Below are 56,873 nucleotides of genomic sequence, written 5' to 3'. Positions count from 1 at the left end.
GCTCGATGTTCGGCACCAACAACGGCATCGCCGGCCAGGTGCTGGTCGGGTTCGGCACCGACGAGCAGCGGGCGCGGTGGCTGCCCGGGATGGCCTCGGGGGAGATCGTCGCCTCGTTCGCCCTCACCGAGCCGGGCGCGGGCTCGAACCCGGCCGGGCTGAGGACCACCGCGAAGCCGGACGGCGACGGATGGGTCATCGACGGCGCCAAGCAGTTCATCACCAACGCCACCGAGGCGGGGCTGTTCGTCGTCTTCGCGCGCACGCAGCCGCCGTCGGAGGCCGGTCCCGGGATCGCGGTGTTCCTGGTCCCGGCGGACGCGCCGGGGATCACCGTCGGGCCGCACGACGCGAAGATGGGCCAGGAAGGTTCCCGCACCGCCGAGGTGACCTTCTCGCAGGTGCGGGTCGGTCCCGAGGCGCTCGTCGGTGGTGACGCCGACGTCGGCTACCGGGCCGCCATGGCTTCGCTGGCACGCGGCCGGATCCACATCGCCGCGCTGGCCGTCGGAGCCGCCCAGCGGGCGCTGGACGAATCGGTGAGTTACGCCGCGACCGCCACGCAGGGCGGTACCCCGATCGGTGACTTCCAGCTGGTGCAGGCCATGATCGCCGACCAGCAAACCGGCGTCATGGCCGGTCGTGCACTGGTCCGGGACACGGCCCGGCGGTACGCCACCGGGGAGGACCGCCGGATCGGGCCGTCGGCGGCGAAGCTGTTCTGCACCGAGATGGCGGGCAAGGTCGCGGATCTGGCCGTCCAGGTGCACGGCGGGAACGGCTACATGCGCGGGGTTGCGGTGGAGCGGATCTACCGCGACGTCCGGTTGATGTGGCTGTACGAAGGCACCAGTGAAATCCAGCGGCTGATCGTCGGCGGTGGTCTGCTGCGCGCGGAGCGGAAGAAGGCCGGACGACCCGGGTAACGTGACACCGTCGGGCACATCACCCCGTGCCGATCCGACACCCGAGCAGCGCCCTGGCGCGAAAGACACCGCCGCAGGGCGACAGCCGCGGCCACGCCGCGCGAGCACAGTGGGAGAGCCATGACTGACGTGTTCATCGTGGACGGAGTCCGCACCCCGCAAGGACGTTACGGTGGCGCGCTGGCCCAGGTCCGGCCGGACGACCTGGCCGCGATGGTGGTGCGCGAAGTGGTCGGCCGCGCCACGGTTCCCGCCGACGCGATCGACGAGGTGATCCTCGGTGCGGCCAACCAGGCCGGTGAGGACAACCGGAACGTGGCGCGGATGGCCGCGCTGCTGGCCGGGCTGCCGGACGAGGTCCCCGGATACACGGTGAACCGGTTGTGCGCCAGCGGCCTGACCGCGGTGGCGACCGCCGCCGCCACGATCCGTGCCGGTGAGGCGGACGTCGTCGTCGCGGGCGGAGTGGAGTCCATGACCAGGGCTCCCTGGGTGATGGCCAAGCCGGGCACCCCGTGGGCCCGGCCCGGTGAGGTGTCCGACACCTCGCTCGGCTGGCGCTTCACCAACCCGAAGTTCACCGAGCACGACCGGGCCGTGCCCGCAGGCGCCGGGCCCGAGGTCCGCAAGGTCACGCTGTCCATGGGGGAGACGGCCGAGGAGGTGGCCAGGCTCGACGGCATCACCAGGGAGGAATCCGACCAGTTCGCCCTGCGCAGCCATCAGCGCGCGGTCGCGGCCGCCGACGCCGGGCACTTCCGGCGGGAGATCGTGCCGGTGCCGGTCGGTGACGAGCTTGTCGAGGCCGACGAAGGACCGCGTCGTTCCACCAGCCTCGAGAAGCTGGCCAAGCTGAAGCCGGTGTTCCGCAAGGACGGCATCGTGACCGCGGGGTCGTCCTCTCCGCTGTCCGACGGTGCGGCGGCGTTGCTGCTGGCCGGCGAGCGCGCGATCCAGCGGCACGGACTGACACCGCGGGCCAGGGTGGTGGCCGGCGCCAGCGCCGGTGTCGCCCCCCACGTCATGGGGCTCGGGCCGGTGCCCGCCACCGAGAAGCTTCTGGACCGCACCGGGCTGACCGTGGACGACATCGACGCCGTCGAGCTGAACGAGGCGTTCGCCGCGCAGAGCCTGGCCGTCATCCGCAGGCTGAAGCTGGACCCGGAGAAGGTGAATGCCGACGGCGGGGCGATCGCGCTCGGCCATCCGCTCGGCTGCTCCGGAGCACGGCTGGTCGTCACGCTGCTCGGGCGGCTCGAGCGGGAGGACGCTCGGCGTGGCCTGGCGACCCTGTGCGTCGGTGTGGGCCAGGGGGTCTCTCTGCTGGTCGAGCGGGTCTGAACCGCCTGCACCGCGCTGTCCCGTCGACAGTGCGGCGGGGGTGGCATGCGTCGCGGCGACCGGACGGACTGTCGGCCGCGGTGGCTCCGACGCCGCGGCTACTGGTCCGGGGCCGCCGCGGCGTCGGCTCTCCGCCGACTGCAGGACGGGAAGGGGTCACCAGTCGATCTGCGGGGACCGGTAGAAGTCGACCCCTTCCGCCTCCCACCGTTTGCCCTCTTCGGCCAGCCGGGCCCGGAACGACTCCCAGTCGTGGCTGTCCGCGGGCGACCAGCCGAGCTCGGCGATGGCCGGAAGCCGGGGGAAGGCCATGAACTCGATGTCGTCGATGTTGCGCAGGGTCTCCGACCACAGCGGTGCCTCGACGCCGAGCACCGACTCCTCGCCGACACCCGTCACGTGGCTTCCCGGATCCCAGTCGTAGGCGTCCTTGACCTCGATGTAGCCGGCCCAGGACAGGCCGAGCGGGGTGTTCTGGTCGTACTTCATGTCCAGGTAGGCCTTGTTGGCCGGGGACATGATCACCTTGTTGCCGTGGGCGACGGCGTCGGCCAGGCTCGCGTTCTCCCGGTTGGTGTGCCAGAACTGCGGCACGACCGACGTGGGCGGCTCGGCCTTGGTGACCTCGGTCCAGCCGAACGCGCGCTTGCCGTACTTCTCCACCAGCGGCAGGACCCGCTGCATGAACGCCCGGTAGTCCTCCTCCGGCGTGGCGTGCGCCTCGTCGCCACCGATGTGCAGGTACGGGCCGGGGGTCAGCTCCGCGACCTCACGGATGACGTCCTCGACGAACCGGTACGTCGTCTCCAGCCCGATGCACAGCGAGCTGTATCCGACTTCGGTGTCCGTGCGCGGCGGCACCGGGACGCCGTCGCAGTTCAGCTCGCCGTAGACCGACAACGCGGCGTTGGTGTGCCCCGGCATGTCGATCTCGGGGACGATGGTGATGTGCCGGCTCTCGGCGTAGGCGACCAGGTCGGCGTAGTCCTCCTTGGTCAGGTAGCCGCCGCCGACACCGTCCACGCCGGTGCCGGGACCGCCGCCGACCGGTGCCAGGTCCGGCCACGAGTCGATCTCGATCCGCCAGCCCTGGTCGTCGGTCAGGTGCAGGTGCAGGTAGTTGATCTTGTAGTGGACGATCTGGTCGATGTAGGACTTGATCTCGTCCGGGGTGTGGAAGTGCCGGGCGATGTCCAGCATGGCGCCCCGGTATTCGAACCGTGGCGCGTCGACCACGCGTCCGGCGGGCACCGTCCACGTGTGCTTCTGCTGCGTGCCGGCGGCGAACTCCGGGGGCAGCAGCTGCCTCAGCGTCTGCACCCCGGCGAACAGGCCGTCCGAGGTGTTGGCGCGGATGGTGATCCGATGCGGGGTGACGTCCAACCGGTAGCCCTGGTCACCGACCCGCTTGCCCGCACCATGGAGCAGCAGCGCGATGTGCGGGCGGGCCGTAGGACGGTCGACGATCGGCACGTCGAATCCGGTGGCTGGCCGAATCTCCTCGGCAAGGTACTCGGCGACCTGGCGGGCCTCGGCCGAACCGGGCTCGGTGCGGACGACGATGCCCGGAGTGAGCCGGAATCCGGGGCCGCCATGGGCTTTCGCCTCGAGCGGCGCGGGGATCAGTGCGTCGTAGCGGCTGGTGATCTGGTGGGACGCCGGCGCCGTCTGCTCGGCGAAGGCCGGGGTGACGGCGGCGGTCACGGCGAGCGCGGCCGCTGCCAGGACGGCGGCCAGGCGGGTTCGCTTCGGCACGGTGCACCTCCGGGGTCGGCCGGATGACGTGCGATAAAGGTGTAGACCAATCGGCAGCGATCCGCCAGGGCCTGCCGGGTGGTCGTGGCCGAACGGGCAGCGAATCGGGGTCGGCGGACGCGCACGCGACAACGGCTGCCACCCCGAAACCGGAGCGGCAGCCGCGCGCAGCAGTGCGATCCCAGCGAACATCACCCGGCTTGCGGCCACGTCGCCGCAGGCATCAGCACCCTGGCGGGGCCGGCCGCGGCGGCATCGGACTGCTCTCCGACGCCGGTGCCAGGTGCTGCGGCCTCGGCCAGCGTCGTGGGCTGGGCACGCGCGACGCGCTCAGACTTCGAGGTTCCGCCGGGTTTCCTCGGTGGTGTACTTGTCGTCTTCGCCGTCGGTGAAGATGTCGTCGACGTTGTCCTTGCGCTCCCGCATCTTGTCGATCATGCCGGTGACGCCCTTGACCTTCTCCACACCGCTGCCCATGCTGCCCGGATTGAGGCCGATCGTTTCCTCCACGGCTTTGTAGCCGCCTTCCTTGACCGAGTGCAGCACGGCTTGCCCGAGGTTCATCTCCTGGAAGCGGCGGGCAGTACCGCTCAGGCCGAGCGGGCTCTCCCACGCTGCCTTGTACGCGTTGAGCGCACCCTTGAACCCTTGCAGGCGCTCACCCCAGGTGTCCAGGAACGTGGCGAACCGCTTCAGCGGCGGGAAAAGCTTCCCCAGCCATTCGAAGGCCTTGCTCAGCGCCGTGGCGACGTGGCCGACCGTGTTCGCCATGGTGGCGGCGACGCTGGCACCGAACGAGAACACCGAACTGGCCAGCGCGGGCAACCAGGCGTAGATGCACCAGAACACCAGCTCGCTGATGATGGCCTTGATCGTCTCCTCGATGACCTGCATGACGATCGACCACATCGTGAGCGTGTCGGCGACGCCGTGCGCGGTGCCGGCGATCCCTTCGATGCCCTTGGACAGCTCCTCGAGCTTGTTCTTGGCCGCCGTACCCGCTTCCTGGGGCCAGTTCTTCAGCTGCTTGTCCCGGTCCTCGCACAGGGCCTGCGCCATGTTCTTCAGGCCTTCGCCGATCTGCTGGAAGTTGCCGGAGGCCTCGGCCAGGGCGGGACCGTCGCCGCTGACCATGTGCAGCACGTCCTGCAGCGGCTGGAACAGTTCGAGCAGGAAGCTGAGCCCGTTGCTGATCAGCCAGTGATGGGGTCCTTGGCGAAGCTGACGATCTCAGCCGCGCACTCGCCGACGAGCGCGAGACCCTTGCTGACGACCTCCGCCTTGGAGATCTCGAAGTCCTTGTCCGCCCACTCGTCGTAGGTCTGGTACGCCGAGCCGGCGATCGAGATCTTCTTCGCCGCGTTCTGGATGTCGAACAACGGGTCGTCGATCTCGTCGGACGTGAACTTCTCCTTCGCCTGATCGGCGAAACTTTCCCGTTGCTCGGCCATCACCGCCCCTTGTCGTCGCCGATGCCGTCCACCTCGGCCGCGTGGTGGCCGAACATGATCACGTGGTCCTGCTCGGTGCTCTCGTAGACCTTCGCCGCCTCGGCGATCTTGTCGCCGAGGCCCTGGAACGCCTCTTGCAGGTCGTCCACCAGCTCGCGCAGGATCTGCAGCTTGCTCGTGTACTTGCCCTTGACAAAGAGCCCGATCACACCCCAGGACTCGTCGGAGATCCCGTTGGCCTCCTCGACCAGGCCCTCGAACTTCTTCGCTTCCGATTGGTAGAAGTCGAGCGTCTTGACGAACTGTTTGAGCTCGCCGACCTCGACACCGATACCGATACCTTCGGTCCCCCAGTGCGACTCCCTTCCGGGCCCGCAGGCCGCGTCAGGAATGATGGCACACGCACCGAGTAGTGATCGTCCGTTTCGGGGGGAGAACGTTCGTGGATGCCGCCACACTCGACGAGGCTGGGCTGTGGGTCACTGGGGGAGGCCTGGCGTTCTTCGTCGTGTCGATCCTTGCGCGGACGTGGACTGCGGACGAGGGTCGCTACGAGGAGGAGCAAGCCGCGCTGAAGGCGCTGGCAGACGCGCGGAACACCGGCATGAGCAGGCACGGCCCCACGTTCGTCTCCTACACGAAGCCGGACACCGGGGAGCCGGTGACGCCGGAGTGGTGTGCGGGTTTCACGATCCACGGTTTTGCAGCCGCTGCGTTCGGTTACGGGGAGGGCCGGCGTTGTGTCATCCAGGTCAAGACGCCGCACACGCCGGAGTTCCGGGTGGTTCGGGCAGGCAGCGCGGCCGCGGATCGGCTGCGGCTGCGTCTCGGTGAGTTCCCGCGGTTGTTGACCAAGAACGAAGCCCAAAAAGTCGCCGTTTTCGCCGCCGACGAAGCGGTTGCCAAGGCCTTCCGGAAGCTGATCGTCGTACCGTACGAGCGGCTGTCTCCCGGTGAGAAGGACCGGGTCCCCGAGTCGGACCGGCCGCACTCGATGGCCCTGGCCGACGGTGTGATCAGCATCGACGTCGCCGCGCCGCAGCGGCTGGACGACGTCATCGAATACGCCAAGGATCTGCTGGAGTTGGTGCGTGACGTCCCGGACCATTCGTGGCGCACCCACGCAACCAGGGACGATGTGGGACCTGGATACGGTGGTCGTTACTTCCGATACCGGCCGCGTCCGCGCGAACAGTGGTGTCGTCTGCTCAGCACGCTCGGCCTGCTGCCCATGATCGTGGTGGCGTTGGCTTTCGGGGTAGCAGAGATAGGGCGATCCCTCGCCTATCTGACCGGCGCGCCGACCCGGATCTTCACCGGTGACGAGCTGCCCGCGATCTTCGCCGAGCGGTACACCTCGCTGCCGAGTTCGCAGCTGTCGGCCAACGTGTACGCCGTGCTCGGAGTGCTGGCGGTGTACATGTTCGGAACGCTGGCGGTGCGACTCGGCCGCTGGGTGGGCATACCGTTGCCTGCACTGCCGCCCAGACTGCGCAGCTACCTGCGCCGCATGGTGTTCGCCCTCGTGGTCGGGGTGTTGCTGCTGGCGATACTCAGCCTCGGCGTCCGTGGCTGGCTGGCGCTGGTCATAGTGCTCGTCATCGATGTCGTAGTGGCCGGACTCCTGCAGTTCGGCGTGTTCGTCGGGCGCCGGCTGAGGAAGCGGAGCACCGACATCGTCGATGTCGGGCTCTTCGCCCTGCTTGCGCTGGCGGCGATGCCCGGGGCCTACCTCCTCGGCAACGCAGCGGCGGTCATGGTGGGTGTGGGGCCGACGGTCGAAGTGACCGTCGTGGACAGGGAGGATCCCTTGGGGGACGATCCCCCCAGCCTTGACGTCACCTACGAGCTCGGCGGCCAACGGAAGGAGAGCACCGGCAAGGAATGGCACGGTGATCGTGACGACGCGCCGCACGAGGGCGACACGCTGACCATGGCGATGGCGCCGCTGTGGCCGCGTGAGCTGTTCTTCGAGCGGTCCGACGCATGGTCGAGGGTCGAAGACGGTCTGCTGGCGATCGCCCTCATCGCCGGTTGCCTCGCCTACGGGATCGCCTTCGGTGGAGGCCGGAAGATGGAGCCCAGCTACATGAAGGACGGCCGGCTGAGGATGCCGCCGGGTGCATCCGATCCGGGCCGTCAGGAAAGCGCCGGCCAGGTTGCCGAGGGACACGAAAGGTCCTCGTGACGATCGCCGGACCGCTAGGGTTGGACGCATGGCCCGCACGCTTCTCGTCGCGCCTGGCCAACGTGGGGTGCTGTCCAGCATTGCCGAAGCACTCGAAGTGGCGGACGACGACACGGTCGTCACGATCGCCCCGGGCACTTACACCGAGCCGGTCCAGGTCCACCGGCGCAAGGTGACGCTGGTGGCACGGGACCGGGGCACAGTGACCCTCGAGGGGCAGGCCGGGGAACCCACCGTGTCGTGCGTCGGGGGAGTGCTCGAACTCAGCGGCATGACGGTGATCGGGTGCGGACGGACCAGCACGACGAATGGGTCGAGCGGGCCGATGCTGCCGTGCGCCGGATGACGCCTGCCGACACCGCCGAGGACGCGGTGTGGGAGGTCGAGAAGCCGGGCGGCCCGGTGATCGCCCGCGACAACCGGGATCAGTACCGGAACGAGCCTCCGGCGGCGTTGGGCAGCGCGTAGCAGACCTCACGGCAGCGAGTGATCGGCCGCGTCGAGCCGGCGGGCGAGACTCCCCAACTTTTCGGCGGGCGCCCCGGTCGAAGTGGGTGTGGGGACGATGACGCAAAGCTCGAGGTGGCTGCGGCCCCGCCGGTTGCCCGGCCGGATCGGCCCGATCGGCGTGGTCCGGCTGGTGCTGGTGCACATGGTGATCGCCGTGGCCATCGTCGCCGCAGCGAACGGCCTCGTTGCCGGTCTGATCGGTGGCACGCTCGCCGCGGTGCTGCTGGCCCTGCTGCTGGGCAGATACAACGGCCGGTGGCTGACCGACACGATCGTGTTGTGGGCGCGCTACCGCCGCCGCGCCGGCCGTGGCGCGCCGACGCCGGACCCTCGGCTGGCGGCCCTGCGGTATCTGTCACCGACGCTGACCGTCCAGAACGTCGCAGGCCCGGACGGTCCACTCGGCGTAGCCGACGACGGGACAGGTTGGTTTGCGGTGCTGGAGCTGCGCAAGCCGCACGGCGACAACGCGACGACTGCGCCGGTGCCGATCACCAGGCTCATGGCAATCGCCGACGACGCCGAGGTGGCGGGAGTTCAGTTCCAGGTCGTCACCCAAACCACGGGCGGTGTGCCGGTGGCATGGGTCGCGGTTCGCGTGGACGCGCGGCAGCTGGCCGAATCGTTCGTCGGCACGCCCGAGTACACCGTGAACGTCCCGGCGGTGATGGCCGAGATGGTTCGCCGCGTCGGCCGGGCGCTCGCTCGGCGCGGTGTTGCGGCGCGGACGCTGGACGCTGATCGCCTGCTGGCGGCGCTGGCTCATTCGTGTGATTTGGCGCCGGGTGGTCAGCCCGCTGCCGAGGAGCGGTGGCGGGAGTGGCGTTCGCGTCGACTGGCGCACACGTGCTTCTGGGTGCGGTCCTGGCCGGATCCACGGCGAGCAGGGGAGCTGTTCGCGGCGATTCGGGCCATGTCCCTGCCGTCGACGAGTATCGGGATCACGGTTGCTCCCCGCGGCAAGGAAGCCGACCTCCGGTGCGTCGTTCGCATCGCGACCCCGCACGCCGGGAACGAGGACGCCACCACCCAGCTCCTGCGCGTCAGTCGAGGCTACGGCGCCGAGATGTTCCGGCTGGACGGTGAGCACGCGCTCGGCGTGTACGCGTCCGCCCCGACGGGAGGAGGAATGGCATGAACGTCGCAGCCACGTCCGTGACCAAGAAGGACGCGCAAGCCGCGAGGACTCCATCGCCGGCCAACGGCACGGTGCAGCCACCCGGTACCGCGCCCACCCAGGCAGGCCACCCGCTGGGCGCCGCACCACCCACCCAGGCGGGCCACCCGCTGGGCGCCGCACCACCCGGACGGGCCGGGGGCACCCGCCGGGGACCGGCTCCGACCACCACGGTCGCTCCGCGCGGCGCCCTGCCATCGGCGCATCCTGGGCGCCTCGGACCGATGCCGACCGGTGCGGGCCGGCCACAGGTGGCTCACCGACCGGCTGCTGGACCAACGGGCCCGGCCCGCGCGGCGCACGGTGCCCGGGCTGCGGCACAAGCAGCCGCTCAGCCGGGTGGCCTGCGGCGGGCGGGCGCACAGCGACAAGCCGCCGCGGCGCCTGCGGTGCCACCGCGGCCGAGCGGGCAACCCCATCAACCTGCCCAACCCCCCGTCGTGCCGGTTGCCGCCGCGCGCTGTACCGGGCTGCCGCCACTGTCGGTGGGGCATCACCTCGCCTCGCGCGAAGAGCTCGGCCACCTTCAGCTCACCGCGACGACCTACGGCCTCACGCTGGGCAAGGACGAAAGGGGAGTAGCGGTTCCGCTACCGGTACTCGTGCCCACTCCGACATCGGTGGCGTTGATCGGGGGCTGGTGGGCGGGGCGATACGTCGCGATGCGGGCGTTGGCGTTCGGAGCACGCGTCGTAGTGTTCACCGACCAGCCTGCGGGCTGGCATGACCTGGCCGAACGTGTCACTGGCCGCATCGATCGAGTGGTGGTCGTTCCTCCGGCAGCACGCCCTGACGTGCCTGGCACCGCGGAGCGACCGGTGCTCTTGGTGCACGACGTCAACCACGCCCGGAGCTGGGAGTACGCACGGCCCTCGTCATGGCAGACGCGGGTGTCGGTGATCGACGTGTTGACTCCGGAACGAGCGCAGCTCCTCCACCACGCCGACATCATCGTGATGCAACGCCTGCAACCCAGCGAGGCGTCGGTCGTGGCGGGTGCACTGGGCATGGTTCAGGAAACGGTCAGCCGGCTGCAGCATGTCGGAGCCGAGGAACTTGCGGTGCTGGTGAAACCGGCGGCCCGGCACTTGGTGCGGGTCGACCTGACACCGAGGGAAAGCACGGTGCTGTGCCGGCCGGGACGCTACTGACCGGTGGCGCAGGGAACGGCGGGGACCGGCACCCGGGTCGACGTCACCCAGGATCTGCTGACCGGTGGCGCAGGGAGCGGTGGCCACGGTGGTGGTTGCTGTGTTTCCGGGAGCTGAACCGGCGAATCAGTTGGCCGGCAGGAAGGTACTCCGTTCGTGGTCGCTGAGTGGCCGGGTGATGCGCTCGCTGGTCACGAACGAAGCCCCCTGACCCTGCTGGCCAGGGGGCTTCGTTGGGTGGTGCGCGATGCTGGGATCGAACCAGCGACCTCTTCGGTGTGAACGAAGCGCTCTCCCGCTGAGCTAATCGCGCTTGTGTCGCCGTCGGACTCGTCGGTGCCGACTGCATGGAGAACTTTACCCGACGCCGTTCGGGGACTGCACGAAGGGTCCCCCTTTGCCGATCACGAGGAGCTTCGATCACGACACCGTGCGCACACGGGCCAGGTCAGCGGGGTTGTCGATAACAAATGTGTGACCTTCGTCTTGCGGCATTCGCGCGACATCTCTTTTGCATGTGCATCTTCCCGAGCACTATGGAGCGGACGCTGCCGCAGCACCTCTGCCCGGACGGGTGAGGCAAAGCCGACCATACGGGTGATACCTGCAGCCGAAGTGGGCCAACCAGGAATAGGTCGCGTCATAGCTGTGTACGCAGGTCGTTAGCACGACCGGGAAGGGGACGAAGGGTAGAGACGATGCGCAACGACCACGTGACGCTCCGCTCGACCGCGGTGTTCGACCTGCTCGCTCCGCGGGCGCCAGCTGTTCCGGTCAAGGTGGAGCTGCGCTACGACACGCGTGACCCGTACGCGGTCGTGGCGGCGTTCCGCACCGGGAAGGCCGGCTGGGTGGAATGGGTCTTTGCGCGTGACCTGCTCGCCGACGGCCTGCTGGCCGACTCCGGCGAGGGCGACGTCCGGATCCGTCCCTCCGTCGAGGACCCGGAGTCGGTGTTCATCGAGCTGAACTCGCCGTCCGGGCACGCCATGTTCGAAGCCTCCGCGCAGGAGCTGGCGGACTTCCTCGACCGCACCTACGACGTGGTGCTCCCGGGCAACGAGCACCTGTGGGTCGACGTGGACGACGCGCTGACCCACCTCATCCCCCACGACCTGGCCTGAAGGTCATTTCCCCGACCCCGGTGCGTGCGGCCTCCACGGCGTCGGCTAAAGTGTTGGACACAACCACCACGGAGCACCCGAGGTGGCACAATGCGGATGTAGCGCAGTTGGTAGCGCATCACCTTGCCAAGGTGAGGGTCGCGGGTTCGAGTCCCGTCATCCGCTCGGCGATGGCTTTTGCTCAGGCCGACGCGGTGGAGTGGCCGAGAGGATAGGCAGCGGCCTGCAAAGCCGTCTACACGGGTTCGAGTCCCGTCTCCACCTCGCGCGATTAGCTCAGCGGGAGAGCGCTACCTTGACACGGTAGAGGTCACTGGTTCGATCCCAGTATCGCGCACCAGCGTTTCCGCAAGTCAGGCCCGGTTTTGCCGGGCCTTTTGCATGCGTGCCCCCGACGTGCCCCATTGGATTGGTCGGGCGGGGCAGGACCTGTGATGATCATGTCTCGTAACGTTCCTGTCACACCTTGAACCTCGAGGCAGCAAGTCTCTATAAGGGTGGGACGAGCGGCGTCTCCGGCTCCGGACGCAGCGCGCGGAGTGACCTGCGCCACGTCTCCGGGTATGTCCGGTCGGCCGTACCGCGGGCGTGGGCCTGGCGCAGCCACGTGGTCACCACACCGCCAGCCGACTGGCTGCCGGGCCCGCGCCGCAGCACTTTCACCGACGACAAGTCGCCGGAGGAGTCGGGTCTGCCGCCCGACGAGCTGCTTCTGCGACTGCTCCGTGAGCGCGGCGGAGATCGAAGACTGGGTCGACGAAACGACCATCGAGTTCGGCAAGCTCGCGTGCGAGTGGCTCGAGGAGGGCTTGTTGCTGGGCGACGTGGCCGCCCGCTACGAGGAATCATTCCGGGACGAGGGCGCGATGTCCGTTGTCACAGGGGGCCGCTGTGTTCTGCCTGAAAACGTGTGCTGAGCGAAGCGACGGTCCTTGGGGCGGTGAATCGGCCTGCGCAGGTCACGAGGCCGCCAGACCACTACCTGATCAGGCAGTAGCCTGAGTTGGATCAGGCGTAGCCCTAGAAAAAGGCCCCTCTCCCCACGCGCTGAGAGAGGGGTTCTTGGCCGACGGCGTCCCCCGGGGTGAGTCGCCCCCTCTCCCACGTGCAGGGAGAGCGGCCCAGGCCACTGTGTCGACCGTTCAGGTCAGGTCGTCGAACTCGCCCGCCTTGACCCCCTGCACGAAGGCCGCGATCTCGGCCTTGGTGAAGGCCAGGCGAGGTCCGTCGGGGTCCTTCGAGTCGCGCATGAGGATGTGACCGTCCTCGGCCTTGCGCAGCTCGACGCAGTCGGAGTCCGGGCCGCTGAAGCTAGACTTGCGCCACTCGCTGCTCATCTGCTGATCCTTCCACTTCTTCCTTGAGCCGCTCGATCAAACGCATCGATTCTGTCTCACCGAGTGCGACAGCATTCAGCTGGGACAGCACCCCGAGATAGATGCCCGTATGTTCTTCGGTGTCGAGAAACACGGTGCCGCGCAAGTTCTCGACATCCACGACTGGTTGCCACTCGTCGAACTCCAGCACGCTGAAGGGGCCGAGCAATGCGCCTCGCGCATCTGCTTCGGGGAGCACGACCCGCAGGGTGATGTTGTCCTGTTGCCCGATGTTGAGGAGCGCCGCGAGTTGGCGAGCCAGTATCTCCCTACTGCCGACCGTTGCTTTGAGCGCGGTCAGCCCAAGGAAAACCCGATATTCCACATCGCCTTTCAAGATCTGCTGGCGACGTACTCGAACCGTCAGCCGGGCCTCGACACTCGCCGCATCGAGATTCGGATCGAACTGAATGGCGGCGCGAGCATAATCCATCGTCTGCAGCAAGCCGGGGATCAGCATCGGAGCCCATTGTGTGATCTTCTGGGCATCGTTCTCGTAGTCCGCAAGGGCTCCCATCGTCTTCGTGACACCCGCGAGCTCCCACCAGCCGGGTTCGTCGAGCGAGCGCACGGTGGCGAGAATGCGGTCGCGCCGGTCACCAGTGACGCGGTACAGGCCGAGCAGACCCGAAATCTCTTCGGGGTTGTACGGCCCCTGGCCCTTCTCGATCCGGTGCAGACGATTGAAATCCCAGCCCACCCCTTCGGCAGCATCCCGCAGGCTCAGACCAGCGGATTCACGACTCTGACGTAGTGCCGCCCCCAGGCGCTTGGCCTTCACCTTCGACTTCGCCATTCAATCCTCCGTCTGGGTGAACTGCGACCCGTTTCAATTGCTGATACAGGCCGCCGTCGCGAACTCTGACAGCCGTTGTTCGCAAACAGACCGCGATTACTGAAACACGGGGGGACACCGCATGCAAGCCATGACCCTGCAGCTGGCTAGCCGACCGTGTTTCACCTGCGCACCTGATTCGACGGATCGGGTGAGCGCAACCGCGGCACCCCCGCAGGTGAATCCCCGCCCCCTGCGGGGAGTGCCGCCCTCCACACCAGCCGTCGCCGCGATCCCACGGCACGTCGTGGTTGATCGCAGCAGCGGCGGTTCCCGGATGAACGATCTTGCCCTGCTGGCTGCGCCGATCACGACTCGTCAGCCGGGGTATTCGGCCACTGAGGTGAGTCAACGATGACCTTCACGCTGGTGTTCTTGCTGATCGCCGGAATGGCGTATGTGCCGTTTCTGGTGCGCTGGTATCGCCATCAGGCCAGGCTCGAGGGCACACCCCGCCCGCCGGTTCGCCCCATCTTGGACGTGAGTCGGCATAGCGAGGAGTGCTCCCGGTTGATCGCGCATCCGCTCACCGTCGAGCAGGCGCAACGGAAGATCGCGCCCGGCATGGGCGGGATGTCGTCGAGATTGCGGGACGTGGCATGACCGGGCTGACCGGCGAATCCGAGGATAGAGCGCGCAGCCATCGACGCTCTGCGGCGCATCACCGCAGCAGGGTTCAAATCCTCCGGAGACAGTGTGCCGGGGCGGGTGATGGGCAAGCGCCGCGGTGACGGCGTCATCGACACCTATGTGGTGTTCGACGTCGACACCGCGTTCCCCGGCCGCTACTTGATCGACGACCACGGTGAGGTGGTGGCGGACCCGGTGTGGTTCTACTTCGGCCCGGTCACTGCGGCGATCACCGCGCTGCTGAAGCTGTCGCCCCACGGCAGCGAGCACGCGCCGAAACACCCCCTGTCCGGTGCGCCCGCGCAGTTCCAATTCCCCCCGTTTTCCCGCGTCGAACACAGCAACTGAGGAGAGGAACGGTCGATGACCGCCGCAACGATCGATGCCCCGAGTAGCGAGGTGGCCGCGCCGCTGGAATTTGTGTGGTTGGAGATCACCGGCAAGTGCCAGTTCCACTGCACGCACTGTTTCGCCCGCAGCGGGCCACAGGGCTCCCATGGCTCGATGACCGCCGACGACTGGAAACGGGTCCTGGACCAGGTCGCCGCTACCGGTGTGCGCCTGGTGCAGTTCATCGGCGACGAACCAACGCTGCACCCGGCGCTGCCCGCGCTGGTCGAGTACGCGCTCACGCTGGGGCTGCGGGTGGAGGTGTTCAGCAACCTCGGGCATGTGACTGACGAGCTGTGGGAAGTGTTCCGACGGCCAGGGGTGTCGCTGGCGACGTCGTACTACAGCGGCAACCCGGACGAGCACACCATGATCACCCAGCGCCCCGCCTCGTACGAGCAGACCCGTCGCAACATCGCACGCGCGGTGCAGTACCAGATCCCAATCCGGGTGGGCATCATCAAGGTGCTCGACGAGCAGGACATCGAGGGTGCACGCGCTGATCTCCTCGCCCTTGGTGTACCAGAGCAGGCGATCGGGTTCGACAACGTACGCGCCCTGGGACGCGCGGCTGGGATCGCGCCGCGGCATACCCCGCTGGGTGGTTGCGACGCGGGCGAGCTGTGTGGTGGATGTGGCGATGGCAAGCTCGCGGTCATGCCGGATGGCTCCGTGACCCCGTGTGTGATGGCCCGCGATCTGGAGTTGGGCACCGTGACGACGCACAGCATCACCGAGATCGCCGAGCTGTTGCCCCATGCCCGCCAGCGTCTGATCGCGCTCGGCATGCCCGAGCGCCAGCGAACCGGGTGCCGACCGGGTGGCAGCGGCGAGAATTGCTACCCGGAGAACGAAGCCTTCGGTGCGGGATGTCGACCCGGTGGTGGCGGCACCAACTGCTACCCGGAGAACGAGGCGGTGCGGAGGGCGTGACCAACAGCGAGTCGGCCGAGCGGCTGGAGGCGACATTTCGCCGCTGGCTGCTCGGCCACCGCGACCGCGCCGCCAAGCGGCTCGGGTTGACGGTAATCGGCGAGCCTCAGTTCGGCGTCGGGCTGCGCTCGGTCAGCGGTCTGTGCCGCACCAGCGGCGGGGAGCCGCGCTGGCTGCGCGTCGGGGCGGAGCTGGCCAGCGACGTGCGCGCGTTTCCGCTCGTATGGACCGGGATCGCCGAATCCAATGCGGTGCGGGGCGTACCCAAACCGTACGTGCTGGCCTCGACCGACTACACCGATGAGTTCAACGGCCTGCAGTTCTGCGTACGCGCCGACGCCATGACCGTCATCGACGGCCAGCCGATCTCCTCCAGCCGGGTGCTGCGACACCCGGTGGATCTGCCCGACCAGTGGTGGCGCGACTTGCGGAGCGCGCTCGACACGCTGCGCGCCACACCGACCGACCGCGTCAAGAAGAACCCAGCCGCGGATGCCCGCATCCGCAAAGTGCTCGGCTTCGACCTGGTCATCCCGCAGCAGGAGACCGTGCACGGTGACTTGCACTGGGCCAACCTCTACCAGCCGCTGGCCATTCTGGACTGGGAACTGTGGGGCCGCGGCCCCGCCGGCGCGGACGCCGCCAAGCTGTACTGCCTGTCGCTGCTGATGCCCGAGGTCGCCCACAAGGTCTATGAGGTCTTCGAGGACCAGCTGGCCAGCGACACCGGCCGGTTGACGCTGCTGCACGTGGCGGCCAAGCTGCTGCAACCCGCGAAGCAAGAGTTTCCCGACCTGATCGACCCACTGCACGACCTCATCCGCACGCTGCTGTGAGCAGCACGCACCCCATTTATGGGTGCACACAGAGTGCTCACTCCGTTACACGTAGATAAGATCCGTTTCGGTAGGGGAGGGACCATGGGGAAACACGGCAAAGACAAGATCGAAGCCGACGGTCAGGGCACCTACGACCCGGACAAGACCAAACCGGTGGAAGAAGCCGGCGGCGGTCGGCACGACAAGGACGATCGAGGCGGCCGGTGACCGACTGGCAACACCTTCTGGCCGAGGTCCCACGCGCCGACTTCATCCCCGACGACATCTGGGATGCGCAGCTGCGCCCGATCTCGCGTCGCACCAATCCGGCGGAGTGGGAAAAGCTCGTCGCAGACAACTCCTTCGTGATCACACAGGTCAACAACGGCGAAGGTGGCGAGCCCCGGTTCGCGTCGAGTTCCTGCTCGATGCCGTCCGTCGTGGCCGAGATGCTCGACGCCCTCGACCTCCAACCCGACCACCATGTGCTCGAGATCGGCACCGGCACCGGCTGGAACGCTGCGCTGCTGTCCCGGCGAGCGGCGTCCGTGGTCAGTGTCGAAGTCGATCCCGCGATCGCTGAGCAGGCGCGTCAGAACCTCGAGCGCACCGGGCACGACGTCACCGTCGTCACCGGTGACGGTCTCCAGGGCTTCGCCGAACGCAGCCCCTACGACCGGGTCATCTCCACCGCGGCCGTGCGGGAAGTGGTGCCGCCAGCCTGGTTCGAGCAAACCAAGGCCGGGGGCGTCCTGGTCACCCCGTGGGGCACCGACTGGCTCAACGGAGTCCTGCTCACCCTGCGCGTCGACCCCACCCGGGCAGTCGCCGACGGCCGCTTCTCCGGCGACATCGCGTTCATGCGTATCCGCAGCCAGCGCGCCACGCTCTTCAGCTGGCAGCCCAGCGAAGCCGAGATCGCCGACGCCGACGTGAGCAAGTCACAAAGCCATGGCGGCGATTTCGACCGCATCTTCAACCCACGCCGCGGCGGCTTCGCGCTCGGCGCACGCCTGCAATCGATGTACGCCTGGATCGACTGGGACGCCGAAGGCGAACGCCGGCACGTCGTCGAACTCGACGACGGAGCCACGAAGTCCTTCGCCCGCGTCCACGCCGACCTCACCAGTAGCAAGCCATGGACGGTACGTCAGCTCGGCCCGCGCCGACTCTGGGACGAAGTCGAAGCCGCCTACGACTGGTGGCACGACAACGGCGAACCCGGCATGGATCGTTTCGGCATGAGCTGCACCCCGTTCACTCAATGGCTGTGGCTGGACACCGACGAGAACATCGTGCGGGAGCTGACCAGGTTCGACCCGCAACCTAAGCGAGGCTGATAGCAGACCTTGTCTGACCGCCGCACTCGATGCCCCTGGGGTGCGAGCCGCGCCCGAACGCTCCATTGCACGGGGTTGATTGCTTTCGAGGGATTGCACGGGATTGATTGCTCCGAGGGCGCAGGTCACGCCTCACACCCAACGGCGGCGGGGACCACGCGACCGCGACATGTGCGCTGAGCGGAACAGGGGAAGTCTCGAGGATGCCTGGGAATCGATCGTGCGATGGCGACGTAGAGAGACCGTCCGACCCGGTGTCGTCTTACGGCCAGGGCTGCAGGCGCTGACCGGTTGCGAAACGGCCGGCGGGTGAGCATCCCATGGGCCGTTTCGCTTTGCCACGGCATGCCGGACCCCGTGTCGCGTGTTGTGCGCTTGCTGTGCCGGCGGAGGCTGCCGGGGCCTGCGGGCGGGTGTTCCGCGATGGACGGATGAGGTCCGACGCGAGAGGCTGGGCGGACACACCGCCAAACCCGAGGGGTACTCATGGATCAGCAAGCGGTCGACCAAGTCCTTGCCCGCCCGTACAGCCAGGAGCTGCTGGCCCGCGACCTGGCCAGGCTGGCGTTCGTCGCCCTGGACGGAACGCCGCGTGCCATCCCGATCGGCATCCACTGGAACGGCACGGAAATCGTCATGTGCACCGCGACGAACGCGCGGAAACTCGCCGCGCTGCGCCGCAATCCCGCGGTCGCATTGACCATCGACACCGAATCCCATCCACCCAAGGTCCTGCTGCTGCGCGGCGATGCCGAACTCGACGAGGTCGAGGGCATCCCGGAGGAGTACCTGCAGATGAACGGCACGTACCGGATGACACCGGAGCAGCGGGCCGAGTGGGAACGGAACGTCGAAGCGCTCTACGACGGCATGGTGCGGATCGTGGTGAAGCCGACCTGGGCGAAGCTGATCGACTTCGAGACGACGTTGCCGACCGCGATCGAGGAACTCATGCGGCAGAAGGCCTCGGAGGCGGCCCGGTGACCGCGAGCGTGCGTATGGACAACGTCGCCGTGGTGGTCGACGACCTCGAGATGGCGAAGGCGTTCTTCGGCGCTCTGGGCCTGGAGCTGGAGGGCGAGGCGACGGTGGAAGGCAACGTCGTCGATCGCGTCGTCGGGCTGGACGGTGTGCGGTCGGCCATCGCGATGATGCGGACCCCGGACGGTCACGGCCGGATCGAGTTGACCGAATATCTCTCGCCGCCCGCTGTCGACGGCGGCTCGACGCCGGTGAACGTGCTGGGCGGTCACCGGGTCATGTTCGCCGTCGACGACATCGACGTCGCCCTCGACCGGCTGCGGCCGCATGGCGCCGAGCTCATCGGCGACGTCGTGCGGTACGGAAACCACCAGCTGTGCTACGTCCGAGGCCCGGCGGGCATTGCCGTCGCCTTGGCCGCGGCAACCGGGGGAGAGTGAACGCGGAGTCGTCTACGCGGAGGACGGCCCCAACCTGATGTCCCCGTCAGCGGTCGTTGCAGTCGAAGCCGGACAGAGCAGCACCCGCTCGGTCCGGCGAGGCAACGACACGCGAGGACCGACGGGGAGCAGCCATGACGACTCCGCACCACCCGGACCGCCCTGACGTATCGCAGCACCACAGCGGCCCCTACGGGCGGCAGCATTACCCGCCGACGGGCGGTTTCCCAGCCGGCGGCTGTCCACCGCAGCCCCCGAAGAAGAAATCCGGCACCGCTGTGATGGTCGGCATCATCGCCGTGGTGGCGGTTGTCCTGGGCACGCTCGGCATCACCGGATTCGTCGCCCCCGGCTTCCTTCTTTCCGGCGACGAGGAAGCGGCCAGTGGCTCCGTCGCCCCGACGAAACCCGAGGACCCGAAGGCGGCGGCGAAGGAGCTCGCCGAACAGATCGTCGCCGGATATCACGCCCGCGACCGCGGCAAGCTGGAAAAGCTGCGGTGTCCGGGGGAGGACGCCGTGTTGACGTCCATCATCTCGGACGCGACGGACGTCGAGTCGGTCGAGCTGACCGGTGAGGTTCGCCTGGTCGGTGACGCCGAGGCCGAGGCCGACATGTCCATGATCTGGGTGACCATCCGACGCTCCCTCACCCTCAAGCTGACCAAGCAGGGTGACGGCTGGTGCTGGAGCGGCGTCGAACTGCACCGGACCGAGAAGGCCCCCACCACCCAGCCGGACGTGCCCGGCTTGCCGACGCTGCCCGGGATGCCCGACAGCGAGGAGGTCGAGCGGGAGGCACGGAAGTTGACCGAGGACTTCGCCGAGCAGGTCAACAACGGCGACAAGCCAGGTGCCCTGGCGCTGACCTGCGAGAAGACCGCGGTACAGCCGCTGGTCGAGATCATCATGGACCGGCAGCCGCGCATCGAACTCGGTGCGACGACCGCGACCGGCCTGGGCGCGAGCACCGAGATCACCGGTTCGCGGGCGGACAACCCCCGGGCGAGCGGGTCGATCCATGTGATGACCGAGGACGAGGGTGCGACGTGGTGCGTGGCCTCGTTCTTCTTCCGGTGATGGGCGATCGCGCCCGGCCTCCGCGCCACGCACCTTGCTCCACCGCGACCGTGAGCCACGCAACCGGCTCCCCAAGCGGCACGACGACCTGCCGCCGTCTCGCCCAACGCGGCTGCCAACTCCGGTCCAGCGCCCGGGTCGCCATTCGGCCTAACCCGGGCGCTCGCCGTTGACCATGCATAACGGCTTCCGTAGCTTTCCGGTCTCGAATTGATAACGCCGACCCGTAGGAGTGAGGCACCACCATGCGCAAGACCTTCGCCGCGGCGTCCGCGCTGGCCCTGATCGCCATCGCGACGGGCGTGGCGGTCGCGACCGAAGCGCCCGAGGACGCCGCCACCACCGTGGCCGCGCAGAAGTGCGCCGACCCGGTGCAGACCTGGTCCACGGACGACGGCGGCGGGCCCATCGACGGCAACGGGGAGGGCGACGGCAAGGACTATTACGGTGGCCCGAACGTGTGGAACGACAACGGGACCGTGTCGCACAACATGGCCGTCTGCTCGTTCAGTTCCTGGTATGTGGAGGCCGCTGCGACCGACGCCGGCGACGGGGCCGTGCTGAGCTACCCGAACGTCCACAAGGACTGGCACGACTGGAACAGTGGCGCGGAGCCGAGCCTCGACTCGTTCGAGCGCATTCCCACCCGCTTCGCTCACGAGGCCCCGGACGTGGGTGCGTGGAACTTCGCCTACGACGTGTGGATCAACGGTGTGGGCAACGGCCCGGGGACAACCGAGCTGATGATCTGGACCCAGTACCAGGATCAGCGCCCGGCCGGTGACCTGCGTGACACGGTCACCGTCGGTGACACCGAGTGGGAGCTGTGGGCGACCGACGACGACGAGATCGTGTCGTTCGTGGCGACGGAGCCGATGACCTCGGGCGAACTGGACATCAAGCAGTTCACCGACCACCTGGTCTCGTCCGGCATGCTCAAGGACGGCTCCACTCTCGGCCAGATCGGCTACGGCGTCGAGATCGTCGACACTGCGGGCCAGCAGCGGTTCGACGTGACCGACTTCCAGGTCGACGCCTACTGATCAGCGGTGGCCGTCCCGCCGCGCGATGCCGATCGGGCGGCATACGTCAAGGCAGGTACGTCTCTCAGGGCGCCGGATGGTCCTCGCACCAGCCGGCGCCGCCGCACGGACCGGTTCGCGGCGGGTCTGTCGCTGAGCCGCCGTCGGTCAGCGATACGGATCGTGGGCGCGCCGGATTCTTCGAACGCAGCCGGGTCGGCCCGCAGCCGCTCGGACTCCTCCTTGCTGATCTCGGCGGACAGCTCCTTGTCGACCGGCTCCCCGCTGAGCCACTTCAGCACCTAGCGGCCGCCTTCGTGGATGGCTCACCAGCCGTGGCCGCCGTGGTGTCGTCGCTGGGTGGCGGCCCGGAGACCACGTGCTCTCCGAACGAGCAAGTCATGAACTCACTTCCCAATGTCGATCTGTGAACGGGGTGCCTTTGGGCAGTTCGACGGTCGCTTCCGGCAACCCCGCGGCGCTGGTACTCGTTGCCCTGGCTCGCTGTCGCCGGGATGGGCGGGTTCTCCACGTGCTCCGGCTCGATGGAAGCCACGATGGTGTCCTGTTCGGTCAGCGTGCCCTCGGGCAGGCCGAGTTCGTTCTCGGCTCTGCCCGGCCGCAGGCACACTAGCCACGGCTGCTCGGGGCTCATAGGCACCTCGTGGCTGTGTGGGGTAGTGCGTGGGGTAGTGCGCGGGCAGGGTTGAGGAGCACGCCGTCCCCGGGCGTCAGCCGTCTCGCTGCACTTCGCGCCGCACCATCGTGGTGAATTCCTCGACGGCCGCGTCCGCGGCCGCACGGTCCCCGGTCAGAGCCATCTCGAACAGCACGCCGCGCCCGACCGCGAGCGACAGCCTGGCCAGCCGAGCGGCCCGATCCGGGCTGGTCACCCGCTGGAAAGCCTGCGTGAAGCCGGTCAGCCAGGCGTCCGTCAGCACCGTCCGCAAACTCTCCGCGTACGGCTTGCGATACATCGCGTGCGACGACAACTCGAAGAACAACGGCGCGAACACCGCCGACGTGTCGGCGACGTGCCGCCAATAGCGGGCGCCGGCGTCGAACGGGTCGGAAGCTTCCGCGATGAACCGGTGCAGCGTCTCCCGCTCCGCCGCGCACACCCGTTCGATCACCGCGGACAGCAGCTGGTCGCGGGAGCCGAAGTGGTAGTGGAGCATGCGATTGCTGGTGCCGACACCTGCGGCGAGCGTGCGCATGCTGGTGTCCAGCACGCCGTGCTGCATGAACCACTCGACGATCTTGGTCAGCAGTACGTCCCGGGGGTGTTCAGTCCGTTCCTTCGCCATCCTCGGCCGCCTGTGCGATGTGCTCTGCCTCCGATGAGACATACCGTCGCGCCTTGCGGCCCAGCAACAGGGTGGAGATCCGGGCCAACGGGCCGGTCCAGTCCAGGGTGAGCACGATCCGCGTCCCGTCCGCAGTGGGTTCGACCCGGTGGGAGGCCGTCGTCACCACGCCGGGGGCCTGGGACTGCCAGGTGAACAGCTTGCCGGGCTCCCAGTCGGTGATCTGGTAGACGGCCTTGGGCAGACCGGGCTGCCGCACGTCGAACTTCGTCCCGATGCCGATCGGGCCGGTGCCGTCCAGGCGGGTGATCTGGTTGAACGTCGGCAGCAGGGCGGGCCACTTCTCGATGTCGCTGAGCAGCGCCCAGACGCGCTCGGGTGCCGCCTTGGCGGTGCGAGTCACTTCGATCATGTAATAAATGTTACATCCGGGGTGGGCATGGTCCCAAGATTCGGTGAGATCGGCACGCGCCCGCAGCAGGCGACCCCTAGAATCAGTGCCGATCTCACGCGCGGAGTACCGCGCCCGCCGAACCTGAGGGTGCCGATGAGCCATCCGTACGGGCAGCCGCAGAGCCCGTATTCACAGGGACCGCAGCAGCCATACGGGCCACCGCAGGCGTACGGCCCGCAGGGCCCGCAGGGATATGGCCCGCCCGGTTACGGTCCGCCCGGCCAGGTGCCCCCGCCCGGTTACGGGGGCCCGCCGCCTCGCAAGAGCAACCCCGGGCTCATCGTGGGCATCGTCAGCGCCGTCGTCGTGCTCGCTGTCCTCGGCATCACCGGGTTCGTCGCTCCGGGCTTCTTCCTGTCCGACGACGGGGACAGCAGCGCAAGTAGCGGCAGCGGTGACAACACCAGCCAAGGCAGCGGCGGCAGCGGTGACAACGGCAGTGGAGGCGCCGCGGGACAGGATGCCGGCGGAGCGCAAGCGGTGGCCGATTCACTGATCTCTGCGCTGGTATCGCACGACACCAACACCCTCAACCAACTGGGCTGCCCGGACATCAGTGCTGGCGCGCTCGACTTGATCGAGGATTCCGGTGACGTCAGCACGGCGCAGTTGTCCGGCGAGGTGCGAGAGACCGGTGACCGGGCCGAGGTACCGTTCACAGCCGTCAGCGCGTTCGATGGCAGCACGGGAAACTTCGTCGCCATCCTGGCCAAGCGGGCTGACGGCTGGTGCTGGCAGGACCTGCTGTATCCGGAGGACCTTCGCGGCGGACCCACCGGCTGACCCGGGGCCGGAAGCCGGCACGAGCGGCCTGCAGGGCAGAGGGCAGGTTCCGAGGTGTCCGCGGGGCACAAACGGGTGCCGTCTCCCGCTCGTCTGCCGTCGTCCGTCGGCACTGGCTGGAGCGCTGACCGCGACGCCACCAGGTGTCGCATGCTGGGCGCGCACGCAGCCGCTCGACCAGGTTGGTCGTGGGCCGCAGCATCGCCCAGACGACGAGCGCGGCGGTTGCGCTCCCGACGGTGAGGCCGGCGATCACGTCGTGGACGTAGTGCACGCCGACCACTACTCGCGAAGCCGCAACCGCGATGGCCACCAGCGCGGCCGGGATCGCCAGCCTTGCCCATGCGCACGCGACGCCCACCGCGCATGCCCCGGCCAGCGCGGCATGGTTGCTGGGAAACGACCAGTCACCGGTGGGCGGGCACTCGATCACCGCGCGGACGACCAGTGCTTGGCACGGCCGTTCGGCGGCCGCCAGGAGCTTGATGCCCGAGCTGATCACGTACGCGGCCAGCACTCCAACTGGAGCGAGCATGGCGCGCGCCATGCGCTGCGCCGGAAGCTGCCGCGCCCGCCACCAGCACAGCAGAACACCCGCATAGAGCACACCGACGCCTGCATCGGTGAAGAGCGCAGCGAACGACTCCCACCACCCCGGCCCGGCCGCCTGCAGTTGGTTCTCCGTCATCCGCACCTCGATCCTCGCCCCGACGGTAACCGGGCAGCACATCACCCGGACCGGTACGCCCTCGCGCCATCGCATCCCTCGCTCCGGTGCACTTCACGCGGCTTCTGAGAGATCTCTGTGAATGTGGCTGCCCACGGCCCGGCGTGGGCGAAACTGGTGCCCATGGGGCGCAAGGTGCTGGTGGTCGACGACGAGACGTACCTGGCCGAACTGGTCGCGACCGCGTTGCGGTACGAGGGCTTCGAGACGCAGATCGCGGGCACCGGCAAAGGCGCCCTGGACGGTGTGGCGAGCTTCCGTCCGGACCTCGTGGTGCTCGACGTGATGCTGCCGGACATGTCCGGGGTGGAGGCGTGCCGCCGGCTCCGGGCGACCGGCCAGCAGGTGCCGGTGGTGTTCCTGACCGCGCGGGACGCCACCGAGGACAAGATCACCGGCCTCACCGTCGGCGGTGACGACTACCTGACCAAGCCGTTCAGCCTGGGCGAACTGATCGCGCGGGTCCGCGCCGTGCTCAAGCGCACCGCCCCGCGCGACGACGACCGGCTGACCTTCGCCGATCTGGAACTCGACGACGCCGCGCACGAGGTCCGCAGGAACGGACAGCGCATCGATCTGACCCCCACCGAGTTCGCGCTGCTGCGCTATCTGCTGGCCAACGCGGGCCGGGTGCTGACGAAGCGGCAGATCCTCGACCACGTCTGGGAGTACGACTTCGGCGGCAACGACGGCGTCGTGCAGACCTACATCTCGTACCTACGCCGCAAGATCGACGCCGGCCGCACGCCGCTCATCCACACGGTGCCACGTGTCGGATACGTGCTGCGGCTGCCGGAAGGCCATCGGCCGTGAGCCTGCGTGCCAGGCTGGTCCTCATCGTGGTCGGCCTGTCGGTGCTGGGGATCGGCCTGGCCGTCGGCGCGACCTTCGGTGCCGTGCAGGATTTCGACGGCGACGTGGCGGAGCTCGACCCGGCCGCGTACGAAGAGCTGACCAGCCGGGTGGCCGCCGTCGCCATCGTGTCCGGGGTAGGAGCCGTGGTCGCGATGGGCTTGCTCTCCGCGATCGCCCTCCGGCGCGGCCTCCGCCCGCTGGAGCGCATCGCCGAAACGGCGGGACGCATCGGTGCAGGGGAGTTGTCGCACCGCATGCCGCAGGAAGCCCCGGGTACGGAAGTGGGCGTGGTCAGCGACGCGCTCAACCGCATGCTTGCCGAACTGGAGAAGGCGTTCGCCGAACGCACCGCGGCCGAGCAACGACTGCGCCGCTTCGTCGCGGACGCCTCGCACGAGCTGCGCACGCCCGTGGCCACGATCGGCGGCTACGCCGAGCTGTACCGGCGGGGCGGGGCCGAGCACCCGGAAGACCTGGCGAAGATCCTGGCGAGGATCGAGTCGGAGGCCTGGCGCATGGGTGTCCTGGTCGACGAGCTGTTGCTGCTGGCCCGCCTGGACGAGGGCCGTCCCCTGGAGCGGGCGCCCGTGGACCTGGCCGAGGTCGCGGCCGACGCGGTCGCCGCCGCGCAAGCCAGGGACGACCGCCGGACGTGGTCGCTGCACGCCGATCCGCAGGCCGTGGTGACCGGTGATGCGGCGCGGCTCCGGCAGGTGATCGACAACCTGCTGACCAACGTCGAACGGCACGCCGACCCGGGGCCGGCGAGCGTGCTGGTGCGGTGCGACGGCGACGACGTCGTCGTCGAGGTGCAAGACAGCGGGCCCGGCATGCCACCGGAGCAGGCCGGCCGGGTGCTCGAGCGCTTCTACCGCGTCGATCCCTCGCGCTCCAGGGCCACCGGGGGACACGGCCTCGGACTGTCGATCGTCGATGCCGTGGTGCGTGCCCATGCGGGCGCGGTCGTGGTGCGGTCCGAGCCGGGCACCGGCACCACGGTCCGGATCCGGCTGCCGCGCCGGGGCCGATTCTGAGCGTTCTCACAGAGCGATCGCAGCGCGCTGGAAGACCGGCTTGATCGACTGAGGGTGTTCCGGATTCCCGCGTTGGAAAGGACCCACGATGAAGCGTCGAGTTCTTGCCGTCGGGGCCGTCGCCGTGATGGCCCTCGGTACGGCGGCGACGGTCGCATTCGCCGACGACCCGAGCCCGCGCGCGACCAAGCATGCACAGCAGCTCACCTGCACGGCCTACCGCCTGCCGGTGCAGCACCAGGGCGCCGAGCACCACCTCTACGCCGAGCTGTGCCACCGCGGTTCGCTGCGATCGAGCACACCGGTGCAGGTTCTGCTGCACGGTGGCGGCTACGACCACCGCTACTGGGACTGGCCCTACCGTCCGCAGACCTACTCCTACGTCGAGTACGCCACCAAGCACGGCTTCGCCACGGTGAACCTCGACCGGCTCGGCTACGGCGCGAGCGACCATCCGGACGGTGCCACCCTCGACTTCGACGCCGGTGGAGACGCTGTGCACCAGGTCGTCGAGCATCTGCGGAACGGCACCCTGGGCCCACGGTTCGACACGATCGTGCTCAACGGTCACTCGATGGGCGGCATCGTCGCCGAGCGTGCCGCCGAGCGCGGTGGCGTCGACGCCGTCATCGTCAGCGGGATACCGCTGCACACCGACGACGAGGACGAGGGTGCAGGCGGCCCGGACGACGAGGGCGGTGACGACGAATCCGGCGACGACGAATCCGGTGACGAGGGCTTGTTCCCGTTCGCGCCCGCCGCGGACGATCCGCGGTTCGCCGGGCAGCCGTGGGCAGAGGGCTACTTCACCACCGTCCCGGGCAGCCGCACCCAGGCCTTCCACTACCCGGGCACGTACGAAAGCGCCATCGCCCGCGGCGAGGAGTCGGCCAAGGACACCTTGGCCCGCGGCGAGTTGTGCGCACTGCGGCCGTGCAGCGGGCCGCCTGCCGCGGCCGGGAACCGCAGGCAACCGAGCGGCAAGCAGGCCGAGCTGCCCGTGCTGCACGTCCTGGGCCGCCACGACATGATGTTCTGCCGGACGACCACGGACTGCGCCACCGACCCCGGGGCCGGCCAGACCAAGCACCTCATCCCGGACGCCGGGCATTCGATCAACCTCAGCAGGGGAGCGCAGCAGTTCTACCGGCTGACCATCTCCTGGCTTGCCCGCCACGGCATCCGCTGAACCCCCTCCGGCCGCCGGGGCCGTCAAAACGACCACGGCCCCGGCGGTGCTCATGCCTCCAGGTGCAGCCGCCGGGTCAGGTCGATCTCGGCCAGGAACGGCTCGTCGTGACTGGCCACGATCAACGCGCCCCGGTACTGCCGCAGGGCCTGCACCAGCTGCCGGACGCTGGACAAGTCGAGGTTGTTGGTCGGCTCGTCCAGCAACAGCAGCTGCGGCTGCGGATGGGCGATCAACAGGGTCGCCAGCGCCGCGCGGAAGCGTTCCCCGCCGGAGAGCACCCCGACCGGCAGATCGGCACGCCCGTCCTTCAGCAACAGCCGGGCCAGCTGTGCCCGGATGGTGTTCGGTGTCGCCGCCGGGTTGACCCGGGCGACGTTGTCGGCCGCGGTCGCCTGGTCGTCGAGGATGTCCAGGCGCTGCGGCAGGAAGCCGACGGGGACAGACACCTCGACTTGGCCGGACGCCGGGGGGATCGCGCCGGTGATGGTCCGCAGCAGCGTCGTCTTCCCCGATCCGTTCCGGCCGGTGACCCCGATGCGCTCCGGGCCACGAATGTCCAGCTCGACCGCCAGGCCGGTGCGCAGCACCGCGTCCACACGCAGCACCTTGCGCCCGGAGGGGACCGTCGTCCCGGCCAGATCGATCCGGATCGTGTCGTCGTCGCGCACCGCCTGTTCGGCCTTCGCCAACCGCTCCTTGGCCTGCGCGGCCTTCTCCTCGTGCATGATCCGATAGCGGCCCGCCGACACCTGGGCTTCGCGCTTGCGCGCGTTCATGACGATCTTCGGCTCGCGTTTGTTGGCGTACTGCTTGCGGCCGTACCGGAGCCGGCGGGCAAGAGCGGTACGAGCGGCCGTCAGGTCGCGCTGCTGCCGCCGGACGTCGGCCTGAGCGGTGCGCACCGCACGCTCGGCAGCCTCTTGTTCGGCCTGCACTGCTTGTTCGTACGCGGCGAAGTTGCCGCCGTACACGCGGAGCTTGTCGTCGCGCAGCTCGGCGATCTGGTCGACCCTGGCAAGCAGCTCGCGATCGTGCGAGACGATCGCGGCGGCGCCGGACCAGGAGTCGATCGCCGCGTACAGCCGCTCGCGGGCGTGGCGATCGAGATTGTTGGTGGGCTCGTCGAGCACGAGGACGTCCGGCCGGGCCAGGAACAGCGAAGCCAACCCGAGCAACACCGTCTGCCCGCCGGACAGCTCGCCGACGCGACGATCGAGCCCGACATCGGCGAGTCCGAGCTGGTCCAGCATCGCCCGGGCGCGCTCCTGGGCGTCCCAGTCGTCTCCGACGACGTCGAACAGCTCCGGTGCGGTCTCCCCGCGCTCGATCGCCGCGATCGCGCGCACCACGTCCGCGATGCCCAGCACCTCGGCCACACTGCGCGAGGTGTCCAGCACCAAGTTCTGCGGGAGGTAGCCGACTTCGCCGGTGGTGATCGATCCGCGCGCCGGGCGCAGGTCGCCGGCGATCAACCGCAGCAGGGTCGATTTCCCGCACCCGTTGAGCCCGACGAGCCCGGTTCGGCCGGGCGGAACGACGGCGTCCAGGCCGTCCAGCACGACGGTGCCGTCCGGCCACGCGAACCGAAGGCCGGACATGACGATGGCGGAAACAGCCGGGGAAGACATGGCGGGCTCCGGAGAGGTCGGCACGACAGGGGATGTGGGGCGACCTCAGCTGAGCACCGGCAGCTCCCTCCGGACGACGACACGGCCTGGCCGAAACATAGCCAGGCCGTGCCGAGCAGAGCAATCGAATTACCGACCAGCGAGCTCAGCAGGAACCGCAGCAGCCGCAGCCCGGGCCGGAGCAGTTGCTGCAGCCACAGCATCCACCCATCGATGACCTCCGGTTATCGCCATATCACTACATGCGCATAAGCGCACGATTGACGACGGTAACGATCGTCGGGAGGAATCGCTACCGCCGTCCGTGCGGCTCAGCCGTCACGCTCTGCAACTGCCGGTGCCGGACTCTCGCTGTGCAGTTCCTGCCACCGGCGTACTGCCAGCCGTGCTGTGAGATAGAGCACGCATGCGTTGAGCACGTGCCACATGAAGTGCGTGCCGAAGGGGACCAGGTCGCACAACGGCCGGTCCAACGTGCGCAGAGTCAGCGACACCGCGAACAGAAGGCCGATAGCGGCGTACTGCACGCCGTATGGGCGGACCGCAGGGTCAGCGGAGAAGTGCAGCGCGCCGCCGAGAAGGAGCAAGGCGAGCAACGCCGACAGGTACATGCCGGGCCCGCGCAAGCCGGCGAAATCGGCCAGCAGCGCGGTGAGCAGCGTGAATCCGACGAACAGCGGAGCCGCCAGCCAGGCGACCCGCCACTCCAGGCGCCAGAACAGCACCACGAACAACACGATGTAGTAGAGCAGGTACACCGCGATGAAGCCGGTATCGGCGACCGCGCCCCAGCGGGTGGCCGTCGTGTGATATGCGCCACTGCCCAGGAAGATCAGGAAGATGATCACCGGAAGCGCGCGGATGGTGCCTCTCCGCTCCGGTCCGCGCGCACGGCTGACCAGAACCCAGGCGCCGACGGCGGCGACGGCGAACGCCAGGTTGGTCCACGCGTTGAGCGGCTCGTCCCAGAAGCCCGGTCCGATGCGCTCGCAGTAATTGCTGAAGGTTTCCTGGGCTTGCACGGTTCCAGGTCTATCAGCTGACGGCGCGGAGCGGGAGTGCCCTGCGCCGGGCGGAGCCCCGCTGCGGCGGGTGTGCCGGTTGCCGGCGGGCGTGGCGATCGTCCGAACGTGGGGTGTGTGCGGCCGAAATCGCATGATCTGCCGTGAACCGGACGGCCCGGACAGACCGTGAGTGTGATCGACATGTGGGAGGCCACGATCGGGTGACTGTCGATCTCGCTAATATCCACCCACCGGTGCGGCGATAACTCCCGTGCGCGGAATGTGTCCCAACTGTCCGAATCTGCATGTGAGGGGAAGTGCATGCGTGACCGGTCGACGTCGGCGACGTCGTTGCCCACCGGCGCCATCGGGAGCGCGGTCCCACGCGGGAGCCGCAGGCGCAGCGGCCCCATCACGCGCTGGGAACGGCACTACCGGGCCGCGGTCGTGGTCGCTGACGCTGCCGCGGTGATCGGTGTCTCGGCCGCCGCGGGCATCCTCGGCCTGCTCGGCGTGATCGACGGCCTGCACCCGGAGATCGCCCCGCTGCTGGCCGTCCTGGCGCTGGTTTTCCTGCCGATACGCCGGGCATGGCAGCTGCAGATGCTCGGCGCCGACGCCGAGGAGTATCGCCGCGTGGTGTCGGCGATGTTCTCCGCCGCGGTGGTGCTGGCCCTGCTCGGGCCGTGGCTGGAGCACGTCGACGTGCGCCCATGGCTGCTCGGCGTGCTGCCGGTGATGACGTTCCTGGCGCTGCTGGTGCGCTACCTGCTGCGTCAGTGGCTGCACTGGTCCCGTCGGCACGGCCGCCGCATGCTCCCGGTCGTGGTGGCGGGCGGCGCGGACTCGGTGCGCGAGCTGATCGAGCGCACCCGCGAGCACAGCCACGTCGGCTGGCGGGTGGAAGCCGCCTGCCTGGTCGATTCCGATCCGGAGGCGCAGCGCGACGGCGAGATCGCCGGCGTTCCGGTGATCGGGTCGCTGGACGAGCTCGCCGACCACGTGCGCCGCGGTGGCTACCGGGTGGTGGCGGTGACCCCGCACCCGCACTGGACCCCGCAGGTCCTGCGGCAGCTGGCCTGGGACCTGGAAGGGACGTCCGCGGAACTGGCCGTGGCCCCGGTGCTGATGGAGGTCGCCGGGCCGCGGGTGAAGGTGTCCGGCGTGCTCGGCATGCCGATGCTGCGGGTCAGCCAGCCGGCCTTCACCGGTGGCGGGCGGGTGATCAAGGAGATCGTCGACCGGGTGGGTGCGCTGATCGGGCTGGTGCTGGCCGCACCGGTGATCCTGGCTGCCGCGATCGCCATCAAGCTGGACGACGGCGGGCCGGTGTTCTACCGGCAGCTGCGCGTCAAACGCGACGGCGAGGTCTTCACCATGTGGAAGCTGCGCACCATGCATGTGGGTGCCGACCGCATGCGGTCGCAGCTGCAGAACGAGGCCGACGGCCCGCTGTTCAAGATCCGCTCCGATCCCCGGGTGACCAGGGTGGGCGCGGTGCTGCGCCGGTTCTCCATCGACGAGCTGCCGCAGCTGTTCAACGTGCTCGGCGGGTCCATGTCGCTGGTCGGTCCCCGGCCGCCGCTGCTGGAGGAGACGCTCAGCTACGACCCGGCGGTGCGGCGCCGCCTGCTTGTCAAACCGGGGCTGACCGGGTTGTGGCAGGTCAGCGGGCGCAGCGACCTGTCGTGGGAGGACTCGGTCCGGCTGGACCTGCGCTACGTGGAGGACTGGTCGCTGACGCTGGACGCGGTGATCCTCTGGAAGACCGTCCGCGCGGTGCTGACCGGCCGCGGGGCCTACTGAGCCGCGCAGGCCTGCGCCACCGCGTCCGCGATGGCGGACCGGTAGGTGGCGGGGGAGAAGCGCTTCTCGGCGGCTTCCCTGGCGGCTTCGGCCCGCGCCGAGGCCGCCGGCCAGTCGCGCACGATGCTGAGCACCGCGTCAGCGAGCGCCGCGTCGTCGTCGCGCGGCACCACCAGGCCGTACCGGCCGCCTTCGACCGTCTCCGGCAGGCCCTGGGCATCGGTGACCACGACCGGAATCCCCGCCAGCTGCGCCTCCACCGCGGTGTTGCCGAACGGCTCGACACGGGAGGGCACGAGCGCCACATCGGCCTCCGCGTAGGCCTGCCACACGTCGGGTGTGAAGCCGTCGAACCGCACCTGGCCGGTCAGCCCGAGGTCGCGCACCTGGTCGTGCAGCTGGTCGACGAACCACTCGTAACCGGTGAAAGCCGACCCCACCAGCCGCAAGGTTGCCGACTGCCCGGCGTCGAGAATGCGCCGCACCGCCCGGATGGCGACGTCCGTGCCCTTGCGCGGGGAGAGCCTGCCGACCAGCACCAAGCGCAACGGGTCGTGTGGCCGCTGGCGGACGGGCGACGCGTTCTGCGGCCCGGCCACACCGTTGTAGATCACCTGCGTTCGCGGTCCGAGGCGAGGAATGGCCGTGACGACACTGCGTGCGCTCGCCTCGCTGTTGGCGACGACCGTGGTCGCGGCCAGCAGGGGAGCCGCCAGCGCTTGCCGGACGAGCTTCGGCACTTCGTCCTCGGCCTCGTGCACGTGGGCGACGACCGGGAAACCCATGAGGCGTGAGAGGGCCGACCACAGCGGCACCGTGACCGTGTTGATGTAGACGGCGTCCGGACGCACGGCGCGCGCCAGGCGCAGCATCGGCCGCACCGCGCGAGCAGCCTCCAGTGCCAGCCGGGCGAACCCTGCCGGACGCAGCGCCGCCTTCCGCAGCACGGGCGTGGGGCACAGCCGGACGTCGGCGCCCGCACCGCGGAGGAGGCGGGCGAGGTCGCCTTCGCCAGGAAGCGCGACGACGACCCGCCACTCGTGTTCGATCAACGCCGCCACCGATTCGACGAACATGCGATCCGAGCCGTACAGCTCGACGGACGGATGCACCATCAATGCCGTGCGCGGTGCGCTCTCCGCGGGGGTCACTTGGCCGACTTCCTCCTCGTGTTCCGGGTGATTGCGAGGGACCCCGTGCCGTACGGCGGCAGGGGTGCGGAGGCGTCCAGGCGGCCGGCTTGCGCGCGCGCCTGCAGTACCCACGCCAGCAGCAGATACAGCCAGGTGAAGGCGGCGTTGGCCGGGGCGCCGAGGCTTTCGGTGAAGATCGAGTTGGCCATCATGCCGAGCAGGACCGCCGACACCAGCATGCCGTCCACCCGCGGCTCGTCCTTGCGGCGGGTGAGCCGGTAGGCCGCCACGAGGATGCCGACGAGCAGGGCCAGCCAGGCCACCGCGCCCAGGATCCCGGTGTCGACCAGCAGGTTGATCAGCGCGTTGTGCCCGCCACCCAGCCCCATGGTCTTCAGGAACAACCCGCGGGTGGCGGTGAGCCCCCAGCCGTAGAGCGGGTGTTCGGCGAACGCGTCGAACGCTTGCGCCCACAGTTCGGTCCGCGAGTTCAGGGTGGCCAGCCGCTCGGCCGACTCGCCACGGGCGAAGTAGGCCTCGATGGCGTCCGAACTGCTCACCAGCACCACGGCGAGCGCCACCGAACCGACAATGGCCAGCTCGAACTTCCGCACACCGCGCCACCGGGTCCACAACAGCACCGCGATCCCGACCGCGGCGCCGAGCACCGCACCCCGCGTCCTGGTCGCCAGCAGGGCGCCACCGCAGATGGCCAGCAGGAACAGATACGCCCCGGGCCGCCAGTGCGGGCCGTTGCGGGGCAGGCCGCCGGTGAGCAGGTAGGCGGCCAACACCACGGTGGCGATCGCCAGCATTTCGCCGGCTTGCACCGGGTGCACGTACAGCCACGTGAACCGCTCCTGCTGCAGCGGCGGCCGAGGGAACGGCACCAGAACCCCGAAGACCGCGGATGCCGCGATGAGCACGGCGTAGGCGTGCGCGATCCGATGAGGCGTGTGCGGATCGGTGTGCAACGCCACGCATCGGAACAACGCCACCGCGACGGCGACCTGTCCGGCGCGCACCATGGCGAGCGCGACGTAGGGCGCATACAGCGCCGACAACACCAGCACCGCCGCGTAGGCGTAGCCGAGCAAGACCAGCCTGGACGTGCGGTGCAGCCGGGGCCGCGGCCGGAACTTCACGTACAGGAACAGCGCCACCGCCGCGTAGGTGCCGACCTCCAGCAGCACGAACGGATCGGCGTTGCCGGACACCGCCTGCGTGTTGTCGCGCAGCCGGAACTGGAAATCGCTGACCAGAACCAGGGCGATCACACACACCACCGGCCAGACCGGCGCGCGCTGCCGGGCCGACCGGGATCGGGACGTCGAGATCCTGGGAATGCGTTGCTCCTAATGGAGTAGCGTGTCCGGTTTGGACGACCTCGTGATCGAGTCTAAATGATCGCCCGGTACATTGTTGCGCGCATACGGTGCCGGGGGCGTATGCGACCCAGTGACGACTCCAGCTCCGCCGAGTTGCTCAGAGGTTGTGTCATGCGCATTGCCATGATCGGCACCAGAGGGGTTCCGGCACGCTACGGCGGGTTCGAAACGTGCGTCGAGGAGGTCGGCCGCCGCCTCGTCGAGCGCGGCCACCGGGTCGCCGTGTACTGCCGGACCGGGCGGGGCGAGCCGCGCCAGCAGGAGCACCTGGGCATGCGCCTGGTGCACCTGCCTGCGGTGCGGCACAAGGTCATGGAGACGCTCAGCCACACCGCCCTGTCGGTGCTGCACGCCTGCCGCGTACGGCCGGACGTGGCGTTCGTGTTCAACGCGGGCAACGCGCCGTTGTTGCCGGTGCTGCGCGGCGCCGGCATCCCGGTGGCCACCCACGTGGACGGGCTCGAATGGAAACGCGCCAAATGGCGCGGCGCCGGGTCGGTCTACTACCGGCGGGCGGAATCGCTGGCGGTGCGCTGGTCGGATTCCCTCATCGCCGACTCGCGCGCAATTCAGGACTATTACCTCGACCGGTTCGGAATCGAGACCACCTACATCCCGTACGGTGCGCCGATTCTGCCGGACAGCACGTTCGACCGGTTGCCGGAACTCGGCCTGCGGCCGGCGCAATATCACCTGGTCGTGGCCCGTTTCGAGCCGGAGAACAACATCCATCTCGCGGTGGAGGGCTACCTGCGTTCCGGTGCGCAGTACCCGCTGGTGGTGGTCGGGTCGGCGCCGTACGCCGACGCCTACCGGGCCGAGGTGGAGGCGATCGCCGCGGGCAGCCCGCGGGTGCGCTTCCTGGGCTCGGTCTGGGACCAGGATCTGCTCGATCAGCTCTACGCCGGTGCGCTGACCTACATTCACGGCCACTCGGTCGGCGGCACCAACCCCTCGCTGCTGCGCGCCATGGGGGCAGGAGCGCCGACATCCGCCTACGACGTGCCGTTCAACCGCGAGGTCCTCGGCGAGTACGGGCGCTACTTCAGCACCCCCGCCGAGCTGGCCCGGCTGTGCGACGAAGCCGAGGCTGAACCGGGCCAGGCCGCCGTTCGTGGACGGAAACAACGAGACATGTTGGACGAGCGTTACAACTGGGACGCCGTCGCCGATGCTTATCACGAGCTCGCCGTGCGCTTGGCAGGCCGTGCCCGCGGCGGGCGCTCACCGATTGTCCGCACTGCTCGAGTCACGAAGCTGGAGCCGCGATGAAATTGACCCGTCGTAGCTGGGCAGCACTCGGGGCGCTGGGTGCCCTGGTCGTGCTGGTGGTGTCGTTGCTGCCCGCGTCGGCGCAACAGAGTGCGCAGGAACCGAGCAAGCATCCGGCCACGGCGGGTGCGCTTCCGACCCCGCAGACCGACGGCATCGTGTTCGCCATCGAGATCGTCGGCAACACCGCCTACGTCGGCGGCCGGTTCACCAAGGCGCGGCCGGCCGGTGTCGAGCCGGGCGGGCCGGGCGAGGTGCCGCGGCACAACCTGCTGGCGTTCGACGTGCGCACCGGCCAGTTGCTGCCGTGGGCGCCCAAGGTCTCCGGCAGCGAGTTCACCAGCACGACGGACCCGGGCAACTACTGCACCAAGACCGGGACCAACAAGTACGTGTGCGACGCGGTGTTCCGGATCAAGGCCAGCCCCGGCGGCAGCGCGCTCTACGTGGGCGGTGACTTCGACCGGATCGACGGCAAGTGGCGGTCCAGGATCGCCAGGTTCGACCTGCCAAGCGGTGCACTGAACGAGACGTTCAAGCCGTTGTTCTCCAGCCGGGTCCGCGGGCTGGCGGTCGGCGCCCAGACCGTCTACGTCGGTGGCTCGTTCTCCAAGGTCGGCGACCAAACCCGCACGCGGCTGGCTGCCGTCGCCCACAACGGGACGCTCCGGGCGTGGGCGCCGACGGCTGACGCCACGGTGTTCGCGCTGCTGCTGTCGCCGGAGCACAACCGGGTCCTGGTCGGTGGATCCTTCGAGAAGCTGAACGGCAAGACGCAGCGGCGGATGGGCGCGGTGAGCTCCCAGACCGGCAAGAGCGTGTCGTGGGCGGCCAAGGTCAACGGCTCGCCGGTGGTCACCGACATCGCCACCGACGGCACCGGCGTGGCGTACTTCTCCGCCTACGACTCGGTCGGCGGTGTCGGTCTGGCCCGCTTCGAGGGCCGGATGGCCGCCAAGATCGACACCGGTCAGGCGTTGTGGTGGGACGGCTGCCTCGGCGACACTCAGGCGATCGCGGTGCGGCACGGAGTCATCTACGCCGCCTCGCACACCCACGACTGCTGGGCGTCCGAGGTCATGCCAGAAAAGGGTGCGTCGTTCCAGTACTACCGCCTGACCGCGGAGACCACGCAGGCGACCAGGACGGCGCCGCGCAACTACGGCCTGGTCCGCAAGGGCGACCCGATCCCGACGTTCTTCCCGTGGTACCCGAACACCAACGGCGGCCCGTCGAGCAGCCCGTGGAAGAACGGGCCGTGGGCCGTGGCGGTCAACGACGAGTACGTGGTGTACGGCGGAGAGTTCACCACGGTGAACGGCCAGCCGCAGCAGAGCCTGACCCGGTTCGCCGTGCGGAGCGTGCCCGGCGCGGTGCACCGCGGACCGCAGACGCCGTTTCCGGCGCCGACGCTGAGCAGGAACCTGCAGGGCAAGGTCGTGGTGAAGTGGAAGGGCACCTGGTCGGCGCAGACCGATGCCATCACCTACCAGGTGATCAAGGTGGGCACCTCGGAGCCGATCTACGAGGTCACCAAGTCGTCCCGGCCGTGGTCGATTCCGGAGTTCAGCTACACCACCTCGTTCACGTCCGGCACGTTCTACATCCGGGCGATCGACGAGGACGGCAACCGGATCGGTTCGCCGAGCGCGACGATCTAGCGCGCCAAGGCGGTCACGACCGGCCAGGTGAGTGGCAGCGGCGCTCACCTGGCCGGTTTCGCGTGTGCGGCACGCAGGCGATTGCGCACACTCGGCGGGAAACGACACGGCCTCGGCGATAGTGGCCGACACGCTCACCGTTGCCGAGACCTCGTTGTCGAAGCCGGAGACGGTCAGCGCTCCGTCGCCGTCGTCGCCACCTGCGTCGAGCGGCACACCACCAAGCACCGGGACGGACGGTCGAGTGGGCAGGCTCTTGGTTACCCAGTCAGTGCGCGACGCCTCGGCGTGCGTGTGCACGGCGGCTGAGTCGGAATCCGGCAAGGCACTTCACTGCAACACGGGGCTGCGCTCGCCCGGACGTACCGTTGACGACGCGCAGGCCGGAAGAACGCGAGCCATCGGCTCCCGCCGCATCGAGGCGGCGCGTGCCGAAGACGGCTACCTGACCAGGATGCCGAGGTCCGGATGTTGCTCGACCTCGACCCCGAGAGCCTCGGCGATGTCGGCGGGAATGGGCAGCCCGGCTTCGATGCCCACCGACCCCGGTTGGAGGGTGTAGTCGTCGGCCAGCTGGACGGCCCCGGGGTTGCCGGTCAGGCCGTGCTTTTCGAACCCGGCTTGGCGCAGATCGGCCAGGGTGGGGTAGGGCTCAGCCTTCCCGTTCCCGGTGACGAACACCGCCAGCGGCTCGTCCGACGCGGCGCGGAGGTAGCCGTTTCCGTTCGCCCGCGCGACGAACGCCGGGTTCCCTGCCGGGTTCTTGCGATAGTCGGCCGACTGCACGACCGGTGCCGCCGGGTTGCGCTGGATCAGCAGGTTGTTGACCGCCACCAGGTCGCTGGTCAGCCAGGTCAGCCCTTTCGCCTCGCTGTACCAGTCGAAGCTGGGCAGTCGCGGATCGTTGAACAGGCCGACCGCCGCGGCGCCCTCCCCGGTGATGGTGTTGTGGTACAGCCGGACCCGGTCCGAGCTGGCGATCTTCAGCCCGTGCTTGCGGTTGCCCGCCAGCACGTTGTCGGCGATCAACGCGGCACTGGAGACCTCGTAGAACATGCCGTGCCCGCTGTTGTCGACCGAGCGGTTGCTGATCACCGTGGCGTCGGTGCACCCCAGGTCGCACCACCAGCCGGTGGCGTAGTTGCCGCGGAAGACGTTCCTGGCGAAGTACGGCCGCTGGGTGCGGGTCACCTTCGCGCCCGCGGCACCGACCGCCTCACCGCTGGTGGCGAAGTGTTCGGCGTTGTTGCCTTCGAATCTGCTGCCGGTGACCCGCAGGTCGTCCGCCCGGTTCGCGAGCAGCCCGACGAGGCCGTTGTCGCGGAAAATGCTGTCCACGACCCGCCCGCCCGGCTGGAACACCGCCAGGCCGGTGGACGCGGAATAGCGGAACGTCGTCTTTTCCACCCGGACCCGCGGTGCGTTGACGACCACCATCGCGCCGCGGGCGCCATAGCGTTGATTCGACCCGTAGTGCGCGATGCCGACCCCGCGCAGCTGCGATCCGTCGGACCCTTTGTCGAACTGCAGCAGGTGGTCGTAGGCGGTGACTTCCACGGTGCGGTCGGCCGGGTCGTCGCCGATGACCACCGCGCCGTCACCGACGTAGAACGTGCCGGGCCCTACCTCTTCCCGGGTGGCGACCTGGCGCAACGGCTTGCCGTCCAGGAAAACCATCTGCGGCCGGCCTGCCAGGGGGTACTTCTCGTCGATGATGTCCGGCAGGTAGCAGTCGTTGCACAGCTCGTCCCGCCACCCGGTGTGCTGCCAGACCTTGCCCGCCTTTTCCCAGTCGCGCACCACCAGGCTGCCTTTGAACCACACGCGCTCGTTCGGGTAAGGCTGGATGGTCAGGCGTTTGCCGATCAGGCCGACTTTCTCCCGGTACGTGCCGGCCCGAAGCACGATCGTCTGCCCCGCTTTGGCCGCGCGAACAGCGGCTTTCAACGTGCGCAACGGTGCGTCTTTGCTGCCGGATGCCGAGTCGTCACCGCGCGGCGAGACGAACAAAGCGTCCTTCGGTACGGGGTAGGCGGTGCGGGGGAGCCAGCCGCCGTCGGCGGCGGCACCATGACCGCGCGAGAAACCCAGGTACACCACCAGCGCGGTGAGACAGGACAACGCAGCGAGCACCGACGCCACGACCAGGCCGGTGCGGGCTTGCATCGTCAGCTCCCCATGTCCCTCATTTCGACTGCCGACGTCAACCAGGAACGCAACAGCGTCGACGACGTGTGAATCGTGTAGGGAAAGTAGACCACGCGAGCACCGACTTCGCTGAGCAAGCGCTCCAGGCGCTCCGCGCGCGGGGTACCCCGCCAGTCGTCACCTTTGAAGAGGACGTCGTAGCGGAATTTCTTCCACGTCTCGAACTTGTCGACGAACTCGTCCTCGACCGCCTCGTCGACGTAGCGGATGCTGCGCACGATTTCGATCCGTTCCCGGAACGGGATCACCGGCGGCTTGCCCTTCGCGGCGAGCACCACCTCGTCGGTGACCACGCCTGCGATCAGGTGGTCGCACTCCGCGGCCGCCCGGCGCAGAATGTTCAAGTGTCCGATGTGGAACATGTCGTACGCGCCGGGCGCATAACCGACGACGGTCACCGAGCTCCTCCCCGGTCGATGTCCAATCTTCCGGCTTCCCGGAACCACTTCACCAAGGCCAGCGCGAGAAATGCAGCATTGGCCGCGAACAACCCTGTATACACCACACCGAAAACGGTGGGGAATCCGAATGTCAGGAACGTTATACAAAGCAGACCGTAATCGGTCGGTACGACCAGAATGCTGCGCACGGCCGAGTGCTTCGCTCCGGGCGGAGCGGCGGGGCCTGCGCCGGTGGCGCGGCGCAGCAGGTCGTTGAGGATCATCGCGAAGAACATCACCGCGGCCACCACGGTGAACCCGATCGGCACCAGCAGCCACTGGGGCGCCACGTCGAAATGCTGGTAGGCGGCGATCAGCACGGCCAGGTGCAGCGCGGAGATCTTGGCCGCGTCCACCACGTGGTCGAGCCATTCACCGGCGGCCGACCCGCCGCCGCGCAGCCGGGCCAGCTGGCCGTCCGCGGCGTCCAGTGCATAGCCGACGACCAGCAATGCGGTGATGATCACACCGACCGCGGGGGCCGGGGGCACCAGCGCGACGACCGCGATGGCCGCGTAGGTGAACAGCGCGCTGACCGCGGTGACCTGGTTCGGTGTCGCGCCGATGCGGTACGCGGCCGCGGCCAGCACGCGCCCGGCCTTGCGGTTGACGAACCGGGAATAGGCAGGCGCGCCTTTCGCGCTCTTTTGCGCGTAGCGCAGCTTGTCGAGGGCCTGAACGAAGCTGAGCTGGGTAACGACAGTCATGGGCCAACGGTGGTCGGTTCGGCGAACAGAATGGACACCAACGGACGTGCAAGAATCGCCGCCGTCAGCTTAGCGGACAGCGTGAATCGCGACGCGGTCCGTTCGGGCGGGATGACGGTACGGAGATTCATTACCGCCCTTATCGCCGCTTCCTCCGGGCGTGTTACCGGCGGCACGCGGCGGGGCGGGAGGTGTGGCAAATCTGTTAGGTTGAACCGTCCGTGATGGGCAGGGCCAGCCAGGGAGAACGATGACATGGACGAGCTGCCATCGCCACGGCTCGTCGACGCGGTGTGGCGGTACCGGACGAGCTCGCTGATCATCGTCGGCGTTGCGGTGCTGCTCAGTGTGCTCGTGGCACTGATCGTCGGCGAGCCGTCGCGGATGCAGGCCAGGCTCGCGCTCAAGACGCCGGACAAGGCCGGTGTGCTCGGCGTGGAGTCCGGGGAGACGGCGTTCGCCCGGTACGCCAATCAGCGTGCCTTGTTCGTCACGTCGGACAAGGTGATCGCGGGTGCGATGGAGAAGCTCGGCGGGTCGGTGACCCAGGAGACGCTGCGCGACGCGGTGACCGCAGAGGCGTCCGACACCGGCGAGTCGCTGGTGCTGCAAGTGGCCGCGGGTAGCCCGGAAGAGGCCTCCCGCATCATGCGCGCGGTCATCGAGTCGTACCGGGAAGCCTCCCGCGCGGAGGTCGCTCAGCGGGTCAAGGCACTGTTGGACACGCTGGCCGAGCAGCGCAAGTCCATCGAGGAGCGGCTGGCCGACACCCCGGAGGGGACCCGGCGCTCCGCCAACACCGAAGCGGCCGCGCAGTCGCTGTCCGAACTGGACAAGCGAGCCACCGAGCTGAAGGTCGCGGCCAGCCAGATCGGCGACGGCGTGGCGTTCGTCTACGACACCGAACCGGACCGCACGGCCCTGCTGCGCGCGGTGGCCAGGGACGGCGTCATCGGGTTCGGCGTCGGCGGGGTGATCGCCGTGGCGGTGGCCTGGTTCCGCGCCGACCGGGACCGCCGGGTGGGCAACCTGGCCGAGCTCGAGGCGCTGGTGGACGAGCCGGTGCTCGGCGAGATCGAACACGTCAGCAGGGACGAGGCCGCGGCGCTGCTGTGGCTGGGTGCGCCACCGTCGAAGACGTACCGGATGGTGGCCTTCGGCGTGCAGCAGGTGATCGACGAAGGCGTCCTGATCGTCACCGGCGAGTCGGGCAGCGGTGTCACGACCACGACCATCCAGCTGGCCAGCGCGCTGGCCCGAAGCGGGTTGAACGTGCTGCTGGTGGACGGTGCGGTGCGCACGCACGGGCTGTCGACCAGCATCGGGCTGGCGGCCAAGCAGCCGTACGGGAACGAGGACGACCATCGCAAGCACCCCGGCCTGACCGACATCGCGATGGGCAACGTGCGCCCGCAGAACACCATGCGGGTGGTCGAGCTCGGCGACGGCGTCACGCTCACCGTGATCCCGGCGGGTGCCTACGTCGACGGCGTGCTCGAACGGTTCAGCGTGCCGCTGCTGGACCGGGCGATCGGCGAGATGCGCGCGCAGTTCGACATCGTGCTGATCGACGCGCCGACGCCGGCCAGCGCACCGGAAGCGGGTGCGCTGGTGCGGGCCAGTGACGCGGTCATCGTGGTGGTCCGCCGGGACGCCGACGCGGCGGGCCTGCGCAGGCTGATCGAGCAGATCCGGATCGTCGGTGGCAAGGTCGCCGGGTACGTGCTGACCTTCGCCACCCGGAACCGATGACGCGCGCGGCGGCCGCGGTCAGGGCGGCGGTGCGCGCCCTGCGACGGCTGTCGGCGCCGGTCGCCGCCCAGGCGGTCACCGCGGCGACCAGCATGGTGCTGCAGGTGGTGGCGGCTCGCGCGCTCGGGCTGGCCGAGTTCGGGGCGTTCGCCGTGCTGCTGGGATTCCTGGTTGCGGCTTCGGCGGTGTACACCGGCTACGTCGGGGACAGCCTCGCCGTGCTGGACCGGCACGACGCGGTGGTGCGCGGCGCGTTGGTCGGCAGCGCGCTGACCTCCTGGGTGCTGGCGGCCGGGGCCGCCGCCGTGACCGTGGTGCTGCTGCGCGGCCCGGACATCCCGTTGCTGCTGGCCTTCTCGGTGCTGGCCGTCGTGTGGCTGGTGCGGGAGACCCTGCGCCGGTTGCTGATCGCCCGAATGGATTTCACCAGGCTGCTCGGCAACGACGTGCTGTATCTGGTGGTGACGCTGGCTGTGCTGCTGGTGGCTGCCAGCAGCGGCCTGACATTGACCGCCTTGGTGGTGGCGATGGCGATCGGCGCGGTCGTCACGGTCGGGCTCGGCGTCCTGCGGGTGCCGCGCGACGAGCTGCGTGACCTTCGTCCCGGCTGGCAGGGGATGGGCAGGCTCGCCCAGTTCGCCGGCTGGCGTGCCGCGCACGCGACGTTGCGGCCGGTGGCATTGCTGGCCGTGCGGGTGCTGGTCGGCGTGTTCGGGTCGCTGACGGCGGTCGGCCTGCTGGAGGCCGGGCGCCTGGTGGTGGCGGCGCTCCAGGTGGTGGTCAACGGTGCGGGCAGCTACCTGCTGCCGCGGTTCGCCGCCGCGGAGAAGCAGCCGGAGCGTGGCCGCCCGGACACCGCGCGCCTCGCCGTCGTGCTGGCCGCCGGGACGCTGGCCTGTGGCCTGGTGTGCGCCGCGCTCGCCGGACCGCTGGGTGAGCTGCTCACCGGCGCGCCCGTTCCCGGGTGGCTCGTCCTCGGCTGGTCGGTGTACCTGGCGGTGTGGGCGGCCGGCCTGCCGTCCGTGGCCGAGGTCGTGGCCCGCAAGCTGTCGCGTGCCACGTTCGTCGTGCGGCTGATCGACACCGTGGCCGGCCTTGCCCTGGCGTCGGTGGCGCTCGCGGCGGGCGCCGACGTCACGGTCGTGCCGTGGTTGCTTGCGATCGGGGGCTGCTACGCGGTGGTGCGGTTGCACCTGCTCGCCATGCGCACGCGGACGACGCGACCGCACGACGCGCCGGGCCGCAAGTAGCTCTGCCCACCGGGCCGGCGCGGAGCGACCCGCCTGCCGCGGCACGCCGGGTGTTGGATGATCTGCTTCCGCAGAACATGGGCCAGGGGCGCCTCCGCAAGGGAGACGCCCCTGGTCGTTGCCGAACTCGACTCAGGCCGCCGACGGGTCAGCGTTCCCGGTAGTGCTCTTGTGTCTGGGCATTGAGCACCTTGGTCCTGACCTTCTTCGCCGGGTCCGTGCGCTTGTCGTCGATGCGCAGGACGTCGAAGCCCTTACCGAGGTCGGACGAATAGATGTAGCCGTTGTAGTAGTAGCTGGACCACGTACCGCCCGCTTCCGCCGGGTTGGAGGCCGGGCCGCGGTCGAAGAAGCCGATCGTCTTCGGCTTGCGGGCGTTGGTGAAGTCCCACACCACGGTGCCGCCCATGTACCAGGACTGCACCATGATGTCCTTGCCCGGCACCGGCAGCAGCATGCCGTTGTGGGCGACGCAGTTCTCCTCGTCGGTCTGGGTCCGGTCGATCTTGTAGAAGCTGCGGAACTTCAGCTTCCGGTGCTTGCCCTTGCCGACGATCTGGTAGATGCCGTTGGCGCCGAGCTCGGGGCCGATCTCCGGGTTGCAGGTGGCCGCGCCGCCGCCGCCCAGCTCGTCGGTGAAGACGACCTTGGAGGCGTCGTTGCTGAACGTGGCCGAGTGCCAGAACGCGAAGTGCTCGGCGTCGGTGACCCGGTCGATCACCTTCGGCTTCTCCCGGTTGGTGATGTCCATCAGCACGCCGTCACCCATGCAGGCGCCCGCGGCGATGTTCTTCTCCGGGTAGACGGTGATGTCGTGGCAGCCCTCGGTGGGCACACCGCCCGGCTTGTCGATGTCCCAGCCGTCACCCGGGAAGCCGCCGTCCGGGAACAGCACCGGCGTGGCCACGACCTTGGCCTTGGTCGGCTGGCGCACCGGCACCTTGATGATCGAGATCAGGTCGTGCGGCGGCTGGCAGTTGGACAGCGACGGGGACGGCGCATACGACGACACGTAGATGTACACGTGCTTGCTGGACCTGGCCGGCACCAGCGTGTGGGTGTGCGAGCCGCACTTGGTCTCCACCGACTTGACGTAGCGCGGGTTGCGCATGTCGGAGATGTCGAAGATGCGGATGCCTTCCCAGTACGGCTTGGTGCCGTCGTTCTGCGGCTGCGAGTTGCACGAGTCGTCACTGCGGCGCGCGTCGACCGACAAGAACAGCAGGTTCTTGTGCACGCTGACGTCGTTCTGCGCGCCGGGACACAGCACGTTGGCCACGATCTTCGGCTTCTTCGGATTCCTGATGTCGTAGATGGTGAATCCGTTGTAGTTGCCGACGATCGCGTGCCCGTCGGTGAACGCGATGTCGGTGCCCACCGCACCGTCCTTCAACGGGTCCTGGAACGGCACGTTGGCGATGTGCTTCATGTTCGGGCTGGTGACGATTTCGTCCGGGCCCGGCGTGCTGGTGTTCGCGACCGCGGACGAAGTGCCGAATGCCGTGCTCGGCAGCGATGCGCCAAGCGCCACGGCGAGCGCGGCGGCACGCCAACGTCGGGTACGGGTGCCTGTCACGGTATGTCGCCTTTCTCCCACAGGTCGACGGTTCGGCGCCGACTCCCGTTGCGCACGGTACCGCGTGAGGTCGCTCGATCGCGCGACTTTTTCGTTTCAGTGTCCGAAATTCCGACACAAATGGCGCACATCCCGTGGAAGGCCGAAGGATCGTTCGCGTCACGCGAAATGGGCTTGCGACGAGGTGACCGGCGAGTCCGGTCACGGCCCGTGATCAATCTGGCCGTCGACCTGGTATTTACCCGATGTTTGCGGCTGATATCCGGTATGTCCGAAATAGGAAAGATGGGGTGTCGGCGAAGGCGCGTCGGCGAATTCGTCCGGGTTCCGGTATGCGTACCCGGACAGCGCCGGTCCGAGGTCCGGCCAGTTCGGCGTGCGGCCCGGCCATTTTCGGCAAGCGGAGTTCGTTCCAGGCCGCCGGTGCGGCTTGCGTCGAGATGCGGAATGCGGCAGGCGGCGCTCATTCGGCGGATGTCACGGTCATTGCCTCGGTGGGGCTGCCGTGGCGATTGTCCGGCATTGGTGACGGTGTTGACGGCGGCCCGGTGATGCGGCAAGGCTTGGCAGCCGCGCCATTGTGTGCGGTGCCGTGGAAGGAAAAGGAGAAACGGTGCGCAGATGGATCGTCGTGCCATTGACGTTGTGGGTGCTGGCGCTGCCCGCCTGTACCGGCGATGACGACGGTGGGGGAGAGCAAGGCGCCCGACCGGCGCCGTCGGTCATCGCGCCGGGCAAGCCGGGGGAGCCGAACAAGACGCTTTCGCCGGAGGAGGCCCGGTCCGCCGTTCCGAAGAACGAGCCCAACGAGGCGGACTTCCGCTTCGTCGAGGACATGGTCGTGCACCACTCGCAAGCCGTGGTCATGACCGACCTGGCCGAGACCCGCGCGTCCGATGCCAAGGTCAAGGCGATCGCGAAGCGCATCGCCGGCGCGCAGCGGGCCGAGATCGACATGATGAACACCTGGCTGAAGCGCCACGGCCGCGAGCCGTTGGACGTGCCGGGCGCCAAGGGGCACCGCCAGGGCGGGCACCACGGCCACGGCGAGCACGGCATGCAGCACGACCATGAGGGCATGCCGGGCATGGCCACCCAGGAGCAGCTGGACCAGCTGGCCGCGTCCCGTGGCGCGAAGTTCGACAGCTTGTTCCTGCGGCTGATGATCGCCCACCACGAAGGTGCGCTGACCATGGCCCACGAGGTGCAGCGCGACGGTTCCGACATCCGGGTGCAGGAGATGGCCGACGAGATCATCGCCACTCAGTCGGCGGAAATCGCCAAGATGGAGGCGATGCAGCGGGACTGATCCGGGCGTTCCAGCCGTTCGTCAGCTGGCTGCGATCGGCCGGCCTGTGGCTCGGACGGTGCTGTCCTGCCTGCGGTCCGGCGGGTTGCCGGGGCAGGCAGGCGCTGCGCCGGGGAACGCCGGACACGGTGCGTAACGCGTTCGCGGCGGGGACTAGCATCCGCAGTACCGCATTTGGAGTTTCCCGTCGTGAGGAGTCATCGTGTCCGAGCCGTACTCGTCCGCAGCTGCACCCGCCGAGCGTGTGGTGGTGCCGGCGGGCACTACGGCGGGCAGCGCCGTCCGGGAGGCCGGGCTCCCCGGCAAGGGCCCGGAGGCGATCATCGTGGTGCGGGACGCCGACGGCGTGCTGCGTGACCTGTCGTGGGTGCCGGAGACCGACGTCGAGGTGGAGCCGGTCGCGGCCAACACCGAGGACGGCCGCAGCGTCATCCGGCACTCGGCGGCGCACGTGCTGGCGCAGGCCGTCCAGGAGGAGTTCCCGGAGGCCAAGCTGGGCATCGGGCCGCCGGTGAAGGACGGCTTCTACTACGACTTCGGCATCGACCACAACTTCACGCCGGAGGACCTGCAGCGGCTGGAGAAGCGCATGAAGCGCATCATCAAGTCCGCGCAGCGGTTCTCCCGCCGGGTGCTGCCGTCGGTCGACGACGCCAAGTCCGAACTGGCCGACGAGCCGTTCAAGCTCGAGCTGGTCGACCTCAAGGGCGCCAAGGAGCAGGTGGACACCTCCGAGGTGATGGAGCTCGGCGGCGGCGAGCTGACCATGTACGACAACGTCGACCCGCGCACCGGCGAGACGGTGTGGGCCGACCTGTGCCGCGGGCCGCACGTGCCGACCACCAAGCACATCCCGGCGTTCAAGCTGACCAGGGTGGCCGCCGCCTACTGGCGCGGCGACGAGCGCAACCCGCAGCTGCAGCGCATCTACGGCACCGCGTGGGAGTCGCCGGAAGCGCAGGAGCAGTACCTGGAGCTGCTGGCCGAGGCGGAGCGGCGGGACCACCGGAAGCTGGGCGCCGAGCTGGACCTGTTCAGCTTCCCGGACGAGATCGGCTCCGGCCTGGCGGTGTTCCACCCCAAGGGCGGCGTGGTGCGCAAGGCGATGGAGGACTACTCCCGCCAGGCCCACGAGCGGGCGGGCTACGAGTTCGTCTACACCCCGCACATCACCAAGTCGCAGCTGTACGAAGTCTCCGGCCACCTCGGCTTCTACGCGGAGAACATGTTCCCGTCGATGCACCTGGACGCCGAGTACGACGCCGACGGGAAGCTGCGCAAGCCGGGGCAGGACTACTACCTCAAGCCGATGAACTGCCCGATGCACAACCTGATCTACAAGGCGCGCGGGCGGTCCTACCGGGAGCTGCCGCTGCGGCTGTTCGAGTTCGGCTCGGTGTACCGGTACGAGAAGTCCGGCGTGGTGCACGGGCTGACCAGGGTCCGTGGGTTCACCCAGGACGACGCGCACATCTACTGCACCCCCGACCAGCTGCAGGACGAGCTGGCCAGCCTGCTGGAGTTCGTGCTGAACCTGCTGCGCGACTACGGCCTGACCGAGTTCACCGCCGAGCTGTCCACCCGCCCGGAGAAGTACTTCGGCGAGCTGGAGGACTGGGAGCGGGCCGAGGCCGCGCTGGAGGCCGCGCTCAAGCGGGCGGGCCTGCCGTACCGGATCGGGCACGGCGAGGGCACGTTCTACGCGCCGAAGATCGACGTGCACTGCACCGACGCGCTCGGCCGCTCGTGGCAGCTGTCCACGCTGCAGGTCGACCTGCAGCAGCCGGAGCGGTTCGACCTGCGGTACACCGCGCCGGACGGGTCGCGGCAGCGTCCGATCATGATCCACCGCGCGCTGTTCGGCTCCATCGAGCGGTTCTTCGGCATCCTCACCGAGCACTACGCGGGGGCCTTCCCGGCGTGGCTGGCCCCGGTGCAGGTGGCCGGTATCCCGATCGCCGACGAGCACGTCGAGCACCTGCAGGGTGTCGCCCAGCGGCTGCGCGAGCGCGGGGTGCGGGTGCAGGTGGACGTCAGCGACGACCGGATGCAGAAGAAGATCCGCACGCACACCACGCACAAGGTCCCGTTCATGCTGCTGGCGGGCAACAAGGACGTCGAGGCGGGCGCGGTGTCGTTCCGTTTCCGGGACGGCTCCCAGGTCAACGGCGTTCCGGTGGACTCCGCGGTCGACGCCATCGCCGGGTGGATCGAGCGCAGGGAGAACGCCTCCCCGAGCGCGGAGAACTTCACGGTCGGCTGACTACGATCGGTGGCTATGCAGGACAGCGGGGCGCACGAGGTGCAGGACGGTGTCGGCGTCCCGGACGCGTTGCAGCGACTGTGGACGCCGCACCGCATGGCCTACATCAAAGGCGAGAACAAGCCGGACGGCGACGAGCCACAGGGCTGCCCGTTCTGCCGCATCCCTCAGCTGGACGACGCCGAGGGATTGATCGTTTTCCGCGGTGAGGTCGCCTACGCCGTGCTGAACCTGTACCCGTACAACCCCGGGCACCTGATGCTGGTGCCGTATCGCCACGTCGCCGACTACACCGACCTCACCAAGGAGGAGACCGCCGAGGTCGCCGAGCTGACTCAGACCGCGATGCGGGTGGTGCGGTCGGTGTCCAACGCGCACGGGTTCAACATCGGCATGAACCAGGGCTACGTCAGCGGCGCCGGGATCGCCGCCCACCTGCATCAGCACGTGGTCCCGCGGTGGGGAGGCGATTCGAACTTCATGCCGGTGATCGGCCGCACCAAGGTGCTGCCGCAGCTGCTGGGGGAGACCCGCCAGCTGCTGGCCGACGCGTGGCCCGGCGCGAAGAGCGCCTGATCTTTGCGGTACGCGCTGCGTGGTGCGTGTGCCTGCCCGGAAGCATCGCTCCGGCGCGCAGCCGACCGCTTGCCACTGGGTGGTGCGAGCAAGGTGAACCGGGCATCGGTCGATTCGGTATGACTCGCGCTGGGGCGGGCGGTGGACACTCGGATTTCGGTCGAACGGTTGCTCGCGAGCCGATCGATGCCGATTCCTGCGACAGGAAGCTGTGACCGCTGATGGCCGGCGGGGGTCAGTCATGCGCCCGTGGACGATCGGCGGTGAAGAAGATCTCCAAGACCGCGGAGCTGGGGTCAGCCATGCGCCCGTGGACGATCGACTGCGGCGTGATGCGCTTCCTGACCGCAGGTGCCCTGGTCGTCCACGTCGAGCCGCCCGCGGAGCACGTTCTCGGCCGGCGCCCGGATGGCGGACGTGGTGGTTGGTGGCCCTGGGCTCGGATCGGTGACCTTGGCGCCCGAGTACGGATCGGTGACCTTGGCGCCGGTGGTTGCGTGGTTCGTGTGCCGCTACTCCGGCGACCGATCCCGCTGTCGCGCCGAGATAGTCCGAAAAATCCCATTCCTTCCCGCGTAACTCTTTCGGGTGAAGCCGCGAATCTGGAGGCAGGCAAGGCGGTGAACCGCGGGGTCGAGGATCTGGTTTCGCCGCCGGGATTCCACAGGAGCTGATGCCCGGTCGTGCGCTGCGCGTGCTCGCCGGGCGGAAGGGGCGTGGCGATGAGTGACCGTGTCGAGTCCTCCACGCCCACCGTGCCGGCTCAGCCGCGGCTGGATCGGGAGGCGTTCTACTCACGGTCGTTCCGGCCGCCGGTCACCGCGTGGGAGCGTCGGTACCGGCAGTGGATCATCGCCGCCGATCTGGCCGCGACGGTCGTCGTGGTGGTCGTCGTCGGCGCGATCATGCAGACGCGGCACCCGCACTGGGGTGTCACACCGTTGTTCGGCCTGCCCTCGCTGATCACGCTCGAGGTGCTCACCGTCGGCGCGGTGATGCTCGCATTCGGGCTGAGCCGGGTGTGGCATCCGGTGGTGCTCGGCCAGGGCCCCGAGGAGTTCGGCAGGCTGGGCAAAGGCCTGTTCGCGTCGATCGTCGCGCTCAACGTGGCACTGCTGGCGGCGGGCAGCCCGGCGGGGGCCCGGTTCTGGGTGTTCGTGGTCGTCCCGGCCATCGCGCTGCTGGTGTTCCCGCAGCGCTACCTGGCCAGGCGCTGGCTGCACCGGGCGCGCAAGCAGGGCAGATGCCTGCTGCCGGTGCTGGCCACCGGCACGCACCAATCCATCACCGACCTGATCGACCGCACCAAGAAGGCGCCCCATGTGGGGTGGCGGGTGGCCGCGGCCTGCACCGTCCACGGCGGCAGCGACGAGCGCACCGAGATCGACGGGGTCCCGGTGGTCGGGAGATTCACCGACGTCGCCGAGCACGTCAAGCGCGGTGGCTACCGGATCGTGGCGGTGACCCCGGACCAGTACTGGACGCCGGAGCGGCTGCGCAGGCTGGCCTGGGACCTGGAGGGCACCGGCACCGAGATGGTGATCGCGCCCGGCCTGATGGAGGTGGCCGGGCCACGGCTGCACATCTCCGGCGTGCTCGGCATGCCGCTGCTGCGGGTCAGCCAGCCGGCGTTCACCGGATTCTCCCGCCTGGTCAAATCCGTCGTCGACCGGGTCGGCTCGCTGGTGCTGTTGCTGCTGCTGTCCCCGTTGATGCTGGTCACCGCGGTGGCCGTCAAGCTGGACAGCCGCGGCCCGGTGCTGTTCAAGCAGCGCAGGATCGGCAAGGACGGGGTGCCGTTCACCGTGCTGAAGTTCCGCACCATGGTCCCGGACGCCGACCGGATGCGGGCCGATCTGATCGAGGTCAACGAAGGCGCCGGGCTGTTGTTCAAGCTGCGCCGCGATCCGCGGGTCACCAGGGTCGGCCGGCTCCTGCGCCGCTACTCGATCGACGAGCTGCCGCAGCTGTTCAACGTGCTGGCCGGCTCGATGTCGCTGGTCGGCCCGCGGCCGCCGCTGCCGGAGGAGACCGCCCGGTACGCCCCGAGCGTGCGGCGACGGCTGCTGGTCAAGCCGGGCATGACCGGGTTGTGGCAGGTCAGCGGGCGCAGCGAGTTGTCCTGGGAGGAGTCGGTGCGGCTCGACCTGCGCTACGTGGAGGACTGGTCGCTGGCACTCGACTTGATGATCTTGTGGAAGACACTACGGGCCGTCATCGGCGGCGAAGGGGCGTACTGACATGACGAGCTGCCGACTGTGCGGATCCGCGGCCCTGGCCAGCGTGGTCGATCTGGGGGCGACACCGCCGTGCGAGCTGTTCCTCACCGCGGAGCAACTGGACGAGCCGGAAATGACCTACCCGCTGCACTTGCGGGTATGCACCGATTGCCTGCTCGCCCAGCTCCCACCGTTGATCACGCCGGAGGAGACCTTCACCGAGTACGCGTACTACTCGTCCTACTCGGACTCGTTCGTCGCGCACGCGCGCACCTTCGTCGACAACGCCGTGCAACGCCTCGGACTCGACGACCGTTCGTTCGTGGTCGAGGTGGCCAGCAATGACGGCTACCTCCTGCAGCACGTGGTGCAGCGCGGCATTCCGTGCCTCGGCGTCGAACCGTCGGTCAACGTCGGCGAAGCGGCGCGGGCGAAGGGAGTACCGACGGTGACCACGTTTCTCACCCCGGAATCCGGTGCCGCGCTGCGTGCCGAACACGGCCCGGCCGACCTGGTGGTGGCCAACAACGTCTACGCGCACATCCCGGACGTCGTCGGATTCACCCGCGGCCTGCGTGCGCTGGTCGCCGACGACGGCTGGGTCTCGATCGAGGTGCAGCACCTGCTCACGCTGATCGAGCGGAACCAGTACGACACCATCTACCACGAGCATTTCCAGTACTACACGGTCGCATCGGCGCAGCGGGCGCTGGCCAGTGGCGGGCTGGCCCTGGTGGATGTCGAACTGATCGACACGCACGGTGGCTCGATCCGGCTGTGGGCCCGCCCGGTGGAGGTCGCAGGCGAGCCCAGCGGCCGAGTCGCCGACGTGCTCGCCGCGGAGAAGGCGGCCGGGCTGCACGAGCTGTCCGGATACGCCGGCTTCGGCGCCGCCGTGGCGAAGGTCCGCCGCGACCTGACCGCGTTCCTGATCGAAGCGGCAGGCAACGGCAAGCGCGTGGTGGGTTACGGGGCCCCTGGCAAGGCGAACACGCTGCTCAACCACTGCGGTATCCGCACCGATCTGCTCGCCTACACCGTCGACCGCAACCCCTACAAGCACGGCCGGTTCACCCCCGGCACCCGCATCCCGATCCTGCCGCCGGAGCGGATCGCGCACGACCGCCCGGACTACGTGCTGGTCCTGCCCTGGAACCTGCGGGAAGAGCTCACCGAGCAACTGGCCTACGTGGGCGCGTGGGGCGGGCGCCTGGTCTTCGCCATCCCGCAGCTGGAAGTAGTGGAGGTAGCGCCGTGAAAGTCGTCCTGTTCTGCGGCGGTTATGGCATGCGCATGCGCGACGGGGTGTCCGCCCTGCCCAAGCCCATGGCCATGGTCGGCCCGCGTCCGCTGATCTGGCACGTGATGCGCTACTACGCGCACTTCGGCCACAAGGACTTCGTGCTGTGCCTCGGCTACGGGGCCGACCACATCAAGGAGTTCTTCCTCAATTACTCGGAGACGGCGTCCAACGACTTCGTCCTGCGCGACGGCAACGTCGAGATGCTCACGTCGGACATGAGCGACTGGACCATCACGTTCGTCCACACCGGGCTGGATTCGCCGATCGGGGAGCGCCTGCGGCGGGTGCGCCGCTACGTGGAGAACGAGGAGATGTTCCTGGCCAACTACGCCGACGTGCTCACCGACGCGCACCTGCCGGACATCATCGACCGGTTCGCCGCCTCCGACGCGGGAGCTTCGCTGCTGGCCGTGCCGCCGCAGTCGGCCTTCCACGTGGTGCAGCTCGGCGAGAAGTCGCGGGTGGACCAGATCATCGAGGTCTCCACCATGCCGCTGTGGGAGAACGGGGGCTACTTCGTGCTCCGGCCGGAGATCTTCGACTACCTGCCGCCCAACGGCGACCTGGTCGGTGACGTGTGCACCGAGCTGGCCAAGCGCGGCCGGTTGCTGGCCTACCCGTACCGGGGCTTCTGGCAAGCCGCGGACACGGTGAAGGAACGCGCCGCGCTGGACGCCGCCTACGCGGCGGGCAACCGACCATGGATGCTGTGGGAGCACGGCCGGGCCGACCCGCCGCCCAAGCACCCCGAGCCGCAGCAGCTGCCCGCGTTGCAGCTGACCGAGCGGTGACCGGGCCCGCGGCCCTCGGGCGGGTGGATCGTCTCCTGCTGCTCGGGGCACATTGCGACGACATCGCCATCGGGTGCGGCGGCACGGTGCTGCAGCTGTGCCGGGCCAACCCCGGCATGCGCGTGACCGCCCTGGTGCTGTCCGGCGCCGGGACCGACCGGGAAGCCGAGGAGCGGATGGCCCTGGCGGCGCTGTGCGCCAAGGCCGAGCTGGACGTCACGGTGCTCGACCTGTTGGACGGACGCGTTCCCGCGCAGTGGCTGCGCGCCAAGGAGGCGCTGGAAGCCGTCCGGCCGTGGTGCGAGCCGGACCTGATCCTGGCGCCGTCGCCGCACGACGCCCACCAGGACCACCGGGCGCTGGCCAAGCTGGTGCCGACGGTGTTCCGGGCGCACCAGGCGCTGGGCTACGAGATCCTCAAGTGGGACGGCGACCTGGCCCAGCCCAACCTGTACGTGGCGCTGCCGGAGCAGGTGTTGGCCGACAAGCTCGACATCCTGCACCGGCACTACGGCTCGCAGCGCGGCCGGACATGGTTCGACGACGAAGCCTTCCGCGGCCTGGCCAGGGTGCGCGGTGTGCAGTCGGGCGAGCGATACGCCGAAGCCTTCCACGCCGCCAAAGTCACCCTCCGGGTGGGTGCGTCATGACGGTGCCCAACGGGGAAGTCCGCTGCCGGTTCTGCGGCAGCGTGGACGGTGCGGTGGTCGCCGACCTGGGCATGCAGCCGGCCTGCGACTACTTCCCGCTTGCCGACGCCGCCGAGCCGGACCCGGTGTACCCGCTCCGGCTGTGGGTCTGCACTGCCTGCCGGCTGGCCCAGCTGGCGGAGGATCCCACCGAGCCGGACGAGCCGCGGGGCGTCGAGCCGGTGGCGCTGGTCCGCCAGGCCGAGCAGGCCGTGGCCGCGGTACACGCCGCCGGGCTGCTGCCGGACGGCGGGGTCGCCCTCGAACACAGCAGCCCGCATGGCGGATCGTGGCTGGGGCTGCTCGAGGCCAGGGGCATCCGGGCCGCCGCCGGGGGGCAGGCCGACGTCGTGGTGGACAGCTTCGGGTTGATGCACGACGCCGACCAAGCCGCCGCGCTGCGGCTGCGCGCCGCCGAGCTCAAACCGGACGGCCTGCTGCTGGTGCAGTTCCATTCCCTGGCCGCGGTGCTGCGGGGCAAGCAGTGGAACACCATCCGGCACGGTCATCCGGTCTACCTGTCCACGCCCGCCGTGGCCGGGATGCTGGCATCGGTCGGGCTGCGCGCCGTGGCCGCGTGGTGGTTCGACCTCTACGGCGGAACCGTCCTGTTGGCCGCGCGCCGCCAAGGCCCGGTGAGCCCGTCCGTCCAGCATCTGATCGACGACGAGCTGGCCGCGGGCGTCGGCGACCTGGACGTGCTGCGCGGCCTGGCCGCCTCCGCCGCCGAGTCGGCACTGGTGCTGCGCAGCTGGCTGGCCTCCGAGCGGGCGCAGGGCCGCACGGTGATCGGGTACGGCGCGGCCTCTCGGGCGGTGCCGCTGCTCAACCACGCCGGGATCGGCCCCGACCTGCTTCCCGCGGTCGCCGACGCCTCCGAGGCCAAGCAGGGCAGGCGGTTCCCCGGGGCCGGGGTACCGATCATCGCACCCGACGAGCTGGTCGCACTGGCTCCGGACGACGTGGTGCTGTTCGTGCCCGACATGCTCGCCGAGGTCCGCGCCCGGCTGCCCGAGGTGGAACGCCGGGGCGGCCGCTGGGTGCTGCTGGAACCGAGTCCCCGGGTGATCGAACCCGACCCGCGAACCATGACGAACGGCTGAAAGGCACCTGACACGATGACTGCGCCCAGCGTGACCGCCCGTATGCGAGCCGACGAGGTGTGCGCCGCCGACCTGGCCATCATGCTTGCCGACTTGGCAGCCGCAGGCGCCGACCTGGCCAGGATGTCCGGCCGGCGGCTGCTGATCACCGGCGGCGCCGGCTTCCTCGGCTACTACCTGGTCCAGCTGCCGCTGGCCTGGAACGACCTGAACCCCGGCGCGCCGCCGATCGCGGTCACGGTGTTCGACAACTACATCCGCGGCGTGCCGCCATGGCTGGACCGGCTCGCGCAGCGCGACGACGTCACCTTGCGGCCGCACGACGTGCGGGAACCGCTCCCGGACGACATGGGCGACGTCGCCTACGTCATCCACGCGGCGGGCATCGCGTCACCCACGTACTACCGGGCGCACCCCATCGAGACCATGGACGCCAACATCACCGGGCTGCGCAACCTGCTCGACTACGCCGCCAGCCGACTGGCCGCCGGGGCCCGCTTCGACGGGATGCTGTTCTTCTCCTCCAGCGAGATCTACGGCGATCCGGATCCGGCGGCGATCCCGACCCCGGAGACCTACCGCGGGTTCGTCTCCTGCACCGGTCCGCGGGCCTGCTACGACGAGTCGAAACGGTTCGGCGAGACGCTGTGCGTCAACTTCGCGCAGCAGTTCGGGGTGCCGGCGCGGATGGCCAGGCCGTTCAACAACTACGGCCCCGGCATGAAGATCACCGACGGCCGGGTGATCGCCGACCTGTGCCGGGACGCGCTGGCCGGGCGCGACCTGGTGCTGCGTTCGGACGGCACCCCGCGCCGCACGTTCTGTTACGTCTCCGACGCCGTCACCGGCTACTACCTGGCGTTGCTCAAGGGCGGCGACGGCGAACCGTACAACGTGGGCATCGACGGCCCGGAGATCTCCATGCTCGAGCTGGCCACCGCGATCGCGCACGTCACCAGGGAGCTGACCGGCCGTC

General features: G+C 69.1%; 55 protein-coding genes, 4 tRNA genes and 1 pseudogene (2 of these 60 running past the window's edge). 41 read left to right on the top strand and 19 right to left on the bottom strand.

Features of this window, described 5'->3' with window-relative positions; translation table 11 throughout:
• Both YWY_RS0102125 and YWY_RS0102120 read left to right on the top strand, forming a co-directional pair.
• On the top strand, positions 1-926 hold the 3' portion of the coding sequence (locus YWY_RS0102125) for an acyl-CoA dehydrogenase family protein (RefSeq protein ID WP_028846270.1). Its footprint begins 262 nt before the window's first position; only the last 926 of its 1,188 coding nucleotides appear in the window; the start codon falls outside the window, past its left edge; it ends in the stop codon at positions 924-926.
• Positions 927-1,046: 120 nt separating this feature from the next.
• A complete protein-coding gene (locus tag YWY_RS0102120) occupies positions 1,047-2,267 on the top strand; it encodes a thiolase family protein (RefSeq protein WP_028846269.1) in 1,221 nt (406 codons plus the stop codon).
• Between the two features lie 156 nt (positions 2,268-2,423).
• Here YWY_RS0102120 and YWY_RS0102115 read toward each other — a convergent pair whose 3' ends face one another.
• The 4 genes from YWY_RS0102115 to YWY_RS19790 all read right to left on the bottom strand — a co-directional run bounded on the left by YWY_RS0102115 (position 2,424) and on the right by YWY_RS19790 (position 5,931).
• The gene (locus YWY_RS0102115; protein ID WP_245566515.1) at positions 2,424-4,022 is read right to left on the bottom strand and encodes a beta-N-acetylhexosaminidase; all 1,599 of its coding nucleotides are present in this window, start codon (positions 4,020-4,022) and stop codon (positions 2,424-2,426) included.
• A gap of 330 nt (positions 4,023-4,352) precedes the next feature.
• Complete coding sequence (locus tag YWY_RS23025; RefSeq protein ID WP_156899062.1) at positions 4,353-5,156, bottom strand: hypothetical protein; 804 nt, start codon at positions 5,154-5,156, stop codon at positions 4,353-4,355.
• Between the two features lie 59 nt (positions 5,157-5,215).
• Positions 5,216-5,473, bottom strand: a complete 258-nt coding sequence (locus YWY_RS23020) for a hypothetical protein (protein WP_051309506.1) — start codon at positions 5,471-5,473, stop codon at positions 5,216-5,218.
• Positions 5,473-5,931: a hypothetical protein gene (locus YWY_RS19790; RefSeq protein WP_051309505.1), complete on the bottom strand. Its 459-nt coding sequence runs from the start codon at positions 5,929-5,931 to the stop codon at positions 5,473-5,475. Before YWY_RS19790 ends, YWY_RS23020 begins: the two co-directional genes overlap by 1 nt.
• Here YWY_RS19790 and YWY_RS0102100 point away from each other — a divergent pair.
• From YWY_RS0102100 to YWY_RS23935, 5 genes are all read left to right on the top strand, one after another.
• Complete coding sequence (locus YWY_RS0102100) at positions 5,916-7,661, top strand: hypothetical protein (RefSeq protein WP_156899061.1); 1,746 nt, start codon at positions 5,916-5,918, stop codon at positions 7,659-7,661. The two genes, YWY_RS19790 and YWY_RS0102100, sit on opposite strands and share 16 nt — an antisense overlap.
• Positions 7,662-7,689: 28 nt before the next feature.
• Positions 7,690-8,007, top strand: coding sequence for a right-handed parallel beta-helix repeat-containing protein (locus tag YWY_RS0102095; RefSeq protein ID WP_028846266.1), 318 nt, complete (start codon positions 7,690-7,692; stop codon positions 8,005-8,007).
• On the top strand, positions 8,004-8,129 hold the full coding sequence (locus YWY_RS24760; protein WP_281168964.1) for a hypothetical protein: 126 nt from the start codon (positions 8,004-8,006) through the stop codon (positions 8,127-8,129). The genes YWY_RS0102095 and YWY_RS24760 overlap by 4 nt, the downstream gene beginning before the upstream one ends.
• Before the next feature lie 97 nt (positions 8,130-8,226).
• Entirely contained in the window at positions 8,227-9,309 is a 1,083-nt protein-coding gene (locus YWY_RS19785) for a type VII secretion protein EccE (protein ID WP_084608791.1), read from the top strand.
• Positions 9,310-10,238: 929 nt separating this feature from the next.
• On the top strand, positions 10,239-10,499 hold the full coding sequence (locus YWY_RS23935; protein WP_156899060.1) for a hypothetical protein: 261 nt from the start codon (positions 10,239-10,241) through the stop codon (positions 10,497-10,499).
• A 238-nt stretch (positions 10,500-10,737) separates the two neighbouring features.
• Here the strand turns inward: YWY_RS23935 and YWY_RS0102075 are convergent.
• Positions 10,738-10,812, bottom strand: a tRNA-Val gene (locus YWY_RS0102075).
• Positions 10,813-11,197: 385 nt separating this feature from the next.
• Here YWY_RS0102075 and YWY_RS0102070 point away from each other — a divergent pair.
• The 5 genes from YWY_RS0102070 (at position 11,198) to YWY_RS0102050 (ending at position 12,540) form a co-directional block, all read left to right on the top strand.
• On the top strand, positions 11,198-11,623 hold the full coding sequence (locus tag YWY_RS0102070; protein ID WP_028846265.1) for an SsgA family sporulation/cell division regulator: 426 nt from the start codon (positions 11,198-11,200) through the stop codon (positions 11,621-11,623).
• Positions 11,624-11,715: 92 nt separating this feature from the next.
• Positions 11,716-11,788, top strand: a tRNA-Gly gene (locus tag YWY_RS0102065).
• Positions 11,789-11,816: 28 nt separating this feature from the next.
• A tRNA-Cys gene (locus YWY_RS0102060) sits at positions 11,817-11,887 on the top strand.
• A 1-nt stretch (position 11,888) separates the two neighbouring features.
• Positions 11,889-11,963, top strand: a tRNA-Val gene (locus YWY_RS0102055).
• A gap of 385 nt (positions 11,964-12,348) precedes the next feature.
• Positions 12,349-12,540: a hypothetical protein gene (locus YWY_RS0102050; protein WP_028846264.1), complete on the top strand. Its 192-nt coding sequence runs from the start codon at positions 12,349-12,351 to the stop codon at positions 12,538-12,540.
• Between the two features lie 225 nt (positions 12,541-12,765).
• On the opposite strand, the gene YWY_RS0102045 is transcribed toward YWY_RS0102050, so the two are convergent.
• The gene (locus YWY_RS0102045) at positions 12,766-12,960 is read right to left on the bottom strand and encodes a DUF397 domain-containing protein (protein WP_028846263.1); all 195 of its coding nucleotides are present in this window, start codon (positions 12,958-12,960) and stop codon (positions 12,766-12,768) included.
• On the bottom strand, positions 12,935-13,795 hold the full coding sequence (locus YWY_RS0102040; protein WP_084608788.1) for a helix-turn-helix domain-containing protein: 861 nt from the start codon (positions 13,793-13,795) through the stop codon (positions 12,935-12,937). The genes YWY_RS0102045 and YWY_RS0102040 overlap by 26 nt, the downstream gene beginning before the upstream one ends.
• 393 nt (positions 13,796-14,188) lie before the next feature.
• Between YWY_RS0102040 and YWY_RS0102035 the strand changes: the two genes are divergently transcribed.
• The 10 genes from YWY_RS0102035 to YWY_RS0101990 all read left to right on the top strand — a co-directional run bounded on the left by YWY_RS0102035 (position 14,189) and on the right by YWY_RS0101990 (position 21,488).
• Entirely contained in the window at positions 14,189-14,437 is a 249-nt protein-coding gene (locus YWY_RS0102035) for a hypothetical protein (protein WP_028846261.1), read from the top strand.
• A 93-nt stretch (positions 14,438-14,530) separates the two neighbouring features.
• Complete coding sequence (locus tag YWY_RS0102030) at positions 14,531-14,812, top strand: hypothetical protein (RefSeq protein ID WP_156899059.1); 282 nt, start codon at positions 14,531-14,533, stop codon at positions 14,810-14,812.
• Positions 14,813-14,863: 51 nt separating this feature from the next.
• Positions 14,864-15,787 carry a radical SAM/SPASM domain-containing protein gene (locus YWY_RS19775; protein ID WP_169725202.1) on the top strand — a complete coding sequence of 308 codons (924 nt, stop codon included), beginning with the start codon at positions 14,864-14,866 and terminating at the stop codon, positions 15,785-15,787.
• Positions 15,784-16,623 carry a phosphotransferase family protein gene (locus YWY_RS19770; RefSeq protein WP_084608786.1) on the top strand — a complete coding sequence of 280 codons (840 nt, stop codon included), beginning with the start codon at positions 15,784-15,786 and terminating at the stop codon, positions 16,621-16,623. The genes YWY_RS19775 and YWY_RS19770 overlap by 4 nt, the downstream gene beginning before the upstream one ends.
• 84 nt (positions 16,624-16,707) lie before the next feature.
• Complete coding sequence (locus YWY_RS24755) at positions 16,708-16,833, top strand: hypothetical protein (RefSeq protein WP_281168963.1); 126 nt, start codon at positions 16,708-16,710, stop codon at positions 16,831-16,833.
• A complete protein-coding gene (locus YWY_RS0102010) occupies positions 16,830-17,945 on the top strand; it encodes an rRNA adenine N-6-methyltransferase family protein (RefSeq protein ID WP_028846259.1) in 1,116 nt (371 codons plus the stop codon). Before YWY_RS24755 ends, YWY_RS0102010 begins: the two co-directional genes overlap by 4 nt.
• 486 nt (positions 17,946-18,431) lie before the next feature.
• The gene (locus YWY_RS0102005; protein ID WP_028846258.1) at positions 18,432-18,929 is read left to right on the top strand and encodes a pyridoxamine 5'-phosphate oxidase family protein; all 498 of its coding nucleotides are present in this window, start codon (positions 18,432-18,434) and stop codon (positions 18,927-18,929) included.
• A gap of 14 nt (positions 18,930-18,943) precedes the next feature.
• Positions 18,944-19,366 carry a VOC family protein gene (locus tag YWY_RS0102000; protein WP_028846257.1) on the top strand — a complete coding sequence of 141 codons (423 nt, stop codon included), beginning with the start codon at positions 18,944-18,946 and terminating at the stop codon, positions 19,364-19,366.
• Between the two features lie 302 nt (positions 19,367-19,668).
• Entirely contained in the window at positions 19,669-20,445 is a 777-nt protein-coding gene (locus tag YWY_RS23015) for a hypothetical protein (RefSeq protein WP_156899058.1), read from the top strand.
• 245 nt (positions 20,446-20,690) lie between these two features.
• Positions 20,691-21,488 carry a GH12 family glycosyl hydrolase domain-containing protein gene (locus YWY_RS0101990; RefSeq protein WP_051309501.1) on the top strand — a complete coding sequence of 266 codons (798 nt, stop codon included), beginning with the start codon at positions 20,691-20,693 and terminating at the stop codon, positions 21,486-21,488.
• A 710-nt stretch (positions 21,489-22,198) separates the two neighbouring features.
• On the opposite strand, the gene YWY_RS19760 is transcribed toward YWY_RS0101990, so the two are convergent.
• Positions 22,199-22,774: a TetR family transcriptional regulator gene (locus YWY_RS19760; protein WP_051309500.1), complete on the bottom strand. Its 576-nt coding sequence runs from the start codon at positions 22,772-22,774 to the stop codon at positions 22,199-22,201.
• Positions 22,755-23,186 carry an SRPBCC family protein gene (locus tag YWY_RS19755; RefSeq protein WP_038044238.1) on the bottom strand — a complete coding sequence of 144 codons (432 nt, stop codon included), beginning with the start codon at positions 23,184-23,186 and terminating at the stop codon, positions 22,755-22,757. The genes YWY_RS19760 and YWY_RS19755 overlap by 20 nt, the downstream gene beginning before the upstream one ends.
• A gap of 135 nt (positions 23,187-23,321) precedes the next feature.
• Between YWY_RS19755 and YWY_RS23930 the strand changes: the two genes are divergently transcribed.
• A complete protein-coding gene (locus tag YWY_RS23930; RefSeq protein WP_156899057.1) occupies positions 23,322-24,011 on the top strand; it encodes a hypothetical protein in 690 nt (229 codons plus the stop codon).
• Here YWY_RS23930 and YWY_RS23515 read toward each other — a convergent pair.
• Complete coding sequence (locus tag YWY_RS23515; protein WP_084608783.1) at positions 23,893-24,699, bottom strand: phosphatase PAP2 family protein; 807 nt, start codon at positions 24,697-24,699, stop codon at positions 23,893-23,895. The two genes, YWY_RS23930 and YWY_RS23515, sit on opposite strands and share 119 nt — an antisense overlap.
• 162 nt (positions 24,700-24,861) lie before the next feature.
• Here YWY_RS23515 and YWY_RS0101960 point away from each other — a divergent pair, with 162 nt between their 5' ends.
• The 3 genes from YWY_RS0101960 to YWY_RS19740 all read left to right on the top strand — a co-directional run bounded on the left by YWY_RS0101960 (position 24,862) and on the right by YWY_RS19740 (position 27,816).
• Positions 24,862-25,551 (top strand): response regulator transcription factor, encoded by a 690-nt coding sequence (locus YWY_RS0101960; RefSeq protein WP_038044237.1) that lies wholly within the window; start codon positions 24,862-24,864, stop codon positions 25,549-25,551.
• Positions 25,548-26,627, top strand: a complete 1,080-nt coding sequence (locus tag YWY_RS19745) for a sensor histidine kinase (RefSeq protein WP_051309498.1) — start codon at positions 25,548-25,550, stop codon at positions 26,625-26,627. Before YWY_RS0101960 ends, YWY_RS19745 begins: the two co-directional genes overlap by 4 nt.
• An 88-nt stretch (positions 26,628-26,715) precedes the next feature.
• Positions 26,716-27,816: an alpha/beta hydrolase gene (locus tag YWY_RS19740; protein ID WP_084608782.1), complete on the top strand. Its 1,101-nt coding sequence runs from the start codon at positions 26,716-26,718 to the stop codon at positions 27,814-27,816.
• Positions 27,817-27,866: 50 nt separating this feature from the next.
• Here the strand turns inward: YWY_RS19740 and YWY_RS0101945 are convergent, their stop codons facing one another.
• The gene (locus tag YWY_RS0101945; protein ID WP_028846252.1) at positions 27,867-29,447 is read right to left on the bottom strand and encodes an ABC-F family ATP-binding cassette domain-containing protein; all 1,581 of its coding nucleotides are present in this window, start codon (positions 29,445-29,447) and stop codon (positions 27,867-27,869) included.
• A 311-nt stretch (positions 29,448-29,758) separates the two neighbouring features.
• Positions 29,759-30,469 (bottom strand): hypothetical protein, encoded by a 711-nt coding sequence (locus tag YWY_RS19735; protein ID WP_038044235.1) that lies wholly within the window; start codon positions 30,467-30,469, stop codon positions 29,759-29,761.
• Positions 30,470-30,772: 303 nt separating this feature from the next.
• Between YWY_RS19735 and YWY_RS19730 the strand changes: the two genes are divergently transcribed.
• Complete coding sequence (locus YWY_RS19730) at positions 30,773-32,257, top strand: sugar transferase (protein ID WP_084608781.1); 1,485 nt, start codon at positions 30,773-30,775, stop codon at positions 32,255-32,257.
• Here the strand turns inward: YWY_RS19730 and YWY_RS0101930 are convergent.
• Positions 32,251-33,408: a glycosyltransferase gene (locus YWY_RS0101930; RefSeq protein WP_028846251.1), complete on the bottom strand. Its 1,158-nt coding sequence runs from the start codon at positions 33,406-33,408 to the stop codon at positions 32,251-32,253. The two genes, YWY_RS19730 and YWY_RS0101930, sit on opposite strands and share 7 nt — an antisense overlap.
• Positions 33,405-34,667, bottom strand: coding sequence for an O-antigen ligase family protein (locus tag YWY_RS19725; RefSeq protein WP_084608821.1), 1,263 nt, complete (start codon positions 34,665-34,667; stop codon positions 33,405-33,407). Before YWY_RS19725 ends, YWY_RS0101930 begins: the two co-directional genes overlap by 4 nt.
• 222 nt (positions 34,668-34,889) lie before the next feature.
• Between YWY_RS19725 and YWY_RS19720 the strand changes: the two genes are divergently transcribed.
• Positions 34,890-36,050, top strand: coding sequence for a DUF1972 domain-containing protein (locus YWY_RS19720; protein ID WP_038044234.1), 1,161 nt, complete (start codon positions 34,890-34,892; stop codon positions 36,048-36,050).
• Positions 36,047-37,711, top strand: coding sequence for a delta-60 repeat domain-containing protein (locus tag YWY_RS0101915; protein WP_028846250.1), 1,665 nt, complete (start codon positions 36,047-36,049; stop codon positions 37,709-37,711). The genes YWY_RS19720 and YWY_RS0101915 overlap by 4 nt, the downstream gene beginning before the upstream one ends.
• 111 nt (positions 37,712-37,822) lie before the next feature.
• Here YWY_RS0101915 and YWY_RS24500 read toward each other — a convergent pair.
• From YWY_RS24500 to YWY_RS19715, 4 genes and pseudogenes are all read right to left on the bottom strand, one after another.
• Positions 37,823-38,011, bottom strand: a pseudogene (locus YWY_RS24500) (beta clamp domain-containing protein); the annotation flags it as partial.
• Between the two features lie 141 nt (positions 38,012-38,152).
• Positions 38,153-39,877: a right-handed parallel beta-helix repeat-containing protein gene (locus tag YWY_RS0101910; protein ID WP_028846249.1), complete on the bottom strand. Its 1,725-nt coding sequence runs from the start codon at positions 39,875-39,877 to the stop codon at positions 38,153-38,155.
• Between the two features lie 2 nt (positions 39,878-39,879).
• Entirely contained in the window at positions 39,880-40,317 is a 438-nt protein-coding gene (locus YWY_RS23925; protein ID WP_028846248.1) for an FAD synthase family protein, read from the bottom strand.
• A complete protein-coding gene (locus YWY_RS19715) occupies positions 40,314-41,066 on the bottom strand; it encodes a CDP-alcohol phosphatidyltransferase family protein (protein ID WP_038044233.1) in 753 nt (250 codons plus the stop codon). Before YWY_RS19715 ends, YWY_RS23925 begins: the two co-directional genes overlap by 4 nt.
• 255 nt (positions 41,067-41,321) lie before the next feature.
• Between YWY_RS19715 and YWY_RS19710 the strand changes: the two genes are divergently transcribed.
• Complete coding sequence (locus YWY_RS19710) at positions 41,322-42,818, top strand: AAA family ATPase (RefSeq protein WP_051309496.1); 1,497 nt, start codon at positions 41,322-41,324, stop codon at positions 42,816-42,818.
• A complete protein-coding gene (locus YWY_RS19705) occupies positions 42,815-44,068 on the top strand; it encodes an oligosaccharide flippase family protein (RefSeq protein WP_156899053.1) in 1,254 nt (417 codons plus the stop codon). Before YWY_RS19710 ends, YWY_RS19705 begins: the two co-directional genes overlap by 4 nt.
• A gap of 148 nt (positions 44,069-44,216) precedes the next feature.
• On the opposite strand, the gene YWY_RS0101885 is transcribed toward YWY_RS19705, so the two are convergent.
• Positions 44,217-45,644 carry an LVIVD repeat-containing protein gene (locus YWY_RS0101885; protein WP_028846247.1) on the bottom strand — a complete coding sequence of 476 codons (1,428 nt, stop codon included), beginning with the start codon at positions 45,642-45,644 and terminating at the stop codon, positions 44,217-44,219.
• 613 nt (positions 45,645-46,257) lie between these two features.
• Between YWY_RS0101885 and YWY_RS0101880 the strand changes: the two genes are divergently transcribed.
• The 10 genes from YWY_RS0101880 to YWY_RS0101840 all read left to right on the top strand — a co-directional run.
• Positions 46,258-46,953, top strand: coding sequence for a DUF305 domain-containing protein (locus YWY_RS0101880; RefSeq protein WP_245566514.1), 696 nt, complete (start codon positions 46,258-46,260; stop codon positions 46,951-46,953).
• 202 nt (positions 46,954-47,155) lie between these two features.
• Complete coding sequence (gene thrS, locus YWY_RS0101875; protein ID WP_028846245.1) at positions 47,156-49,216, top strand: threonine--tRNA ligase; 2,061 nt, start codon at positions 47,156-47,158, stop codon at positions 49,214-49,216.
• Positions 49,217-49,231: 15 nt separating this feature from the next.
• Positions 49,232-49,792 carry an HIT family protein gene (locus YWY_RS0101870; protein WP_028846244.1) on the top strand — a complete coding sequence of 187 codons (561 nt, stop codon included), beginning with the start codon at positions 49,232-49,234 and terminating at the stop codon, positions 49,790-49,792.
• 263 nt (positions 49,793-50,055) lie between these two features.
• A complete protein-coding gene (locus YWY_RS23920) occupies positions 50,056-50,466 on the top strand; it encodes a hypothetical protein (protein ID WP_156899052.1) in 411 nt (136 codons plus the stop codon).
• 48 nt (positions 50,467-50,514) lie between these two features.
• A complete protein-coding gene (locus tag YWY_RS0101865) occupies positions 50,515-52,032 on the top strand; it encodes a sugar transferase (RefSeq protein WP_051309537.1) in 1,518 nt (505 codons plus the stop codon).
• A 1-nt stretch (position 52,033) separates the two neighbouring features.
• On the top strand, positions 52,034-53,269 hold the full coding sequence (locus YWY_RS0101860; protein ID WP_028846242.1) for a class I SAM-dependent methyltransferase: 1,236 nt from the start codon (positions 52,034-52,036) through the stop codon (positions 53,267-53,269).
• The gene (locus YWY_RS19695; protein WP_051309492.1) at positions 53,266-54,105 is read left to right on the top strand and encodes a sugar phosphate nucleotidyltransferase; all 840 of its coding nucleotides are present in this window, start codon (positions 53,266-53,268) and stop codon (positions 54,103-54,105) included. The genes YWY_RS0101860 and YWY_RS19695 overlap by 4 nt, the downstream gene beginning before the upstream one ends.
• A complete protein-coding gene (locus YWY_RS0101850) occupies positions 54,102-54,755 on the top strand; it encodes a PIG-L deacetylase family protein (RefSeq protein ID WP_028846241.1) in 654 nt (217 codons plus the stop codon). Before YWY_RS19695 ends, YWY_RS0101850 begins: the two co-directional genes overlap by 4 nt.
• Positions 54,752-55,897 (top strand): methyltransferase C-terminal domain-containing protein, encoded by a 1,146-nt coding sequence (locus tag YWY_RS0101845; RefSeq protein WP_028846240.1) that lies wholly within the window; start codon positions 54,752-54,754, stop codon positions 55,895-55,897. Before YWY_RS0101850 ends, YWY_RS0101845 begins: the two co-directional genes overlap by 4 nt.
• Positions 55,898-55,912: 15 nt before the next feature.
• Positions 55,913-56,873 carry the 5' portion of an NAD-dependent epimerase/dehydratase family protein gene (locus YWY_RS0101840; protein WP_028846239.1) on the top strand. Its footprint extends 182 nt past the window's final position, so only the first 961 of its 1,143 coding nucleotides appear in the window; it begins with the start codon at positions 55,913-55,915; its stop codon lies beyond the right edge, outside the window.

It is taken from the genome of Thermocrispum agreste DSM 44070 (genome assembly GCF_000427905.1).
GTDB classification, from domain to species: Bacteria; Actinomycetota; Actinomycetes; order Mycobacteriales; family Pseudonocardiaceae; genus Thermocrispum; species Thermocrispum agreste.
This window is presented reverse-complemented; position numbering and strand designations above follow the sequence as displayed.

Coding starts and splice junctions, on each gene's coding strand:
- YWY_RS23025 (WP_156899062.1), bottom strand. CDS start 5,156: ATGGTCAGCGGCGACGGTCCCGCCCTGGCCGAGGCCTCCGGCAACTTC.
- YWY_RS0101865 (WP_051309537.1), top strand. CDS start 50,515: ATGAGTGACCGTGTCGAGTCCTCCACGCCCACCGTGCCGGCTCAGCCG.
- YWY_RS0101860 (WP_028846242.1), top strand. CDS start 52,034: ATGACGAGCTGCCGACTGTGCGGATCCGCGGCCCTGGCCAGCGTGGTC.
- YWY_RS0101960 (WP_038044237.1), top strand. CDS start 24,862: ATGGGGCGCAAGGTGCTGGTGGTCGACGACGAGACGTACCTGGCCGAA.
- YWY_RS0102070 (WP_028846265.1), top strand. CDS start 11,198: ATGCGCAACGACCACGTGACGCTCCGCTCGACCGCGGTGTTCGACCTG.
- YWY_RS0102095 (WP_028846266.1), top strand. CDS start 7,690: ATGGCCCGCACGCTTCTCGTCGCGCCTGGCCAACGTGGGGTGCTGTCC.
- YWY_RS0101910 (WP_028846249.1), bottom strand. CDS start 39,877: ATGCAAGCCCGCACCGGCCTGGTCGTGGCGTCGGTGCTCGCTGCGTTG.
- YWY_RS23020 (WP_051309506.1), bottom strand. CDS start 5,473: ATGGCCGAGCAACGGGAAAGTTTCGCCGATCAGGCGAAGGAGAAGTTC.
- YWY_RS19715 (WP_038044233.1), bottom strand. CDS start 41,066: ATGACTGTCGTTACCCAGCTCAGCTTCGTTCAGGCCCTCGACAAGCTG.
- YWY_RS0102005 (WP_028846258.1), top strand. CDS start 18,432: ATGGATCAGCAAGCGGTCGACCAAGTCCTTGCCCGCCCGTACAGCCAG.
- YWY_RS0101945 (WP_028846252.1), bottom strand. CDS start 29,447: ATGTCTTCCCCGGCTGTTTCCGCCATCGTCATGTCCGGCCTTCGGTTC.
- YWY_RS0101870 (WP_028846244.1), top strand. CDS start 49,232: ATGCAGGACAGCGGGGCGCACGAGGTGCAGGACGGTGTCGGCGTCCCG.
- YWY_RS19705 (WP_156899053.1), top strand. CDS start 42,815: ATGACGCGCGCGGCGGCCGCGGTCAGGGCGGCGGTGCGCGCCCTGCGA.
- YWY_RS19760 (WP_051309500.1), bottom strand. CDS start 22,774: ATGGCGAAGGAACGGACTGAACACCCCCGGGACGTACTGCTGACCAAG.
- YWY_RS0101990 (WP_051309501.1), top strand. CDS start 20,691: ATGCGCAAGACCTTCGCCGCGGCGTCCGCGCTGGCCCTGATCGCCATC.
- YWY_RS24760 (WP_281168964.1), top strand. CDS start 8,004: ATGACGCCTGCCGACACCGCCGAGGACGCGGTGTGGGAGGTCGAGAAG.
- YWY_RS0102040 (WP_084608788.1), bottom strand. CDS start 13,795: ATGGCGAAGTCGAAGGTGAAGGCCAAGCGCCTGGGGGCGGCACTACGT.
- YWY_RS24755 (WP_281168963.1), top strand. CDS start 16,708: ATGGGGAAACACGGCAAAGACAAGATCGAAGCCGACGGTCAGGGCACC.
- YWY_RS19710 (WP_051309496.1), top strand. CDS start 41,322: ATGGACGAGCTGCCATCGCCACGGCTCGTCGACGCGGTGTGGCGGTAC.
- YWY_RS19755 (WP_038044238.1), bottom strand. CDS start 23,186: ATGATCGAAGTGACTCGCACCGCCAAGGCGGCACCCGAGCGCGTCTGG.
- YWY_RS19730 (WP_084608781.1), top strand. CDS start 30,773: ATGCGTGACCGGTCGACGTCGGCGACGTCGTTGCCCACCGGCGCCATC.
- YWY_RS0102120 (WP_028846269.1), top strand. CDS start 1,047: ATGACTGACGTGTTCATCGTGGACGGAGTCCGCACCCCGCAAGGACGT.
- YWY_RS19740 (WP_084608782.1), top strand. CDS start 26,716: ATGAAGCGTCGAGTTCTTGCCGTCGGGGCCGTCGCCGTGATGGCCCTC.
- YWY_RS0102035 (WP_028846261.1), top strand. CDS start 14,189: ATGACCTTCACGCTGGTGTTCTTGCTGATCGCCGGAATGGCGTATGTG.
- YWY_RS0102045 (WP_028846263.1), bottom strand. CDS start 12,960: ATGAGCAGCGAGTGGCGCAAGTCTAGCTTCAGCGGCCCGGACTCCGAC.
- YWY_RS23930 (WP_156899057.1), top strand. CDS start 23,322: ATGAGCCATCCGTACGGGCAGCCGCAGAGCCCGTATTCACAGGGACCG.
- YWY_RS23515 (WP_084608783.1), bottom strand. CDS start 24,699: ATGACGGAGAACCAACTGCAGGCGGCCGGGCCGGGGTGGTGGGAGTCG.
- YWY_RS0102000 (WP_028846257.1), top strand. CDS start 18,944: ATGGACAACGTCGCCGTGGTGGTCGACGACCTCGAGATGGCGAAGGCG.
- YWY_RS19720 (WP_038044234.1), top strand. CDS start 34,890: ATGCGCATTGCCATGATCGGCACCAGAGGGGTTCCGGCACGCTACGGC.
- YWY_RS19785 (WP_084608791.1), top strand. CDS start 8,227: ATGACGCAAAGCTCGAGGTGGCTGCGGCCCCGCCGGTTGCCCGGCCGG.
- YWY_RS0101845 (WP_028846240.1), top strand. CDS start 54,752: ATGACGGTGCCCAACGGGGAAGTCCGCTGCCGGTTCTGCGGCAGCGTG.
- YWY_RS0101915 (WP_028846250.1), top strand. CDS start 36,047: ATGAAATTGACCCGTCGTAGCTGGGCAGCACTCGGGGCGCTGGGTGCC.